The following is a 55,895-nucleotide window of genomic DNA, read 5'->3' on the forward strand; positions in this document are numbered from 1 at the left end:
GTTACGCAGAATCCAACTCCGACCCCACTTGGTCGACGGCTGCCTCACGGCCACACATCTGGCCATCGACCCACCGACCCCACCCTGAAAACCTCAGTACCGGACTACACCGGCCCCGGGCCCGGAGCAAGCCGGACGAGGAGGCGGGAACGCCGGTCCGTCACGGTGCGGCGGGGGTGTTGGCGGTAAACGGACACCGGGCTGCCCGGTGGTCTTCGGGCTGTGGGTCCGCAGCGGGCCGGTGGTCGCCGGGCCGGTCGCCGGGTGGGTGGGGACGGACCGAGACGTCGAGGGTGAGGTCGTGGGGCTGGAGGATGGTGCGCGTGTGGAAGACGGGTGTCGTGCCGGGTGATCGGGTGACCTCGTAGTGGGGGGTGAGGGTTGCGGTGACGATGGTCATGGCGGTGGTGGCGAAGTGGGTTCCGAGGCAGTTGCGCGGCCCTCCGCCGAACGGCATGAACGCGTACTTGGGCAGCGGGTTGGCGGCGCGGTCGGTCCAGCGGTCCGGGTCGAACGTGGTGGGCCGGTGGTAGTGGCGGGGGTCGCGGTGGAGGACGAAGGGGCTGACGGCGACCTTCTGGCCGGGGCGCAGGGGGTAGCCGGCGAGTTCGGTGGGTTCCTCGATGGTCCGCTGGAGGAACCAGAGCGGGGGGTAGAGGCGCAGGGTCTCCTTCACGACGGCTTCGGTGACGGCCAGCCGGGGCACGTCGGCCGCGGTGGGGAGCGCGCCGGCGAGTTCCCGGTCGGCCTCGTCCCGTACCCGCCGACGGACTTCCGGGTGCCGGTCGAGGAGGAGGAGCAGCCAGGCGAGCGCGGCGGCGGTGGTCTCGTGGGCGGCGAAGAGGTTGGCGACGATGACGCTGGTCGCGCCCTCGTGGGTGAGGGCGCCTTCGTCGCACGCGGTGTTCAGGAGGTCCGCGACCACGGAGGGCGAGTCGTCCCGCCTCGTCGTACGCCGCCGGCGTATCAGGGAGGAGACTTCGTCGGCTAGGTCGCGGCCGGCGCGCTGGAGGCGGCGTCGGCGCAGCGCGTGCCAGCGGGCCGGCAGGGGCAGTGTGGGGGGCAGCAGCGCGTCCTGCAGGCGGGCCAAGAGGTCGGGGACGTCGCCGGTCTCGGGCCCGAGGCAGAACTCGGCGATCAGGTGGGCGGTGAGGTCTTCCAGTGCGGGGATCGCTTCGATCCTGCCGCGTGCGTGCCAGGTGTCCGCGTGGCGGACGACGGTCGACGCGAGGCTGTCCCGGGCGGCGCGCATGCTGGTCCGGTTCAGGCCGCGTCCCGCCAGGCTGCGGGCCCGCATCCACAGGGCCAGGTCTTCGGAGGCGCGGCTTCCGTCGGTCGCCTCGCCCAGCAGGTCGCTGGAGATGCCGTAGGTGGTGTTGGTGTGCTTGAGGACCTCCTCCGCCAGGGCGGGCGAGTTCACGATGTACAGGTCGTCGTCGAAGCGGACCAGGTCGCCGTACTGCTGCTGGTCGAGGAGGAAACCGAGGTGGTCCCGCTCGAACGCGCGCCGGTTGCCGTACCGCCCGGCCCCCGAGGGGCCGGGCGGCACACGGGAAGACAGCATCTGCTACCGCGCCTGTACGTAGTAGTAGTAATACGCACTGGAGTGGTCCGACCCTCCGAGCGTGCTGCTGCGTTGCACCTTCGCCCCGGAGGGATCGTTGGCCAGGTGGGCGGAGCTCGACGCGGCCTGGGCCGATCCGGCGCTGAGGAGCGCGGCGACGGCGGAGGCGGCGATGAGGAGCGACTTGCGGAGGGGGATCAGGGCAGCCATGGCTGTCCTCCTTCGGGGTGGGATGGGCGGCGGTTCCGCCCGGTTCGTTGCCCTCATTAGTCCACCCGCGGCATCCGGGGGTCATGCCCCGGGAACGCGTGGCATGACCCCCGCGCCCGCGTCTGCCACAATGCGGGCTTTCGCGCGCCCCCGGCTCCGCCCGGCCGAGGCCGCCCCGTCGCGCAGCGGAGCGGTTCAGCCCGAGGACGTGGTCGGGCGGCCCCGCCCGGCGGAGGACGTCCCGAAGGCGGGAGCGGCCGCGGCGCCGCCCGTCGTGGCGGGGCGCGCCGGGACTCCACCGGAGACCGGGATCCCGTTGCCCGCCGGGGTCGGTCCGGCGGCGGTGGCCGGCCGGGCCGCGCTCGCCCGGTGCGGGGCGAGGTCCTCGCCCACGGTCACGCCGGGGACCAGGCTGCCGGCCCCCATCAACCCACCGACTCCAGCCTGAAATCCTCAGTAGGCATGCTCTCGATCCCCCGCCGGCGCGATGCGGCCGCTGGCGATGCGGCCGCTGTGCGCACCTCGTTGGTTGCGGCCGGGAAGGCCAGTGCCTGGGCGGCACGGCGCCGGCAGCTAGAATCCGCCGGACGCGCACGACCGTACAGCCCGCCACAGCATGGGCGGCCGCCACGACGCGGTCCGGCCCCAGGCGTGCCTTCGTCGCCCGAGCCGATGAGCGGGGCACACGGTCGGGCCGGAATCCCGGGCGAAGCCGACGGCTGCCCTATGCCCGGAGAGGTCGGGAGCGATACCAGCCCACCGCTCCCGCAGGAAGCCGCCGGCAGCCGGGAGCGCCCAGACCGCACGATCGAGCCAGGCCGGCCGACGAGCCTTGGCTGGGCCCCGGTCGGACGGGAGGATCAGCGCAGTCCGGCGAAGAGGTCGTTCTCGGGTACGGCCGCGCCGGTGGCGTCCTTGACACGTACGAAGGTCTCCGTGCCCATCAGTTCGCCGAACCTCTCCTTGCCCATCCTGAGGAAGAAGATGTTCTCGCCCTGACTGGCGTGCGCGGCCAGCGCGTCGAACTTCTGACCGCTGAACGCGGTGGTGTCCACCCACGTGGAGATCTCATCGTCGGGGAGACCGATCTCGGCCATCGCAGCGGCCTCGGCAGGATCCGGCTCCGGCATGTCCTCGTGAAACTCGCGCATGATCTCCCCGAACCGCTGCATCCCCGAGCGGGGCATCGTCGTCCAGTACACCTTCGGTGTCAGCTCGGTCATCTCCAGCGCCGCCATCGTGATGCGGTGTGCCTGGATGTGGTCGGGGTGGCCGTAGAAGCCGTTCTCGTCGTAGGTGACGACCACATCGGGTCGGTAGTGCCGCATGAGCTCCGCAAGCCGGGCGGCGCCTTCCTCCACGGGGGTCTGCCAGAAGGATCCAGGGGCTTCGTTGCTCGGCCAGCCCATCATCCCGGAGTCGGCATAGTCCAGCATCTCCAGATCGCTGACCTTCAGGACGTCACAGCTCGCCTCGAGTTCTTGACGGCGCATCAAGGCGACGGCCGCCGGATCGTGCCCGGGGTCACCCGGCTTGACGCCGCCCGGTCCGTCACCGCAACGGCCGTCGGTACACGTCACGAGAACCGTGCGGATACCTTCCGCCGCGTAGCGCGCGAGGACCCCTCCGGTTCCGGTGGCCTCATCGTCGGGGTGGGCGTGCACTGCCATGAGCGTCAAGGGCCGGTCAGTCATGAAACAGTCCTCCTGCAGAAGTACTTCTTGGTCCGAGTGCGCGGCAGGCGTGCCGCGATCGTGAGGGCCCGGGTTTGGTGGGGCGGACGACCTTGTGGTCTCCGTGTTCCGCCCGTGCGGCGCCGGTCCCTCGGTCGGTGCAACCGCGCCGACCTGCCCGGCTGTTCCCGACGCGGCCGCTCGGCCGTCCAGACAGCCTGCGGCCGGCCCTTCGTGCGGGGCGGCCCGCTCGTGACCGCGTTGTCGCCGCCATGAGCCGGGCCGCGTGTGAACCGTAGGCCGCTGCTGGAGATCGGGCAGATCTCCTGGCCGGGTCGGGACGGGGCCCAGGCCGCTTGCCGAAGAGCACGCGGAGTTCTGCGGCCTGTTCCCGGACGCAGCACTGCTCGTCCGGCCCGACGGCCACGTCAGCGCCCGCCGGCCCGACCGTCCGCCGAACGACTCCGCCCTCGTCGACCCCCTCGCGGCCGTCACCGGCTCGCCGGCGCCCCCGTAGCCCGTACGAGGACGGCCGTGCCGGGCGCGCACCCGGCACGCTGCCCCGGAACGGCACGGCCCCGCCGGTGGTTCACCGACGGGGCCGGGCGCTGCGTCAGAGGGCGCTCTTGGTCGCGCTGTCGACGGAGCACTTCTTGTACTCGCTGCCGTCGCCCCTACCGGTGTACGCGGTCTTGGCCTCGGCCTGTGCGGACGCACCCGCCTTGACGGTGAGTGCGCTCACCCTGGCCTGGGCGGAGGTCGCGGTCGAGGTGGTGTCCCCGCTGAACTTCATGGTGATGTTGTAGATGTAGTCCACCGAACCGCTGTTGGTGACGGTGAGCCGGGCGACCAGGTTCTTGCCCGAGTCGTCCAGCTTGCAGCTGTCGATCCTGATGTCGCGCTCGGCCTTGTTCTTGCTGCTGGAACCGCCGGTGACGGACGTACCGCCGGACGTGCTGCTGCCGCTCGTGCTGGTGCTGCTACTGTCGCTGCCCCCGGTGCCACCGGTGGTGCCCCCGCTGGAGCTGCTGTGGCTCGAGCCGTGGCTGCCGCCGCAGCTGGCGCCGTGGGAGCCACGGGCTCCGGTGAGTGCGACGATCGCAATGCCGAAGACGGCGACCGCGCGGACATGGCGAAGCTTCACGTTCTACCCCGTTGAAATATCAGTGACCGAAATCAGCCCGTCTTGACGGGCACACGTCACCCTAACAGCGGTCGCGGGATGCCTTGCCCGAGCCCACGCCGGCGGCGCGGCGGCCCTGCGGCACTCGGGTGTCTCGAAGTGCCGCCACCAGGCGGTTCACGCATCATGAGTGCTGTGCATGACCCACACAGGGGATCGATCTCTCTGTCGATCATTATCCCGATCTTCAACGAGGAGGAGGTCCTGCCTGTTCTGGTGGGGCGGCTCCGGCCGGTCCTGGACGGGTGCGACGAACCGTACGAGGTCCTCGCCGTCGACGACGGCTCGACCGACAAGACCCCCCGGCTGCTGGAAGACCTGCGCACCACCTGGCCCCAGCTGCGCATCGTGGCCCTCCGGCGCAACAGCGGCCACCAGGCGGCCCTTACGGCCGGCCTGCACCGCGCCCGCGGTGCGTACGTGATCAGCATGGACGCAGACCTCCAGGACCCGCCGGAGGTCATTCCCGACATGCTCGCCCTCGCCCGGGCGGACGGCCTGGACGTCGTCTACGGCGTCCGCACGGACCGCTCCACCGACACCGGCTTCAAACGCCGGACCGCCGCGGGCTACTACTGGCTCATGCGCCGTCTGGCCGGCTCCTACGTCCCCGCCGAGGCCGGCGACTTCCGGCTGCTGACCCGCCCCGTGGTGGAGACCCTCAAGGCCCTCCCCGAGCAGCAGCGGATCTACCGCCTCCTCATCCCCTGGCTCGGCTTCCCCAGCGGTCAGGTCACCTACCAGCGCGCGGAGCGGGTGGCGGGCACCACCAAATACCCCCTGCACAAGATGGTCCTCCTGGCATTGGACAGCATCACCAGCTTCTCGGCGGTCCCCCTGCGCCTGGCCACGGCGCTCGGCGCTTTCAGCCTCGTCATCTGCCTCGGGTTCCTCACGTGGACCCTCGTCGTCTACGCCACGGGAAGCACCCTGCCCGGCTGGACGTCCTTGATCACCACGATCCTGTTCTTCGGGGCTGTTCAGCTGTTCTGCGTGGGCATGCTCGGCGAGTACGTGGCCCGGATCTACACGGCCGTGCAGGCCCGGCCCACCTATTACGTCGCCCGCGACACGGGCGAGGAACAGCAGTAGGCCAGTCGCTCACACCAGCACCCCGGAGAAGAACATCGCGCCCAGAAGGGCGTACTGGCCGGCGCAGAGCACCAGCAGCGGCACTTGGACGAACAGGGACATGCGCCTGACCAGGAGGAGCCCGACGAACATCTGCGCGTGGTTTCGGTACCACGACATTTCGGCGCCCGCGAAGAACGGCACCAGGAAGATGGCCACCGTCAAGGTCAAGGCGGCCCATTCCTCGACCTCCAGTCGACGGTGACGGATGAGGACAACGGCGGCCGTCGCCAGCACGAGCAGCACGAAGACGACGTTCAGCCACAGCTGGGTCCTGTGGGCGGCGAGAGCGTGCTCCACCAGCCACGGCAGGTGTCCCTTGGGTGTGTACCAGTCACGGAACGGGAAGTCGTAGGCGTCCGCGATCGCGGCGAAGGGCTGGTGCAGCCCTCCTTGCCCGTAACTGGATGCCTGGAGGATCTCGTACGCGTCCCAGTGGCCCGTCGCCTGCCACATCAGCCATTTGGCCCAGAGCACGCCACAGCCTGCGAGGGCCGCTGCCGACCCGGCTTTCGCGAACCGAATCGGCCAGGTGTCCCTGCGCCACGCGAAGAACGCGCTCAACAGCAGCATGCCGACGGCGACGGCGCCGACGGGATAACAGGAGGCCGCGACGAAACCGCCGGCGGCAGCGAGTATCCAGGAGCCGCGTTTCACTCCGGCGACGCAGACGAGCAGCGCCAGCGTTCCGGTGGCGATGGGGAACACGGCATGGAGGTAGACGCCGCCCGGGAACACCGTACCGATGGCCAGGGTGAGTCCCGTGGCCCAGGTGAGCCGGGCGCCGAGCAACCACCACAAGAGCGCGAACATGCCGAGCAGGGACACTTCGGTGACGACCACGGCGGACAGCTCATAGGAAAGCCCGGTGGCGGAAACCGCCCGGACCGCCATGGGATACCCGGGAAACCAGGCGACGTTTCCGCACATGACGTCGCGGAAGTTCGGATAGCGCTCCCGGCACCAGAACATTTCGTAGCCGGTCTCGGCAATGGACAGGTAGTGGGCGGAATCCCAGCGGCTGCGGCCGCCTGTGGACCAATACACCACCGTGGATCCGTCGCCGGCGATCGATGCCTTCGCGACCGTCCAGGTGACGAGGTTCGCGATCAGCCATGCGACGACAGGCGGCAGCAGGCCATGGCGCCAGTCGCGGCGCGCCGGCCGGGCAGGTTCCACCACTGCCGGGTCAGGCATCAGGCACCGTGCCGATCATCTCCAGCTCCGCGGTCCGTCGTCCAGCCCGTACGGTGCCGTGCCGCACGGTCAGTTTCCCGAACGCCTCGCGGAGCCGCACCCGGAAGTACCCCTCCGGCCGAGCCGGGCCGGGCCGCGGGGGGGGCACGGTGAACGGTGCAACCGCGCGGCGGCCGCCCGGATCCCACGGGTCCGGACGGCCGCACGCGGCGGGTGCGGCGGACGCGGAGGCCGCGGCCGGTGGTGCTACCGACCCGCGGGCTCCTCCTCGTACGGGAAGCGGGCGAGCGGGGTCTCGCCGTGGAAGAACGTCTTGGCGCGGACCATCGCGCGTTCGTCGTTCTTCACCTGCCCGGGGCGCGAGCCGTTGCCGAACAGCACCCCGCCGAACCGCATCCGCATGTAGGCCGCCGAGTTGTTGAGACTCGTCACCAGGCCGTCGGCGACGACCTCGTCGCGCTCGGACATGACCGTCACCCCCCACAGGGTCCGGCCCGCCATCCGCTGCCTGAAGTCCGAGCCGGGCGCTGTCAGCCAGCCCGACCAGTAGTCGAGGTAGCGCTTGGTGGGCGCGGAGAGCGAGTACCAGTACAGGGGTGAGGCGATGACGATGTCCGTGGCCTCCAGGGTGGCCTGGCGCAGCAGTTCCTCGTTCTCGTGGACGGTCCGGAACTCGCTGTCGTGCCGCCTGTCATCGAAATCGGGCAGTGGCAGCTGGGCCAGGTCCACCCAGCGCCGCGGTATTTCAGCGGGCAGTTGTTCGGCCGCCGCCCGCGCGAGCATCTCGGTGTTGCCGTCCGCGCGGGAGCTGCCGAGGACGAAGAGGAACGAGCGGTCTGCGCCACGGGGCGTCTCGGTCTGCATGTCTGCTCCGGTTCTTCGACCCCCCGGGTACGGGGGAACGACTACGATCTTCGCCTCCAACGCCCCCGGCCTGCACGGCTATTCCTGCATCCGTACGAGCCGGAGCCGGTTCACGGCGTGTGGCCGGTCCCGGTCCGCGCCGCCAGTCCTCGGCGCAGGCAGGCGGTGAGCCGCGCCGCGATGGTCCCGTCGGGGTCGAGGCCGGGATTGAAGATCGTGACGTCGAAGCCGGCGGCCCGTTCGTCGGCCAGTGCCGTGCGCAGCACGCTCTCCAGCTCTGCCCAGGTCAGCCCGCCGGGGATGCGGTAGTCGACGGCGGGCATGATCGCGTCGTCCAGGACGTCGACGTCGAGGTGGACCCAGTAGCCGGCGCTCTCGTCGTGCGTGAGGCGGCTGATCGCGGCACGCGCGGCGGTGGCGGCGCCGGCCGCGCGCACGGCGTCGAGGTCGACCGCATGGAGCCGGGGCGGCAGCGGTTGCATCCCGGCCACGCGGGACTCGGCGGCGTCGCGGAATCCGAAGGCGACGACGTCCTCGTCGCGCAGCAGGGGCCCGCGGCCTTCGAGGTCGGTGAGCAGCCGGGGGCCGCGGCCGGTGGCGAGGGCGAGTTCCATCGAGGCCGCCTCGCCGGTCGGCTCCGCCGAGGGCTGGTAGAAGTCGGTGTGGCCGTCGAGGAACAGCAGTCCGTGGCGGCCTCGGCGGCGCAGGGCGAGGAGGTTGCCGAGCAGGATGCTGCAGTCGCCGCCGAGGACGACGGGAAAGCGGCCCTCTTCGAGGACGGCGCCCACGGCGTCGGCCAGCCGGACGGAGTACCGGGCGATGCCGGCGGGGTTGAGGACCTGGGTGTCGGGGTCCCGTCGCGGGTCGTACGCCGGTGGCTCGACCCGGCCGGCGCGCACCGTGCCGGGGTGGTCCGCCAGACCGGCAGCGAGCAGGGCCGAGGGCAGGTCCTGGACGCCGGAGGGCCGCAGCCCGAGCACGGACGGTGCCTCGATGATCGCCGTTTCGCGCACGGAACCATGGTCCTGCACGAGGGTGCGCCCTGCCGAGCCTGGCCTGGCCTGGCCTGGCCGATGGCTGCGGGGCGGGCGGTTCGGGTGGGGTGTCGGCCTCAGCCGGTGTCGAGGACGAGGTCGGCGCGGTGTCGGCCCGGCGCGACGAGCCGGGCGTTCGCCTCGTCCGAGCGGGTCACCCACTCGCGTGCGTACGCCGGCTCCTTGCCGTGGCGTACGTGCCGGTCGACCAGGCGCCGGACGCGCAGTTCCTCGTCCGGGGCGAGGTACCAGGCCTCGTCCAGCAGGGGTCGTACCGACGCCCACTCCCCCGCGTCGTGCAGCAGGTAGTTCCCCTCGGTGATCACCAGCGGTACGGCCGGGTGCACGGGGATGCTGCCCGCGATCGGCTCTTCCAGGGAGCGGTCGAAGGCGGGTGCGTACACCGTGGCCCCGTCGGACGCGCGCAGGCGGCGCAGCAGCGAGACGTACCCGGCCACGTCGAAGGTCTCCGGGGCGCCCTTGCGGTCGGCCAGACCCACCCGGGCCAGCTCGGCCTGGGCGAGGTGGAACCCGTCCATCGGGACCACCACGGCCGTCTCCGGCCCGAGCGCTTCGGCGAGCCGGGCGGCCAGCGTCGATTTCCCGGCCCCCGGTGGCCCGGCGATGCCCAGGATCCGCCGGCTGCCCCGTACGGCCGGTCCCGCCGGTCCCGCCGGTCCCGCCGTCGGCCCGGCCGGCCCGGCCAGCCTGGCCGCCCTCACTACCAGCTCCGTGGTCGTCTGCACCTGCATCTGCACATCCTGCCCGAGGATCACGCACCCGTGGGCGCCCAGCCCTTCCACCCCCAGGCCGTGAGCATGCCCGGTGACAGGCCGGTGCACCGGGGGGACTCCAGGTAACGCACGGCCTCATCGAGCTGTCCGTCGTCGACGATGCCGGTGCCGACCATGGCCTCCCGTGCCCGCTCCCAGGTCTGCGCCCAGAACCTGCTGATCGCGCTGCCCGGCAGCAGCGGTGGTACGTGGATCTCGGCCGCCACCGATTCCAGCCCGGCCTCGCGCAGCAGCTCGGGATGGCCCGGCACCCGTGACACGTCGGTGCCGATGCTGACGCGCAGCCCCTCCCACATGGCCCGCATGGCGCGGGTGTACGGGGTGACGGGCGCCGAGGCGGTGGTGAGGTCGACGGCGTCGCTGACGACCAGTACGCCACCGGGGGCGAGCAGTCCGCTCAGCTTGGCGACCATGTGCTGCGGGGACGGCAGGTGCATGAGTACGAACCGGGCGTGGACCAGTTGGAACAGGCCCGGGGCGAAATCGTCGGAGGTGACGTCCCCCTGCAGCACCGTCAGTCCGGGAACGGGGTGCGCCGCGAGGAACCGTACGTCGCGGTCCACGGCGAGGACCGTCTCCACGCCCGCTTCGTCCAGCAGGCGGCGCGCCACCGTGCCGGTTCCGGCGCCCACGTCCAGGCAGTTCCAGCCCGGCCCCACACCCAGCAGCTTCAGTCGGGCCAGGGTCGTCGCGTCGTAGGTGAGGGCTCCGAGGTCGATCCTGTCGCCCTCGCCTCCCTCGTCGGGCCGGAAGACCCGCTCGCCGTAGCGCCCCTCGCCGGGGGAGTGCGGGTGGTCCGATGACAGCTCTGCGCCGGTCATGGGCCGATTGTCCCCCGATAGGTTCCGGCGAGCGCGCCCAAGCCGGGATGGCACACGTCGCAGGCCACACGCCAGCTTGCCTAAAAGCTTTAGGCAACTTAATAATGGATATAGGCTACGGGGAGGATGCTGATGGCGCGCGTAGGACTGACCACGGAACGACTGACCCGGGCGGGGGCGGAGCTCGCCGACGAGGTCGGCTTCGACCAGGTGACCGTCTCGGCGCTCGCCCGGCACTTCGACGTCAAGGTGGCGAGCCTGTACTCGCACGTGAAGAACTCCCAGGACCTCAAGACCCGGATCGCCCTCCTCGCCCTGGAGGAACTCGCCGACCGGGTGGCCGCGGCACTCGCGGGGCGGGCCGGCAAGGACGCCCTGACCGCGTTCGCGAACGTCTACCGCGACTACGCCAAGGAGCACCCCGGCCGCTACGCCGCGGCCCAGCTGAAGCTCAGCCCGCAGGACGCGGCCGCCAGCGCGGGCGTCAGGCACGCACAGATGACCCGGGCGATCCTGCGCGGCTACGACCTGACAGAACCCGACCAGACCCACGCCGTCCGGCTCCTGGGCAGCGTCTTCCACGGCTACGTCAGCCTGGAGCTGGGCGGGAGCTTCAGCCACAGCGCCCCCGACGCACAGGAATCCTGGTCACGGGTCCTCGACGCCCTCGACGCCCTGCTGCGGAACTGGCCCGCGCCCGCCGGCGAACCGGGTCCGACGGCCCGGACCACGTAGACCGCCTGGTCCGTTCAGACCATTCAGACCACTCAGAAGACTCAGATCAACAGGCTGGAACCGTGAGTACCGCACCCCACTGGATCACCACCCCCATCACCGCCGACCTCCTGCGCGGCGCCCTCGACCTGGAGCGGACCGCCCACGGCGTACTGCCGCACCGGCTGCCCGCCCGGGCCCGCGCCCAGAGCAACGACGGTCAACTGGCCATGGCCGAGGCCCAGCCCTCCGGCGTACGCGTGGTGCTGCGCACCCGCGCCACGGTCATCGAGCTGGACGCGCTGCGCACCAAGCGCGCGTACCTGGGCGCCCCGCCCCGTCCCGACGGCGTCTACGACCTCCTCGTCGACGGACAGCCGGCCGGGCAGGCCTGCGTGACCGGCGGCAACCTGCTGACGGTCGACATGGCCACGGGCTCCGCGGAGACCCGGACCGGCCCGGTCGGCACCGTCCGGTTCGCCGGTCTCCCCGAGCGCCTCAAGGACGTGGAGATCTGGCTGCCGTACAACGAGACGACCGAGCTGGTCGCCCTGCGCACCGATGCTCCCGTCGAACCGTTGCCGGACCGGGGCCGCGCGCGGTGGGTCCACCACGGCAGCTCGATCAGCCACGGCTCCGACGCGGCGAGCCCCAGCGCGACCTGGCCGGCCGTGGCCGGGTTCCTCGGCGGTGTGGAGCTGACCAACCTCGGTCTGGGCGGCAGCGCGCTGCTCGACCCGTTCACCGCCCGGGCGTTGCGTGACACCCCCGCCGACCTGATCAGCATCAAGATCGGCATCAACCTCGTCAACACCGACGTGATGCGGCTGCGCGCCTTCGGCCCGGCGGTGCACGGCTTCCTCGACACCGTCCGCGAAGGCCACCCCACCGTTCCGCTCCTGGTCGTCTCGCCCATCCTCTGCCCCATCCACGAGGACACGCCCGGCCCCAGCGCCCCGGACTTCGAGGAGCTGAAGGCCGGCCGGATCCGCTTCCGCGCCACGGGCGACCCCGCGGAACGGGCGGCCGGAAAGCTGACCCTGGGCGTCATCCGGGACGAACTCGCCCGGATCGTGCGGCAGCGGGCGGCCGAGGACCCTCACCTGCACTATCTGGACGGCCGGGCCCTCTACGGCGAGGCGGACTTCGCCGAGCTGCCGCTGCCCGACCAGCTCCACCCGGACGCCGCGACGCACCGTCGCATGGGCGAGCGGTTCGCCGCGCTGGCCTTCGCCTCCGGCGGCCCGTTCGCCACCGGCGGGTGACCGGGCAGGGCCGCTGCTACCGCGGCGGCGGCGCAGTCGGACCACATCGGGCGTGGCGTCCACCCCCGCCGAGGTGAATGCCGATATACCCCAGGGGAAGTCCCACCAGGTCCCTCTCCCCCGGCCCGCGGGAGGCCCCGTGTTCCACCGCCTCGGCCTCGCCGCACTCGGCCTGGCCCTCGCCGTCGCCGCCGGCCCGTCCATGGCGGCCCCGCAGCCGGCCGCCACTCCGGGCCCGGGGGCCGGGCGGGGGCCGGGACGGCAGGTCACGGCGGTCACGGCGGTCACCGCGGTCACCGCCGTCGCGTCCGCACCCGGCAGTACAACGGCCCTGGCCGGGTACGCCATCCGCTCGACGGCGGAGGTCACCGACTCGGCGGCCATCGTCTCCAGCCCCGGATATCCGGCGACCGGCTGGTATCCGGCCGGGGCACGCTCCACCGTCCTCGCGGCGCTGCTGGCCGCGGGCGCGTACCCCGACCCCCTTCTACTCCACCCAGCAGCAGCGCATTCCGGCCGCGGACTTCGACGTGCCCTGGTGGTACCGGTCCGATTTCACCGTCGCCGACACGGCGGCCCGCACCCATCTGGACTTCAGCGGGGTCATCTCCGCCGCCGACGTGTATGTCAACGGTCACCGGATCGCCACCGCCGCCGACGTCGCCGGCGCGTACACCCGGCACGAGTTCGACGTGACCGACCTGATCAAGGAGGGCACCAATACGGTTGCCTTCCGGATCCAGCCCAATGATCCGCGGAAGCGGCTCACCATGAGCTGGCTCGACTGGCTCCAGCCACCGCCCGACGAGAACATGGGCATCGTCCGTGACGTCACGGTCCGCCGCGGCGGGCCGGTCGCCCTGCGCGACGCACACGTGGTGACGGCCCTGGCCGTGCCGTCGATGGCCTCCGCCGACCTGACCGTGAAGGCTCAGGTGCGCAACGACTCGGCCGCCACCGTCACCACCACGGTGTCCGGCACCGCGGGTCCGGCCGCCGTCAGCCGGACCGTCACCCTGGCCCCGCACGAGACGCGGACGCTGGTCTTCTCCCCCGCCGACCACCCCGCGCTCCGCCTCGGCGCGCCCCGCGTGTGGTGGCCCGCCGCGATGGGCGAGCAGCCCCTGTACGAGCTCGACCTGACCGCGACCGTGAACGGCGCACCCTCCGACACCGCGCGCCAGTCCTTCGGCATCCGCGACGTACAGGCCCCGCTGAACGCCGACGGGGACCGGCAGTACCGCGTCAACGGCCGCCCGCTGCTGATCAAGGGGGCCGGCTGGTCCCCCGACGCGTTCCTGCGCTGGGACCGCACCTACGTCGAGGACCGGCTGAAGTACGCCCTCGACCTGGGCCTGAACACCCTTCGCCTGGAAGGGCACATCGAGCCCGACGAGTTCTTCGACCTCGCCGACCGGTACGGGATCCTGACGCTGCCCGGCTGGGAGTGCTGCAGCAAGTGGGAGGGTGAGGTCAACGGCACCGAGGCCGGGGAGGAATGGGACGATGCCGACTACCCCGTCGCCCGGGCTTCCATGGCCGCCGAAGCGGCCCGGCTCCGCCACCACCCCAGCGTGATCTCCTTCCTGATCGGCAGTGACTTCGCGCCGAACGAGGAGATCGAGCGGGGCTACGTCGACGCGCTGCGGGCCGCCGACTGGCCGGCCCCCGTGGTCCCGGCGGCCTCCAACGCCTCCGCTCCGATCACCGGGCGCTCCGGCATGAAGATGACGGGACCGTACGACTGGGTGCCGCCCGGCTACTGGTACGGGAAGCGGGAGGGCGGCGCCACCGGCTTCAACTCCGAGACCAGCGCCGGCCCGGACGTACCGACCCTCGACACGCTGCGCCGCATGATGTCACCGGCCGAGCTGGAGACCCTCTGGAAGAACCCGTCCGCCGCCCAGTACCACCGCTCCCCCTCCCGTACCTTCGCCACGCTGGGGCTGTACGACGCCGCGCTGGCCGGCCGCTACGGCGCCCCGACCGGCCTCGCCGACTACGTGCGCAAGGCGCAGCTCTCCCAGTACGAGAGCGTACGCGCGCAGTTCGAGGCCTACGGGCGCAACGCCAAGGACGCCTCCGAACCGTCGACCGGCGTCATCTACTGGATGTTCAACAGCGGCTGGACCTCCCTGCACTGGCAGTTGGTGGACCGCTTCCTCGACCAGGGCGGCGCCTACTTCGGCGCGAAGAAGGCGAACGAGCCGCTGCACGTCCAGTACGGGTACGACGACCGCGCGGTATCGGTCGTCAACAACCGGACCTCCACGGCCTCCGGCCTGACGGCGCGGGTGACGCTCTTCGACCCGGACGGTACGCAGCGGTACGACCGGACGGTGACGGGCCTGAGCGTCGCGGGCGACGGCGCGAGCCGCACCGCGCTCACGGTCCCGGAGCCGGAGTCGGTCCCGGGCCTGTCCACCACGTACCTGGTCCGGCTGCTGCTGACCGACGGCGCCGGGCGCGAGATGAGCCGCAACGTCTACTGGCTCTCCACCCGGGCGGACGTCCTCGACTACGAGAACAGCGACTGGTATTACACGCCGACCACTTCCTACGCCGACCTGCGGGGGCTGAACTCGATGCCGCAGACGGCGGTCGCCGCGGCCGCCTCGACGACGGAGGACGGCACGGGGACGTCCACGACGACGGTGACCGTACGGCACACGGGCGCGGGCGCCACCCCCGCCCTGCTCACCGACGTCCACCTCGTCGGCGCGGACGGCAGTCCGGTGCTGCCGGTCCGGTGGAGCGACAACCAGGTCAGCCTCTGGCCGGGCGAGTCGGCGACACTGACCGCGACCTACCGCACCGCGGACCTGCACGGCTCCGCACCGCGGCTGCGCGTCTCCGGCTGGAACACCCCTACGATGACGCCATGGCCAGGATCGACGTCACCCAGCCGCTGGGTGCACAACCGCGTGAACGGCGGGCCCGAGGCGCCGAGTCGTGAGGTGGTCGCCGCCGAGCCTGCTGGGGGTCTTCGCGCACCCCGACGACGAGTCCCTGCTCGCGGGCGGCGTTCTCGCCCGCCATGCCGCCTCGGGCGCGCGTACGGCCGTCGTGACCGCGACCTGGACGCCGGGCAGCCACCGCGCCGGTGAACTCGCCGACGCGCTCCACGTGCTGGGCGCCGGTGAGCCGAGGCTGTTGGAGTACGCCGATGCGCGCGTCCCCGAATCGGCGCCGGGGCGGCCGCGGTTCATCGACGCACCGCTCGACGAGGCGGTGGCGCGGCTCGTACGCCACGTACGCGCGTTCCGGCCCGACGTCGTGGTCACCCACGACGACTACGGTCAGCTGACCGGGCACCCCGACCACGTCCACACCCACCGGGTCACCCTGCTGGCCGTGCACGCCGCCGGCCTCGAACACCTCCACCCCGAGGCGGGGGAACCCTGGCAGCCCGGCTCCCTCTGTCTGGCCACCCATCCGCACTCGGGCGTCGGTGAGTTGGGCGGGTTGCTGGCCGGCGTCGGGAAGACCGTACGCAGCGTTCCGGACGAGCGGGTCACCGCGACGGTCGACGTACGTCCGTGGCTGGACCGGAAATGGGCCGCCATCGCCGCGCACCGGAGCGAGGTGGAACGCCGCCGCTCGCTGCCCGGAATCCTTTCCCGGCTCCCCGCCGATGCCCGCGGGCGCATCCTCGCGACCGAGTGGTTCACCCGCCTGGCCGTCCGTCCGATGCCGGGTGACCCGGCGGATCCGGGTGGGTTGACCGGCTGAGTCGACGCCGCGGGCTCGCGGCCCTCACCCGCGCGGGTGGTTCGGGGCGTCCAGTGGGCGCAGCGCGGCCAGCCGCACGCGCTCGGCCGTGCCGCTGCCAACAGGCTGTGGCCTGTCACAGGAGGCGGCGGCCCGCTGCGCGGCGGCGAGCGGGCAGGAGGGACCCAGATCGAATGTCCGCATTCCCTTCCGGTCTGAGGAGGACGCCGGGCCGCGCCGGGGTCGCGGCCGCCACCGGCCTGGCCCTCCTCCTGACCCTGCCGGGGGCCGCTCTGGCGGCGCCCGGCGACCTCGATCCCACCTTCGACGGTGACGGGCGGGTCGTCACCGACTTCGCCGGTTACGACGAGAGCCGTGACATGGTCGTGCAGGCCGACGGCAAGATCGTCACCGTCGGCCTCAACACTCCTCCGCAAGGCGGCGCCGCCGACTTCGCGGTGGCCCGCTACACCACGGACGGCAGCCTCGACCCCTCCTTCAGCGGCGACGGTCTGGTCCTGAGCGACCTGCGCGGTGATGGTGATGACGTGGCCAACGGCGTGGCGGTACAGCCGGACGGCAAGATCGTCGTGGTGGGCCGCAGCGCGGCGCCCGACAGCGGCGGGCTGTTCACCGTGGTCCGTTACCGGAGCGACGGCAGCCTCGACACCGGCTTCGACGGCGACGGCGTCGCCCTCACCGACTTCGGCACCGGGGGCCCGCAGGAGGCCTTCGCGGTGACGGTGCAGGCGGACGGCGGCATTCTCGCCGTCGGCATGAGCGGCGCCGAGGTCGCGCTCGCCCGCTACCACGCGGACGGCAGCCCCGACACCTCCTTCGACGGCGACGGCAAGGCGACCACCGCCTTCGCAGGGGGCGCGGCGACCGCCTTCGACGTGACGACCCAAGCCGACGGCAGGATCGTCATCGCCGGCCGCGCCGGCTACAACTACCCCGCGAACGCCTCCGACTTCGCGCTGGCCCGCTACCACGCGGACGGCAGCCTCGACACCTCCTTCGACGGCGACGGCAGGGTGACCACCGCCTTCGCCGAGGCCGACGTGGCCGGCGGGGTGCAGGTGCAGTCCGACGGGAGGATCGTCGCGGCGGGATCCAGCGCCTTCGACTTCGCACTGGCCCGCTACCTCCCCGACGGCAGCCTCGACGCCGGTTTCGACGGCGACGGCAAGGTCACCACCGACTTCGGCGCCGGCACCCTGGACGGAAGCTCCGACCTCGCCCTGCAGCCCGACGGGAAGATCGTCGCCGCAGGCATCAGCCGCAGCGATTTCGCGGTGGCCCGCTACAACGTCAACGGCACCCTGGACAGCGGCTTCGGGACCGGCGGCAAGGTGACCACCGACGTCTACTTCGGCTTCTTCGACACCGCGAGCGCGGTGGCCCTGCAGTCGGACGGCAAGATCGTCGCCGCCGGAAACACCGGCGACGACCGCGGCCTGGTCCGCTACCAGGTCGCCGCCACCCCGCCGCCCCCGCCCGGAGTGAACCTGACCGTCACCAAGACCGGACCCGCCTCCGTCAGCCTCGGCGACCAGGCCGCCTACACCGTGACGGTGACCAATACGAGCACCACGACGACGGCCACCGGGGTCACGCTGACCGACACCCTCACCGGACCCGGCTCCCTCCTGTCCGCCACGCCCGGCCAGGGCACCTGCACCACGACCGCCACCGGCGCCAACTGCGCGCTGGGCTCCCTCGCCCCCGGGGCCAGGGCCACGGTGCAGGTGGTCGCCGAGCCCCGGGCCACGGGCAGCCTGTCCGACAGGGCCACGGCCGGCGCCACACAGACCGACCCGGTACCCGCCGACAACACCGCGACGGCGGTCAGTACGGTCAACAACGCGCGCGGCTGCACGATCGTCGGCACCAGCGGCGCCGACAACCTGGTCGGCGGCTTCGGCAACGACGTGATCTGCGCCCTCAGCGGCAACGACGTCATCAGGGCCGGCTACGGCAACGACACCGTGCTCGGCGGGCCCGGAAACGACAACGCCGACGGTGGCTTCGGAAACGACACCCTGAACGGCGGGCCCGGAAGCGACACACTGACCGGTTACTACGGCGACGACCGGCTCAACACCGTCGACTCCGTCTCCGGGAACGACACCGCCAACGGCGGCGTCGGCACCGACACGTGCACGACCGACCCGGGTGACACCCGTCTGAGCTGCCCCTAGTCCGTCTCTTCCGGAACTCTTCCGGAGCTCCCCCGGATCTCGTCCGGCCCGGGCGGGCTCCGAGGGGGCTCGTCCTTTAAGGTGACCCAGCGGGGTGGTCCGTACGGGACGGGTCGGCAATGGTCATGGGAGCAGGTGGAGTTGGTGGATTCTTTGCTGCCCGGTGACCCGCCGGAGATCGGAGGGTACCGCCTGCTGGCACGGCTCGGCGCGGGCGGAATGGGCGAGGTGTTCCTCGCCCGCACCGCCTCCGGGCGACCGCTGGCCCTGAAGACCGTACACCGGGACCTGAGCCTGCAGCCGGACTTCGCCGAACGGTTCGACCGCGAGATACGCACCAACGACCGTGTGCGCAGCGCGTGGACGGTCTCGGTGGTCGACTTCAGCCAGCCGGGCGCGTCCCCGCAGTGGCTGGCGACGGAGTACGTCGCCGCGCCTTCACTGGGCGACTGGGTGCACCGGTACGGGGCGCTGCCGGCGCCAGGCGTACGGTCCCTGGCCCGGGAGCTGTCGGCCGCGCTCGTCTCCGTACGGGCGGCAGGGGTGGTCCACCGGGACATCAAGCCCGGGAACGTGCTGCTGGGCCGGGAGCGCCCCTTCCTCATCGACTTCGGCATCGCCCGCGCGGTCCGCGATCCCCGCTACACGCAGACGGGCGCCGTCATCGGCACGCCCGGCTTCCTCGCGCCGGAGCAGGCGACCGGTTCCGTGGCCTCGGCGCCGGCCGACGTGTTCTCCCTCGCCGCCGTCCTCGTGTACGCGGCCACCGGGCGCAGCCCGTTCCTGGCCGGGGGCGAGGAGCTGGATGTGCCGGCCCTCCTGTACCGGATCGTGCACGACGAGCCACTGCTCGACGGCGTACCGGACGTACTTCTTCCGATCGTCCGGGAGTGCCTGGCCAAGGACCCGGACCGGCGACCGACCGCCGAGGAGCTGCGGGAGCGGCTCGGTGCCGCCGAGGAGGGGCACGACGACTGGAGCGGGGCGGTACCCGCGGCCCTGATGACGGAGGTCGGCCGCCGGGAGGCCGAACTCCGCTCGCTCCTCACCGCCCCGCAGCCGCCCGCCTACGCCCCTGGGGGTACGGGGCCCTCGCCGCTCGCCCCGCCGCAGCCGCCCGCGACGACTCCGGGCACTCCCCCGCCGTCCGCCGCTTCCACTCCCGGCCCCGGTCCCGGTCCCGCCGGGCGCGTCGGCGGGTGGGCATCCCGTAGGCCCCGCGTGGTCACCGCTGGCGCCGGTGCCGCCATCCTCGCCGCGGTCGTCGCGCTGGCCGTCCTGCTCCCGTTCGGCGACGGCGACGGCGACACGGCCGCGCCTCGTACCACCTCGCCCACACCGTCCTCGTCCGCCGCTTCCGCTCCGTCCGCCCCTTCCGCCTCGTCGTCCTCCGGTCCGTCGCTGCCGGCGTCGTGGGTCGGTACGTGGTCCGGCGTCGGCCCCGGAACGCCGGAGGCGGACGGCATCACCCGCGCGCGGGCCGGTGAGTTCTCCGTCACGGTCACCCTGCACGCCGGAGCCGTGGGCGAACTCGTGGGCCGGCAGGTCAGCGACCTCAAGGAGCTCGCGACGGGACGGAACCTCGGGTGCACGGAAGCCCTCCAACTGCGCCAGATCCGCCAGGACAGCGCGGTCTTCGAGGCGGTGACAAGCCACCCGACCGACCAGACGGCCACCTTCGACTGCCCCAAGGGCAACCTCTACGTGCTGACCATGGCGGAGCAGGACCGGCTGACGCTGGAGTCGGAGGGAGCGCAGTCGGCCGGCGCGCCCGGGGCTCTGACGCGCCGTCCGTGAACCGGCGTTGACCTCAAGCGAACTTGAGGTCGTAAACCTGTGCTCATGACTACTCCACTGCGTATCGCACTCGTCGTCGGCAGCACCCGGGAAGGCCGGTTCGGCCCGACGGTCGCCCGCTGGTTCGAAGCCGTCGCCACCGCCCGCGCCGACGTCGAGCTCACCGTCATCGACCTGGTCGACGCCGACCTCCCCGCGCACTGGACCTCCGACCTCACGCCGCGCGGCCGGGCCTTCGTCCAGCGCCTCGCCGAGGCGGACGCCTACGTGCTGCTCACCCCCGAGTACAACCACTCCTTCCCGGCCTCACTGAAGCAGGCGATCGACATCGCCGGGCGCGTCTGGGCGCGCAAGCCGGTCGGCTTCGTGTCCTACGGCGGGCTGTCGGGCGGCCTGCGCGCCGTCGAGCAACTGCGCCTGGTCTTCGCCGAGCTGGCCGCGGCCACCATCCGCGAGACGGTCAGCTTCCACCAGTTCCCGTTCGACGAGGCAGGCCGGCCCCACGACACCGGGGCGGCCGAGAAGGCGGCCGTGACGATGCTCGACGACCTGGTCTGGTGGGCCGACGCCCTCCGTACGGCGCGTGAGCGCGACACGGTGTGGAGCGAGGCCTCGTGAGGGCCGCCCGCCACGACGCCTGAGGCCCGGACGCGTCCGGGGACGCCGAGACGGCGGTGGCGACCCTGCTCCCCGAACTGCACCCGCTGGCGGAGCACCGGGCGGATCCGCTCCTCCTGCGGGTGGCCCCGCCCGGCTCGCCGCATGGGTACCGACAGGGCGACAGTGGCCGACCTGACCTTCGATCAGCTGGAACGACTTCAGCGACGCGGCGCGGCGGCACGGCCTGGGCGCGCTGCCGTACCGGCCGAGCTGAACCTTCACCCGGTCGCGCGCCGCCGCGCGGCGGCGCGCGGTCAGCGCAGGTCGAGCCGCATCAGGACGCGGGGGTGCCCGGCCAGCACCGAGGTCGTGTCGGCGGCGTGGGTGAACCCGGCGCGTTCGAAGTTCTTCCGGATCCCGGCGTACGCCATCGTCATGTCGACCTTGGCGTCACCGTTGTCGAGCGGGTACGCCTCGACGGCCGGTGCGCCGTGGGTGCGGGCGAACGCGACCGCGCCGGCGATGAGGGCGTGCGAAATGCCCTGCTTGCGGTGGCCGGGGCGGACCCGGATGCACCACAGCGACCAGACCGGCAGGTCGTCGACGTGCGGGATCGTACGGCTGCGCGCGTAGGAGGTGTCCGAGCGCGGCGCCACCGCGGCCCAGCCGACGGGCTCGTCGCCGTCGTAGGCGATCACCCCCGGTGGGGTCTGCGCGCCGCACAGCCGGGCGACGTACTCACCGCGGGCCGGTCCGCGCAGCTCGTTGTTGAGCTTGGACGGGATCCGGTGGCTGAGGCACCAGCAGACGTTGGCGCCGGCCGACTTCGGACCGAGCAGGGCGCGGACGTCCGCGAAGTCCGAGGCCGGGCGAACTTCGATGGTCATGACACCACCATGGCACGGTGCAGGGCCCTCACGTGGGCAGGGACCGCAGGTGTACCGGGACTGTCCGAAGTGGACGTCCTCGTCGAGCCTTCGCCAGCCGAGCCACGGGCAGTCCGCGGTCGGATGGGGCGAGGAGCCGCGTTCGGCCATCCGGCCGTGATCGCGTTCCCGGCCCTCGTCCGGCCGGGCCCCCGCCGGCCGTGTGGTGACGATCATGCGGGGTCCACGGCACCGGCTTGCGAGGCGGCGGCGCCTGTCCCATAGTCCGAGGTATGGACGCGCGCGAGGCGGCGTTGCGACGAGCACACGACCATGCCCTCCGCTGGCTGGCCAGCCTGTCCGACCGCCCGGTTCCCGCACGCGCTTCGGTCGACGAGATCGTGCGCGCGCTCGGAGCCGAACTCCCCGAGGGTCCCAGCGCCCCCGCCGACGTCGTCGATCTGCTGGCCACGGCCTGTGAGCCGGGACTGACCGCGTTCCCCAGCGGCCGCTTCTACGGGTTCGTGATCGGGGGCACCGAACCGGCCGCGCTCGCCACGGACTGGCTGGTCAGCGCCTGGGACCAGAACTGCGTGATGCGCGCCGTCTCGCCCGCGTACACCGCGGCGGAGGACATCGCCGGCGCGTGGCTGCTGAGGCTCCTCGGCCTGCCCGGTGACAGCGCGGTCGGCTTCACCACGGGTGCCACGATGGCGAACTTCACCTGCCTCGCCGCCGGGCGCGACGCGGTGCTGCGCAGCGCGGGCTGGGACGTCGCCCGCGACGGACTCGCGGGCGGGCCGCCCGTACGCGTCATCGCCGGCGAGGACCGGCACATGGCCGTCGACCTGGCGCTGCGCTACCTGGGTCTCGGCCGGCCCGAGCTGGTGCGGGCGAACGGGCAGGGGCGCATGGAGGCGGAGGCCCTGCGGGACGTCCTGGCGGACGGCGGCCGGCTCCCCACGATCGTGGTCCTCCAGGCCGGAGACATCCACTCCGGCGCCTTCGATCCCTTCGCCGAGACGATCCGGGCCGCTCGCGGGGCGGACGCGTGGGTGCACGTGGACGGCGCCTTCGGGCTGTGGGCGGCCGCCTCCCCGCGCCTCGCACACCTGACGGCGGGCTGTGCGGACGCCGACTCCTGGGCGACGGACGCCCACAAGACGCTGAACGTCCCCTACGACTGCGGGCTCGCCATCGTGCGCGACCCGCTCGCGCTGCGGGCCGCGATGGGTGTTCACGGCGACTACCTCATCCAGCACGAACACGGGGACCCCGCCGACAAGGTCCCCGAACTCTCGCGGCGCGGGCGGGCCTTCACCGTGTGGGCCGCGCTCAGGTCCCTCGGCCGGTCGGGGGTGGCCGACCTCGTCGACCAACTGTGCCGTCACGCCTCCGCGTTCGCCGAAGGCATCGCCGCGATCGACGGCGCGAGCGTCCTCAACGACGTGGTGTTCACGCAGGTCTGCGCCGAGTTCGGCGGCGACGAGCGTACGGAGCGGGTGCTCGCCCGGCTGCTCGACGACGGCACGGCGTGGATCAGCGGCTCCACCTGGCACGGCCGGCGCGTCATGCGGATCTCGGTGAGCAACTGGTCGACGACCGACGGGGATGTGACGCGCGCGCTCGACGCGATCCGGCGCGCGTCCGCCGGCGCCTGATCCGGAAGCCACCGTGCCGCGACCCCGGCCGCGTGCCACCCCTCCCGCACGGGGGTGTGGGCGCGCGGCTGGCATCTCCCCTCTCGTACGAAGACCTGGAAGACCCTCCGGGACCGCGGTTCCAGCGGTCGGACAGAGAAGAGACGCGACACCGTGATCCAGGTACGTTCCCCGCACCGTGGCCTGATACTGGGCCTGGCCATCACCCTCGGCTGCGTGTCCGGCCTCGGCCTGCTGGCCGGGTCGCTCTACCTGCTCTTCTACGGCTCGGAAGGCGCGTGTGAGGAGCCCGGCGCACCGGGCGAAGGCCCCGGAGCGGTTCCGCGGCGTCTCGGGCATGTGTTTCCGCAAGGACGTGGCGGGCGAGCCGGCCCTGCTCCGGGGCAGGTCCGCGGGGCCCGGGGAAGTCCTCGTGGCCGTGGAGTCCGCGCTGGACTGCTGAACCGCGACCCGGGGGCTCCCCCTGGCGGCGGGTCAGGCAGGTGACGGTCACCACCCGTTGGTGGTCTCCGCGGGCCGGCCCGCCCCGGCGCGTTCGGCGGCGGGGCGGGCGGCGGCGCAGGGGCGCTCCGGGGCCCCTCGGCGGTCAGCCCCGGAAGCCTTCGGGGCGGACCGGGGAGGCTTCGGCGAGGGCCTTGGTGACCCCGTCGACGCCTTCGCGGAGTCCGTAGACGGGGGTCTCGGGCTGCTGGCGCCAGGAATCGTCGATGCCTCCCGCGTCCACGGTGTCGAAGCCGAGCTCCTCGATGAGCGCGCGGACGGCCTTCTTCCCCGCCTCGTCGTCGCCCGCGACGGGCAGGGCGATCCGGTCGGGCGCTCCGGCCGGGCGGTGCCGGTCGAGGATGTCCTGTGCGTAGGTGCCGTTGAAGGCCTTGATGACGGGGTGTCCGAGCTGCCGCTCGGTCCAGCGGCTCTCGGTCAGGCCCTCGTCCTCGACGCCGGCGATCCGGCCGTCGCGCTGCTGCGGGTAGTAGTTGCCGGTGTCGATGACGGTGAAGCCCTGGGCCGCCTCGTCGAAGAGGCCGGCGGGCAGCTCCGGCACGTTCTTGAAGGGGATGGTGACCACGACGATCTCGGCTCCGCGCGCGGCTTCCGCAACGGTCACGGGGGTGGCGCCGGTCTCCTCCGCGAGGGCCGACAGGGTCGCGGGGCCGCGCGAGTTCGCCACGGAGACGTCGTGCCCGAGGGCGGTGAGCCGGCGGGTGAGGTTGCCGCCGATGTTGCCCGCGCCGATGATGCCGATCTTCATGAGCTCTCCTGTGCCTGCTGGGTCAGTGTCGCGCTCGTGCCAACTTCCGGCGCCTGCACGGCATTCCGGTCCCGGACGGCTGACCCCCGCAAGAGCGACGGGATCGCGCCGCGGCAGGAGGGCCGATCGGCGCGCGGGGCCGCCTGTGACATGCCCGATGCGTCCACCAGCGTGACTTTTCGGCCATTTCTCGCATTCCGAGAACCGGGCGGACTCTGGGGCGCGTCGGTCCGTTCAGCCACTCAGCACGGGGAAAGGCTCAGCCGATGTCCAAGCCCTCAGCCAAGCGAACCGCCTCCCTCACCCTCGCTTCCGCCGCCGTACTCACCCTCGCCTTCGTCACCACCACCTCCGCCTCCGCCTCCGCCGACGGATCCACGCCGAAGCGGGCCCAGGCGGCCGCGGCATTGCCGTCCGTCTCGGGCAGCCCGCAGGCGGCCTTCACCCGCATCGCCGACTTCTACGGTTCCTACGTCGACGCGGTCTACGACGGAGACGGGCAGACCGCGGACCGGCTGCGCGCCCTGTACCTCTCGGAGCCGCTCCAGGCGCAGCTGAGGCAGTGGGAGGAGGCGAACCACGCGGACGGCGTGCTCCGCGCGCAGAACGTGCCGCTGCAGTGGAAGGTCGCCTCCACCGGCAGCGGCACGGGCAAGACCAACGCCACCGTCACCCTGACGTGGGGCGGCGGCGCCACGACCAAGGTCTACGTCCAGGCCGACCTGGCCACCCGGAAGATCGTGTCCATTCGGGACTGACCGACGGACGCACGAACGCACGACGCACGAACGCGGGGCCGCTCGTCGCGGGAGACGGACACCGGCGACGACGCGGCCCCCGCCCTCAGTGGATGACGCTGAAGCTGCGCCAGGGCAGGCTTTCGGGTGCCGTCACGTTCGAGAGGGTGGTGGCCACGTAGATGCCGTCGGCGCGGTCGGTCTTCTGACAGTTCTCCGTCCGGTACAGCACGATGTCGACGAGGGTGTTGTTCTCCACGTGAGTGGCGCCCTTGGGGATGGCGATCTTGTGGCAGCCCACGACCGGGGTGTTGGCGTAGCTCAGCTCGACGGGCGAGTCGTGGCCGCGGAAGGTGAGTATGCCGACGGTTCCCCGACCCAGGCCCGAGCAGGCGGTGGCCGACAGCAGCAGCGCTGCGGCCCCCGCGAGGATGCTGATACGTCGCCTGTGGGACATGGTGCGGTCCTCGTCTGTGCGGTGGTGGCGGTCCTTGCACACAGCGTGGCCCGGCGGGGCGCGCGTGGCTTCCGCTGCTCGGCCGACCGGATGAACGCGGTGGCGGATGGCGGGTGGGACACACCCGCGCGGGGGATTCGTCCGAGCCGACGCGTAACCACGGCGACGGTGAATCGTTTCTTTATCTGTCGCAGATACACAACCGCGTCCCCCGCGGCGTCAGCGGCACGAGGGTCCGGGGAAGTCCATCACTCCCCGGGCCCTCGGCTCCTCCCCCTGCCGGCGGGACCGGACGCCTGGTTGGGCCCGTCCGGTCACCGCCCCCGCCCCCCGTTCGGCGGCGCGAAGCGGTCAGCGGCCGCGGCGGTTGTCGTAGACGGTGAGGGACAGCGCCTTCATCGCGGTCTCGGCCCGCTTCGCGTCCAGGCCCTCGTCAATGGCTTCGAGGGCGGCGGCCGCCGAGGTCTGCACCGAGTGCGGCAGGCCTTCGTAGGCGGCGATCCGGTAGGCCATCGTGCGACGCGCCGTGCGCTCGGCCTCGGTCACCCCGTCGGGGGTGAGGGGGAAGACGGCGGCCTGGTACGTCGCGATGCACACGAGGGTCGCGTCGGAGAGGCCCTCCGCGTAGCCGTCCGCCGGAACGGCGTCCTCGCGCTCGGGCCGGAGGAAGGCGAAGACCTGGCGGCGGGAGAGGAAGGCCCCCGTGCCCGCGCCCAGGCCGGCCGCGCCCGCGCAGACCAGGGCCATCAGCCGGCCGGACAGGAGCAGACCGAGGCACGCTCCCGCGACCGCACCGCACGTCACCAGGACGAAGGTGATCATCAGGTGGATGCGCTGGGCGGGCGGGGACTCCATGCCAGCAGTATGCACAGCGCTGACGGGCCGGCCGGCCCCGCCCCGGCCGGCCCGCCGCCCCCGTCCGGGCCGCCCCCGTCCGAGCCACCGCCGGCCTCGGCTCCGCGTGTCGGACACGGCGCTCAGACCCTGCGGTCGGCCGCGTCGAAGCGGGCCAGGGACAGGGCTCCGGCATGCAGGGAGTCCTCCAGCGCGCGGCGCGTCGCCCCGTCCAGTCCGCCCAGGGCCTCCGCCACCTCCTCGGTCGCGTCCCGGGCCATCTCGGCGGCCAGTTCTCCCGGCGGCGTACGGGGCCCCAGCTTGCTCACCGCCGACGCGGCCCGGGCCGGGGTGAGCAGGCCGGTGCCCTGCGCGAGCAGCCAGCCGGGGACACCGGCCGCGCCGTCCGGGGGCGCCGGGTAGGGGCGCGAGCCGTCGAACCGTTCGTCCTCGGCGAAGGCGGGCTGCTTGAACTTGGCCATGGGCCGCCCGGACTCCCTGGTTTCCCCGGCGGGCTTGACGACCAGGCCCTCCGCGAGATTGTCCGGCAGCGCGGGCAGGCCCAGCAGGCCGGGCAGCCGCGTGGGGAAGAGCACGGGCAGTTCCTGGAGCCGGGCGATCGGGCCCTCGGCCAGCAGCGGGACGCAGACCAGGCCGGCCGCGTCCGCCGCCGCGCGCAGCGTCCGGTCGGCGACCCAGCGCAGGCCGCCCCCGTCCTCGTTCCCGTCCCCGTGGGCGACGGTCGCGTCGAAGGGCAGCCACAGCAGGTCGGGGGCGTACCAGACGCCGGTCTGTACGGGCTCCGCGCCCTGCGTCGGCGGGACGTCGGGGTGGGGGTAGCGGCCGCCCGCGAGTTCGCCGTAGAGGGTCACGACCGCCGTGGCCGGGGCCCCGCAGTCCGCACGCAGGGCTTGCGCGCAGCGGATCGCCGCGACCGCCAGGGCGGGCCAGATCCGGCCGACGCCGAAGAACTCGTCCAGCCCGGCGTCGGCGAGGAGTTCGCGCCGCTTGGCCGGATGCGCGCCCGCCCCGTCACACACGACGGCGAAGTTGGCGCCGTGGATCTTCTCGTGGGCGACCCAGTTCCGTCCGCGGACCTCGCCCAGTCGGCGGTTCGCGGGGATCTTCGGATACGGGGACCAGGGGCGGGATTCGGGGTGCACCGCGCGATGGTAGCGACCACGGCGGGGGCGGAGCACGGGATTTCCGCGGCGGACGATCGCGGTCCGGCGGTCCGGGGCCACGCCCGCGTACACCGGACCGGGACCCGGACCCGGACCCGGACCCGGACCCGGGAAAGCATCGCCGGCTGCAACGCGGCTGGTCGGCGCCTTCTAGGGTGGCCACGACAACTGACCGGCCTGGAAGGGGAATCCGGACGTGTTCGCTGTGATCTACCGGTGGCGGCTCCACCCGGGCCTGGAGCAGCAGTTCGCCGACGGCTGGCACCGGGTGACGGCTGCCATGCACGCGCGGTGCGGCTCGTACGGGTCGCGGCTGCACCGGGCGGACGACGGCACCTGGGTGGCGTACGCCCGCTGGCCCGACGAGCAGACGCGTGAACGGTGTTCGGCGCCCGACCCGCAGGGGGTGGCCATGATGCTGGAGGCGATCGCGGAGCGCTACCCGGAGACGCGGCTGCAGATCGTCGACGACCTGCTCGCCGAACCCGCACCGGGGCCCGAACCTCAGCCGGAACCGGAGCCCGAGCACGGGCCGCTTGGCTAGTGCCCGTCTGCGGGGACGGACGCGAGCCGGTAGGCGCCCTCGTGGGAGAGGACGCGGCCCGCGGTGGGCGGCGCGAAGTGGGTGCCCAGGAGGAGGGCGTCCGTGTGGGCGAGCGAGCCGAGCAGCGTGCGGCGCGAAGCCTCGGACCGTGCCGGGTCGATGTCGACGCAGGCTCCGATGGCGGGGTGGGCCAGCTGGACGGGGTGGTGGATGCAGTCACCGGTGATCACGGCCTTCCGGCCACGGCTGGTCAGCTCGACGGCGACGTGGCCGGGGGTGTGGCCGGGCGTGGGGAGCAGGCGTAGGTGCGGGGCGATGGCGGCGCCCTCGGCGGGTACGTCGACGAGGTCGAGCAGCCCCGCCTCCTCCACCGGGATCACGGAGTCGACGAACATCTGGCTGCGCGCCGCGTCCATGTCGTACCCGGCCCAGAACTCCCGCTCGGTGCGGGAGGTGACGTAGCGGGCGTTGGGGAAGGTCGGGACCCACTCTCCGTTCACCTCGCGCGTGTTCCAGCCGACGTGGTCGGCGTGCAGGTGGGTGAGGACCACCAGGTCGACCGTTTCCGGGGGGAATCCGGCGGCGGTGAGGCGCTGGAGGTAGTCGGTGTTCAGGTCGTGCCAGGCGGGGTTGGCGCGCTCCTTGCCGTTGCCGATGCCGGTGTCCACCAGGACGCGCAGCCCGTCGACGGTGAACGCGAAGCTGTGGCTGTCGATGTGCAGGATGCCCTCGTCGTCGGCGAAGTGGGGGCGCAGCCAGTCCTGCCCGGCGACGACGGCGGGGGTGGCGTCCGGCAACAGCCACGGTCCGGTGGCGGGCGGCAGGAGGGTCTCGTCGATGCGGTGGACGGCAACGTCGCCCACGGTCCAGGTGGGGATGGCGGTCGGGTGGGCGGTCGGCGGAGTGCTCATGACGGTTCGTATTCCTCGGTGTCGTGACGGACGGTCGGTCTGGTCGGTCTGGTCGGTCTGATTACGGGAGGTCGTCGGGCGCGCCGCGGGTTTCCCCGTGCCGTGCCGCGGCGAGTGCTCCCAGGGCCGCGGCGGCGAGCAGGGCGGTGGCGACGGCGTAGGCGTGGGTGGCGGTGGCCAGTCCGGAGTGCCGGGTCGCGGCGCCCGCGGCGAGGGCGGGCAGGCTCATGGAGAGAGGGCTGAGGACGTAGTACGCGGCCAGGGTCGCCGCCCTGTCCTGTTCGGGGAGCCCGGTGAGCGTCATGCGCAGTGCCCCCTGGGGGACGGCGCCGAAGCGATTCCGGCCAGGGCCGCGCCACCGTGGACCGCGGGCAGGCCGGCGCCGTGCAGATCGCCCAGGGCCAGCGCGCCGGCGGGCAGGACGGCGTGGCTTCCGCCGAGGACCGCGGCGCGCGGGGCCGTGTGCCGCGGCGTCCACCCGGTGAGCGTGGCCGCGGCGGTGAGCGTGAAGAAGACCGTGCCGACGGCTGACCGCGGGGCGGCGGGGGCCACGAGGTGCACGAGCGACGGGCCGAGGGAGGAGTCAAGCCGCCCAGGGCCCAGATGGCGACGACGACGGGGCCGGCCACCAGGAGCGCGCGGCGCGCCTGCGGCGCGACGGCGAGCCTCGGGCGCAGCGAGCGCAGGGCACCGGCGTGCGGGCGGGCCGTCTCCGTGGTGAAGGTGACCGCGACCGCCTGGGCGGCGAACGGACCGCCGGCACCAGGTACACGCCGACCGCGCCGGCGGGGGCGAGGAGCGTGGGGACCAGCACGCCGACGGCCATACCCGCCACCGGCGCGAGGCTCGGTGAGGTAACGGCGTGGGTGCTCCTGGTGTGACGGCGGGCATGGGCAGGCTCCTGACGCTAAAAGCAATCGGTTCGCTTTAAGTCACCGTAGAGCCATACGACCAGCTAACGCAAACCTTTCGCTTTAGACGCTCGCGCTAGAAGCAATGACTTTGCGTTAAGGTGGACGACGTGAGCAGGCAGATGGTGCGCCCCGGCGGGCGCAGCGCCCGGGTCCAGGCATCGGTGCACACCGCGGTACGTGAACTCACCGCGGAGCTGGGCCGGGACGCCCTGACGGTGCCGATGATCGCCCAGCGTGCGGGCGTGACCCCGTCGACGGTCTACCGTCGCTGGGGCGACCTGCAGGAGCTGTTGTCGGACGTGGCGGTCGAGCGTCTGCGCCCCGAGACCGCGCCCGAGGACCACGGCGCCCTCTCGGCCGACCTGACGCACTGGGCCGAGCAGTTCCTCGACGAGATGTCCTCCCCTGCCGGCCGCGCCTACATCCGCGACGCCCTGCTCGGCGACCCGGACGGCAGCAACGCCGCCCGGTGTTCCGCCTACGCGGCCGAACAGATCGGCGTCATCCTCACCCGCGCCACGGAACGCGGGGAGCGGGCACCCGACGTCGAAACGGTCATCGACCAGATCGTCGCCCCCCTGATGTACCGCCTCCTCTTCCGCCCCCAAGGCCTCGACACCGCATACGCGCACCGCCTCGTGACAGCGGCTCTCGACCCGACGGACCACTGACCGCCCGAACCCCTCCGCGCACCGGGAAACCCGGTTCGTCCCGACGCACCCGTGGCCTTACCGTGGCGCGATGGTGCATGTGCGGGAGATGGACGCGGCCGACATCGAGGCCGTCTCGACGATCCGTGTCCGGGGGTGGCAGGCGGCGTACGCCGGCATCGTTCCCCGGACCTACTTGGACGCGATGACGGTCGAGGCCGATGCGCGCATGCGGCGGCGGTGGTTCTCCCAACCCCACCGGGAGTCGATCGACCTCGTGGCACACGGCGAGCACGGCCCGGTGGGGTGGGTCTGCTTCGGGCCGTGCCGGAGTCCGATACCGGGCCCTCGACGGGTGGCCGAGGTATACGCCCTGTACGTCTCACCCGATCTGATCGGCCAGGGCATCGGCCGCAGGCTCCTCGGCGAGGCCCACTCCCGGATGGAGAGCCAGGGGTTCGGGACGTCGGCCCTGTGGGTTCTGCGCGACAACCGACCGGCCCGGGACTTCTACGAGCGGGCCGGCTATCGGGCCGATGGCGCGACTCAGGAGGACGCCTACGACGAGGTCACGCTCACGGAGCTCCGCTACCGGCGCGGACTCTGAGCTCGGGGCCCCCAGGGACTCAGAGGGGGTCCACGTCCAGGAAGGCGGCGATCGCGGGTTCGGCGCCGCCCGGGGTGCCGGGGAGGAGCAGTTCCGCCCAGATGACCTTGCCCTCGGGGGTGTAGCGCGTGCCCCAGTGTTCGCTGAGCTGGGCCACCAGGAACAGTCCGCGGCCGCCCTCGTCCGTCGTGGCGGCGTACCGCAGGTGGGGGGCCGTGCTGCTGCCGTCCCACACCTCACAGGTCAGGGTGTGGTCGTGGAGGAGGCGGACGCGGACCGGCTCGCTGCCGTGCCGCAGGGCGTTGGTGATCAGTTCGCTGAGGATCAGTTCCGTGGCGAAGCCGAGTTCGGACAGGCCCCACTCGTCGAGCTTCTTCGCCGCGACGCTGCGCATGGCGCCGACCGCGCTCGGCTCGAACGGTACGTCCCACTGCGCGACCCGGTCCGGGCCGAGCGTCCGCGTCCGCGCGATGAGCAGCGCCACGTCGTCGGTCGGGCGGGGCGGCAGCAGCATGTCGAGCACGGCCCGGCAGCTGTCCTGCGGGTCGCGGTCGGGATGGCTCAGCGCCGCCCGCAGCAGCTCCAGTCCCTCGCCGATGTCCCGGGTCCGCTCCTCGATCAGACCGTCCGTGTAGAGGACGAGCTGGCTGCCCTCTTCCAGATGCAGCTCCGCGGTCTCGAAGGGCATGCCGCCGAGCCCCAGCGGTGGTCCGGCCGGCAATTCCACGATCTCCGTCGTGCCGTCGGGGGCGACGACCAGGGGCGGCAGGTGCCCCGCCCGTGCCACCGTGCAGCGCTGGGACACCGGGTCGTAGATCGCGTAGAGGCAGGTCGCGCCCATGATCCCGCCCCCGCCGTTCGTGTCGTTGCCGTCCCCGTCGCGGTCGTGGTCGATGCGCTGTACGAGGTCGTCGAGCCGGGCGAGGATCTCGTCGGGCGGCAGGTCGAGGGAGGAGAAGTTGTGCACCGCCGTGCGCAGCCGCCCCATGGTGGCGGCGGCGTGCAGGCCGTGTCCGACGACGTCTCCGACGACCAGCGCGACCCGGGCGCCCGGGAGCGGGATCACGTCGAACCAGTCGCCGCCCACCCCGGACTGCGCGGGCAGGTAGAAGTGCGCCACGTCCATGGCGCTCTGTTCGGGCAGGGCGCGCGGCAGCAGGCTGCGCTGGAGCGTCACGGCGAGGGCGTGCTCGCGCGTGTAGCGGCGGGCGTTGTCCATGCTGACGGCGGCGCGGGCGACGAGTTCCTCGGCCAGGGACAGCTCGTCCTCGTCGAAGGGCTCCTTCTTCTCCGACCGCCAGAAGTTGACCACGCCGAGTACGACGCCGCGGGCCATGAGGGGGGCCGCGATGAGCGAGTGGATCCCGTACTCGACGATGGCCTGCGCGCGGGGCGGGTCCTGGGCCTGCCAGCCCGGCGCGTCGGCCAGGTCGGTCACGAGTTCCGCCCGGCCGGTGCCGTAGCCGCGTGCCTGCGGGGTGGACGGCAGGAAGTCGATCAGCCGGCCGACCGGGTAGAGCGGATGGTCGGACCGGATGCCGCTGACCGCCGTGCGCCGCATGTCGGCGCCCGGGGCGGGCTCGTCGCCGTCGAGCACCTGGTCCGCCAGGTCGACCGTGACGTAGTCCGCGAACCGGGGGACGGCGACGGCCGCGAGCTCCTCGGCCGTCCGCACCACGTCGAGGCTGGTGCCGACGTCGCCGCCCGCGTCGTAGAGCAGCTTGAGGCGCCGGCGGGCCGTCTCGGCCCGGGCGGTCAGGATCCGCATCTCGGTGGAGTCGCGGATGGTCACCGCGCTGCCCTCCGGCCGGCCCCGGGGGTGGGTGGGCCGCTGGTTGACCACGAGCAGCCGGTCCCCGCTCTCCAGTACCTCATCGGTGGCCGTCCGCCCGGAGAGCAGCAGGTCCGCCATCCGGCGGTCCAGGCCCGGTACGTCCGCGATGTGGCGTCCGTCGGCGTCCTCCGGCAGCCCGAGCAGCCGTTTGGCCTCGTCGTTCGCCAGGAGCAACCGTCCGTCACCGTCGGTGATCAGCACCCCCTCGCGGACGGCGTGGAGCACCGCGTCGTGGTGCTCGTACATGCGGGTCATCTCCTGCGTGCCGAGCCCGTGGGTCTGGCGGCGCAGACGTCTGCTGATCAGGGCCGTGCCGACGGTCGCCAGGGCCAGGCCGGTGGCGATGGCCAGGAGGATGACGGGGAGCTGGCGGTCGACGACGCCGGTCACGTTCTTCACGGTCAGGCCGGCCGAGACCAGGGCGACGACCTTGCCGTCCTGGTCCTTGACCGGAACGATGGCCTGGATCTCCTTGCCGAGGGGGCCCTGCACGCTTTCGGTGTGGACCTTGCCGGCGAGGGAGGGCTCGATCGTTCCGACGAACCGTTTCCCGATGCGGTCGGGCTGGGGATGGCTGTAGCGGATGCCGTTGGTGTCCATCACGACGATGAAGTCCACGCCGGCGGCCTTGCGCGTCTCTTCGGCGCGGGGTTGCAGGACCTCGGACGGGTTGGACGTCTTCAGCGCGTCCTCCAGGCCCAGTGAGTGGGCGAAGGTCTCGGCCACGGACACCGAGCGGTTGCGCGCCTCGCGGTCGATGTCGTGGCGCGACTGGAGTACGAGGGCCAGCAGTGCCCCGGCCGCGAGCAACACCACGATCGCCACCTGGAGGACGAATACCTGTCCGGCGACGCTCCTGGTCCTGTTGCCTAGCGGTGACCGCACCGACGTGCCCGGCACGGGTGGCGAGGAATGGTCACGAACCCAGTTGTAGCACTTCCGGGCCGTCATGGCTCCCATCGCGCACGGCGCGCGCCGGATCTGTCACACCTCGTCCTGGAAGACCGGCGGTGCGACAGGCTTGCGCCGAGGGCCGGCGGGCCGCCTGCGGCCGTGACGGACGGGGCCTACGGGGTACGCGGTGCCTGCGCGGCCTGGGCGATCCCGGCGGCCCGGCGGGGCTCGGGGGTCTGGCGGGGCTCGGGGGTCCGCTCGGCCGGCTGGGTTCCCGGTGCCTGCGAGGCGCCGGGGGTCGGCGAGGCTCCCGGTGCCTCCGGGGCCCCCGGGGTCGGAGAGGCCTCCGGGGTGCAGGTCACCTCGTCGCGCGGCGTGTAGTGGGTCTTGAACTCCTCGTGCCTGACCTCTTTCCCGCCCTGGACGAAGACCCGGCCGACGGCCACGTCGAAGCCCTCGAGCGGGGTCTGGACCTCGCACGTCGGCCCGCTGCCCGTCCGCTTGGCGGGCGGGGTGATGTTCGTGCGCGGCCCCTTGGTCGCACGTATCTCGTCGTACTTCTTCGTGCCGAGGAGGGAGATGGTCAGCGAGGTGTCGGTGGACCGGGCCTGGATGTAGAGGGGGTGGCCCGAGTCGTTGACCCAGCGCAGGTCGAGGGTGCCCCAGGCGACGGTGGCCTCCCGGCCCTCGGGGTACCGCTCGATGTAGAAGGAGTGGGCGCCGTGCTCGACGGGCTTGACGCCCGCGAAGAACACCGCGTTGTACATGGTGGTGGCGACCGCCGAGACGCCTCCGCCGGGCGATTTCACGTACTGGCCGTCGTTGATCATGATGCCGTCGACGAAGCCGTTCTCGGGGGTGCGCTCGCCGACCGTCCGGTTGAAGCTCCACTCCTCCCCCGGCATGACGACGGAGCCGTTGATGAGCTCCACGGCGCGGCCGATGTTGGTGGTGCGGTACGGGGCGGCCGGGAACTCGACGGTGAAGGACGAGACCTTCTCCTTGATGCCGAGGCGCCGCGCCTCCTCGGCGGACAGCTCCGGCTGGACGGCCACGGTCGCGACCTCGCCGCTGCGGGCGTCGCCCGAGCGGGTCAGCAGGGGCAGCACGGCCTTGCCGAGTGCCGCCTCCGTGACCTGCCGGCCCTCGCGGCCCGGATCGCCGATGACCACCCTGCCGTCCGCGTCGAGACGGGGCACGGCGTCGCGCGGGGCCGAGGTGACCGCCCCGACGGGGCGGGCCACGGCGGGGTCGGCGAGCAGGCCCTTGGAGTCGAGGGCCGGTACGAGGCGGCCCTGGGCGTCGGGCCGCATCTTCAGGTGCTCGCCGAGGACGCCGGGGCCTATGGACAGGCGCTGTCCGGCGACGGTGAGGCTGACGGGCCCGGACATCGCGGGCTGCGCGAACTGGCGCATGGCCCGTCCGGTCTCCTCGGCTCCGATGCGGGGCTGGGTGCGCTCGACGGGCATCACGACGGGGCCGGCGGCCGGCCGCAGGTAGGCCGTACGGAGGGTGTCGAGGGCCCGGTCCTCGACGAGGGTGACGCCCTGCTGCGGGGCGACGGCCTTCGCCGCGCCCTTCTCGAACGTGATCGCCCCGTCGCGGGCCTGCTGCCCGGCGTCCGCGCCGATGCGGTCGACCGCGGCCCGGGCGGTCCGCTCGTTCATCCGGATCACCGGCTCGACCGCGCGGTCGCCGGAGGCGAAGAGCCGGCCGATGACGGTGGCCGGGCCGTATCCCGTCCGGACGGCGTGGTCGACGGTCGCGGTGGTGTCGAGCGAGAGCCCGAGCGCGGCGGGGTCGGCCTTCTCCACGCGGTCGCCGATCTTCATGGCGACCGGGGCCGCGGCGGTGGGCCCGAGCTCGCGGGTCAGCTTCCGCTGCGCCTGCGCCAGGGTCATTCCGCCGATGTCCACTCCCAGGACGCTCGTGCCCTGGTCGATGTCACCGCCGGCCACGAGCCCGGTGACGTAGAGGCCGCCGCCGAGTCCGAGTACGACGGCGCCGCCTGCCAGCGGCAGGGCGATACGTCGGTTGGAGGTCCAGTTGGCCACGCGTCCCATGTCTCTCCCACGGCGCCTACCGGTCAAGCGGGTGGCGCGGGCCCCACAAGCGACCCATATACGACAGTTCCGGGAAGCAATGATCCACGCCAAATGGGTGATTCTGGGGTGAATGTAATGGTTCTCACGATGCCGGTCATGCCTTGCCCAGCGTGGCCGCGTGATCGGGTACGAGAGTCTGCAGCTCCTTGGACGGACGCTGGTATCCCGTGGACGCGGGCCGGGGCGGCAGGACGAGCGAGGGCAGAGCCACGGACTCGTACGGGACCGAGGACAGCAGGTGGGCGATCATGTTGAGCCGCGCGCTGCGCTTGTCGTCGCTCTCGACCACGTACCAGGGGGCGTCGGCGGTGTCGGTGTGGACGAGCATCTCGTCCTTGGCCCGCGAGTACGCCTCCCAGCGCGTGAGGGACTCCAGGTCCATGGAAGAGAGCTTCCACCGGCGCAGCGGGTCCTCGGTGCGGCGGCGGAAGCGGTCCTCCTGGACGGCGTCGCTGACCGAGAACCAGTACTTGCGGAGCAGGATCCCGTCTTCGACGAGCATGCGCTCGAAGACGGGACACTGGCGCAGGAAGCGCTGGTGCTCCGCGGGGGTGCAGAAGCCCATGACGTGCTCCACCCCGGCGCGGTTGTACCAGCTGCGGTCGAAGAGCACGATCTCGCCCGCGGCCGGCAGGTGCTCCACGTAGCGCTGGAAGTACCACTGGCCGCGCTCGCGCTCCGTCGGCTTCGGGAGGGCCGCGATGCGGGCGACGCGGGGGTTGAGGTGCTCGGCGACCCGCTTGATCGTTCCGCCCTTGCCCGCCGCGTCTCGGCCCTCGAAGACGACCACGAGCCGGGCGCCCGCCGACCGCACCCATTCCTGGAGCTGGATCAGCTCGGTCTGGAGCCGCAGCAGCTCCTTCTCGTAGACCGCCTTCTTGAGACCCATGGCCGTCTCCTCCTCGTCGTCGTGCGGCGGGTGGATCAAGGACCCCGCCACGTGCTGCTGATGTCGCCGTCCGTGAGCGACAAGATACGCAAGCGGTACGAGCGGATGCTCGACCCCTTCCACACGGCTGCCGAGCAGCGGGGATTCACTCTCACACCGGCCCGGCGGCGCGCGGCCGAGCGACGCGCCGGGCCCGGCGGCGAACTGGGTCTCCCCGCGGCCCGTTCCGTCCCCGGCCACCGCGCAGCCTCTACGTGTGGGGACCCGTAGGGCGCGGCAAGAGCCGGCACGACGGCGTGTCGCGCGAAGGCGTGTCGACCTGGACCGGACCGCGAGCAGGCCGGCCCTGCTCCGGCGAGCGGGTGTCTCCCCCGTAGCCGGTGGCCGTCCCCCGGGCGGTCATTCAGCCTGGGCGCTCGTCAACAGGACCTTCAGCAGCTCCTCGGGGGCGTCCCGCATCAGGTTGTGGCCGCCCGCCAGGGCGTGCGTGCGCCAGTCGGGGTCGGCGGCGAGGCGCTCGTAGAGCGGGGTGAAGGGCGACCGCCCCTCCCAGCCCGTGGCGTAGACGTAGTCCCGGGTGCGGTACCGGTCGAGCCCGCCCTCCAGGCGGACCGATTGCATCAGGGAGGCCAGCGGGTGCGGGGTGGCCCGCGGGTCGAAGAACGGCAGCGGTGCGCTGGTGTAGCCGGTCTCCCCGACTCCGGCGAGGTACCACGCGCGTTCCTGGTCGGTCACCAGGGACCAGCAGGAGTCACCGTCCTCGGGGACCACGGCGTCGACGTAGACCAGGCCGGCCACCCGCTCGGGGACGCGGTCGGCGGCGCCGGTGATGACCATGCCGGCGTAGCTGTGGCCGACCAGTACGGCGTCGGTGATCCGGTGGTCCGTCAGGAGGTTGACGACGTCTGCTATGTGCGTGTCGAGGTTGACGGTGGCGGTGAGCAGGTGCCTGCGGTCCCCGACTCCGGTGAGGGTCAGCGGGTGGGCCTGGTGGCCGTGCGCGCGCAGCTGCCGGGCGAGCGGTTCGAAGACCCACGCGCCGTGCCAGGCGCCGGGTACGAGGACGAAAGTGGTCATCGCGGTACTCCTTCGAGGTCGGTCGGGGCGGTTCGTCGGCCGGGGCCGTCAGTCGGTGACGGAGAGGACGATCTTGCCTGTCGTGCGGCGGCCGTCGGCCAGTTCGTGGGCCTTGGCCGCGTCCGCGAGCGGGAGGACCGTGTCGAGCGCGGGACGCAGCAGCCCGGCTTCGGCGAGTGCGGCGATCTCCCGCATGCCCGCCTGGTCGGCTTCCACGGCCATGAAGGCGGCGCGCAGTCCGAGCGGGCGCGCGGTGTCCGCCAGTCGCGCCTCTTCCGGGGAGGCGAGCGCGACGAGGATGCCGCCGGGGCGCAGGGCGCGCAGGGAGCGCGGCCCGTAGGCGCCGCCGATCGTGTCGACGACCACGTCCACCGGTTCCACGGCCGTCTCGAAGTCTGCTTCGGTGTAGTCGACGAGCTCGTCGGCTCCGAGCGAGCGGAGGAACTCGTGCTTGGCGGCGCGCGCGGTGCCGATGACGTGGGCTCCGCGCGCCTTGGCGATCTGCACGGCGAGGTGGCCGACCCCGCCCGCCGCCGCGTGGATCAGTACGCGCTGCCCCGGGCGGACGTCGGCGGTGTCCACCAGGGCCTGCCAGGCGGTCAGTCCGGCCAGCGGCAGCGCGGCCGCCTGTTCGTGGGTCAGGTCGGCGGGCTTGCGGACCAGGTGCCGGGCCGGGGAGGTGACGTACTCGGCGTAGGTGCCGGCGGGCAGCGGGTGGCGCGGCATGCCGAAGACCTCGTCGCCCGGCGCGAGGGTGGTCACCCCCAGGCCGACCTCCTCGACCACGCCCGAGACGTCCCAGCCGAGGCGGATCACGGCGCCGGCCAGGCCTCCGGTGGCGCGGTGCCAGGAGTCGGTCGGGTTGACCCCGGCCGCGTGCACCCGTACCAGCACCTCGGCGGGCCCGGGCACCGGACGCTCCACCTCGACCACCCCGAGCACCTCGGGCCCGCCGAACTCGTCCTGACCGATCGCACGCATCGTGTTCCGCCCCTCTTCGCCGGGCCCTCGCGGCCCTCTTGGATCAAGGCTCTCCCCTGCCGCGCACCGCAACGAGTGGCAAGACTGCCACGATGTGCAAAGATCTTGCCATGCACCGCGTCGTCGTCCTGGCCCTCGAAGGCGTCTACCCCTTCGAACTCAGCATCCCCGTACGCATCTTCGGCACCGCGGCCGCGCTCGACGGCACACCGCTCTACGAGGTCGTCACCTGCGGTCTCGACGGCGGCCCGGTGACCACCAGCGCCGACTTCGCCATCACCGTGACCCACGGGAGCGAGGCGCTGCGGACGGCGGACACGCTCGTCATCCCCCCGTTCACCTGCGGCACGGAAGAGATCCGGGACTGGCTGCCCGACGAACTGGCCGAGGCCCTCGCCCTCTTGCCGGCCGACGCCCGCATCGTGTCCATCTGCACCGCCTCCTACGTGCTGGCCTCGGCCGGCCTCCTCGACGGGCACGCCGCCACCACGCACTGGAACGAGGCGGGGAACTTCCAACAGGCCTTCCCTCAGGTGCGGGTCGACGCGAACGTCCTCTTCGTGGACAGCGGCCGGATCCTCACCGCGGCGGGCGTCGCGGCCGGGATCGACCTGTGCCTGCACCTGGTGCGCCGCGACCACGGCAGCGAGATCGCCAACAGGGTGGCCCGGCTCTGCGTCGTACCGCCCTGGCGGGAGGGCGGTCAGGCCCAGTACATCGAGCGCCCGGTGCCGGAGCCGACGGCCGCGACGACGGCCGCCACCCGCGAGTGGGCCCTGCGGGAGCTGCACCGTCCGCTCGCGCTGGCCGAGCTCGCCGGCCACGCCGGGATGAGCGTACGGACGTTCTGCAGGCGTTTCGGCGAGGAGGTGGGCATGCCGCCCGGCCAGTGGCTCGCCCAGCAGCGGGTCGAGCACGCGCGCCGGCTGCTGGAGACCACCGACCTGTCCGTCGACCACGTCGCCGCCCGTGCGGGCTTCGGCACGGCGGCTTCCCTGCGCCAGCACCTGGCCCAGACCCTCGGGGTCTCCCCCACGGCGTACCGGCAGGCGTTCCGCGTCGGCTGAGGGCAGGACGCGCCAAGTCGGCGCCCGGCCAGGCGCGTTGTGCAAGGCGGATCATCGGGTTAGATTCCTGGAAACTGATTCTAATTCGAGCGGGGCAGACGTGTTAGAGCTGACGGGGAGCGGAGCCGAGCCGCTGGAGGCGGGGGATCCGCGCCGGATCGGGGCCATTCCGCTCGCGGGCCGGCTCGGGGCCGGAGGCATGGGGCGGGTGTACCTCGGTGTCCAAGAGGGCCGGTACGTCGCCGTCAAGCAGCTGCTGTCCTCCGTCGTCGGCGAGGACGCGGACTTCCTGCGGCGGTTCGGGCACGAGCTGGACAACCTCGCCCGGCTGCCCGCGGAGGCCACCGCGCCGCTGCTCGCCTGCGACCGCACCGCGAGCCCGCCGTGGTTCGCCACCGCGTACATCCCCGGGCTCACCCTGCGGGAGGCCATCGCGCTGCACGGCGGCCCGCTGCCCGCGGACGCGCTGTGGCTGCTGCTGCGGGAGGCGGCGGCGGGCCTGGCGGCGGTGCACGCGCTGGACATGGTGCACCGGGACCTCAAGCCGTCCAACGTCATGCTGACGCTCGACGGTCTCACGCTCATCGACTTCGGTGTCGCCCGCGCCGCGGAGCAGAGCCAGCTGACCCGGACCGGCATGGTGGTGGGCACGCCCGCCTACATGGCTCCCGAACAGGCCTCGGGCCGACGGCGGTTGAGCGGCGCAACCGACGTGTTCGCGCTGGGCTCGGTCCTCGCGTACGCGGCGTGCGGCCAGCCGCCCTTCGGCGACGAGTCGGGGCACGGCGTGCTGTACCGCATCGTCCACGAGGAGCCGGACCTGGATCCGTTGCGGGAGGCGGAGCCGGAGCTCGCCGACCTCGTCGCGGCCTGCCTGGCCAAGGACCCCGACGCCCGTCCCACCGCGGCCGAGCTCCTCGAACACGCCGCGCGGCACGGTCCGTTCACGGAGCCGCTGTGGCCGGCGGCCATCGCCGAGCGGCTCTCCGAGCGGGCCGCCTTCGCCGCGAACGTGCAGGAGGTCGACGTACCGACGCTCCCGCTCACGGGTGAGAAGCCGGAGCCGGACACCGAAACGGAGCCGGCACCGGCACCGGACAAGGGATCCGAGGAGGCACCGGAGGATCCCGGGCCGGCGCCCACACCCGCCGCGTCCCGCCCGGAACGGCCCGGGCGGCGCCGCCGCACCCGCGTCCTGCTGGCCGTCTTCCCCGTCGTCGTGGTCGCCGGCGGTACGACGCTCGCCGTCCAGTACCTGCCGCACACCGGCTCGCCGCAGGCCGACGCACGGAACGACCCGCGGACGTCGGTCACGGCGCCGGCCGACCCGTCACCGCCGACGACGACGGGCGGCAGCCCGGTGACCACGGCGTCACCCGCGCAGTCGCCGGCCCAGGACGAGGCCCAGGGCGGGGCGGGCGGCGTCCCCCCGGACGCGGCCGCCGCGGGCGCCGGCCAGGGACCCGGCCCCGGTTCCGGCCCGGGCGGCGGCGCCCAGACCGGTCCGGGCGGCGCGGGCGGCTCGGCCGGATCCGGCAACTCCGCGAACGCGGGCGGCGCCGGCAGTACGCGCCCCTCCGGCGGCGCAACGTCCACCGCCCCCACGGCCCCGGCCCCTCCGGCGCCCCCCGCGTCCGGCACCTACCGCTACCGCAACGGCGACAACGGCAAGTGCGTCACCCAGGTGTTCGGCGCCTCGGACTTCGGCGAGTGCTCGGACGGGTCCGCCCGCTGGACCGTGCAGGGCAGGTCGGACGGCGGTTTCAAGCTCGTCAACCAGCAGAGCGGTCAGTGCCTGTACTCCAACGGGCTCGGCCAGGCCGTCTTCGTGGGCGACTGCGCCCAGGACATCGGCCGGATCTGGCGCACCGGCGCGAACGGCAGCCTTCGCAGCGACCTCGGCGGCGGCTGCCTCGACCTGGGCATGGCCAGCGGCCTGGTCACGAAGTCCTGCGGCGGGGAGGCCTCCCAGCGCTGGACTAGGCAGAGCTAGCCGCCCGGCGCTGGACGAGGCAGAGCTAGGCGGAGGTCCGGCCGCGGCGCCCCTTGCCGGGGCCGCCGTTCGTCGGGGGGTAGCCGGGCTTCGCCGGTATCGCCGGGGAGGGCAGCGGCGGAAGTGCCGGCTCGTAGAGCCACGCCGAGAACAGGTCGTCCAGGGGGTCGGCGGCGTAGCGGGCCACGTGGGTGGTGAATCCGGCGGTGGTCACCACCCCGTTGCGGTGGACGGTGAGCCAGTCGCGCAGCATGCGGAAGAACGCGCCGTCGCCCAGGGCGCAGCGGACCGCGTGCACGGCGAGGCCCCCGCGCTGGTACAGGCGGTCGTCGAACATGAGCTTGCGGCCCGGGTCGGCCAGCCGCAGGTCCTGCGTCCGCGTGGCCAGCAGCCGGTGTGCGGTGACCGCCAGCTCGTGCGCGGTCCGCCCGCCGGAGCGCTCCGACCAGAGCCACTCGGCGTACTTCGCGAAGCCCTCGTTCAGCCAGATGTGCCGCCAGTCGGCGATGGTCACGCTGTTGCCGAACCACTGGTGCGCGAGCTCGTGGGCGATGAGGCGTTCCGAACCGCGGGCGCCGTCGACGTGGTTGGTGCCGAACAGGGAGAGGCCCTGGGCCTCGACCGGTACGTCCAGTTCCTCGTCGGCGACGACGACCGTGTACTCGCCGAAGGGGTAGGGCCCGAACAGTTCCTCGAACAGCTGCATCATCGCGGGCTGCCGGGCGAAGTCGCGGGAGAACTGCGGCAGCAGGTGCGCGGGCACGTGGGCGCTCTGCGGGACACCGCCGAGCCCGGGGTCGCCGAGCAGCACCGTCTGGTGCATGCCGATGGACAGGCCGACGAGGTAGCTGGAGGTCGGCGCGGACTGCTCGTACACCCAGGTGGTGGTGCTGGCCCTGGTGGTCCGGGTGAGCAGCCGGCCGCCGGCGACGACGGTGTAGGCGGAGGGCGTGTTGACGGAGATCTGGTACGAGGCCTTGTCGGCGGGCCGGTCGTTGCACGGGTACCAGGAGGGGGCGCCGACCGGCTGGCTGGCCACCAGCGCGCCGTCGGTCAGCTCCTCCCAGCCGAGGCCGCCCCAGGGGCTGCGCACCGGCTTGGGGTTGCCCGCCCAGTGCACCTCCACGGTGAAGGCGGCGCCGGCGGGCAGCGGCTTGGCCGGCCGGATGCGGAGCCTGCCGCCGCGGTGCGCGTAGTGCGGCGCCCGGCCGTTGACGAGGACGCGTCCTATTCTGAACTCGGCCAGGTTGAGGTGGAACTCGGTGAGCGGGGCCCGCCCGGCGATGGCGCTGAGCCGGGCCGTCCCGGCCAGCCGGTTGGGGCCGGGACGGTATTCCAGAGCGAGTTCGTACCGGTGCACCCGGTAACGGGAGTCGCCGTTGGCCGGAAAGTACGGGTCCGACACCTCTGTCTTCTGGCCGCTCACTGCCGCTTCCGCTCCCTGCGCTGTGCTCGTACGACGTGCTGGTGTCCCGCTGCCGCCACTGCCGTTCCCGACCACCGCAGGGACGGTCCGTTCAGGACCGCCACGCCTCGATCGGATTGCCCAGCCAGCGGGTGTCGGCGGGGACGGATTCCCCGGCCATCACGAGAGAGGCGGGACCCAGCGTGCTGCGGGCCCCGACCGTGCTGCCGGGCAGGACGATTCCGCCCGGGCCCAGGGTGGCGCCCTCGCGGAGGACCACAGTATCCGTCCTCAAGATCCGGTCGTGGAAGAGGTGTGTCTGCAACACACAGCCGCGGTTCACGCTGACCGCGTCACCCAGGACGACCAGGTCCATCTCGGGCAGCCAGTAGCTCTCGCACCACACGCCGCGGCCGATGCGGGCCCCGAGCGCGCGCAGCCACAGGGCCAGCAGCGGGGTGCCGGGCACGGATCCGGCCAGCCACGGCACGGCCAGTACCTCGACGAAGGTGTCGGCCAGTTCGTTGCGCCATACGAAGGCGCTCCACAGCGGGTGCTCGCCCGCCCGGTGGCGGCCCACCAACACCCATTTCGCGGCGACCGAGACCGCGCAGGCGGCCACCCCGGCGGCCAGCAGGACCGCTCCGGACAGCAGGGCGGCGCCCCAGATCCCCAGCCCGGCCGCGGTGATCAGCGCGCAGAGCGTCGCCACGGTCAGGACGGCCAGCGCGGCCGAGCAGAAAACGGGGACGAGCCGGCACAGCTCCACCAGGCCGCGCGCCCACAGCAGGTGCGCGGGCGGGTCGTAGGTCCGGCTCTGGTCGGCGTCGGCGGCGGAGCGCGGCAGCTTGACCGGTGGCAGGCCCAGGTACGAGCTGCCCTTCTTGGCCTTCTTCGGGGTGGCGGACAGCACGCCGACGAGCCCGTCGTCCGGCACGGTGCGGCCCGGGGCGGTCATTCCGGAGTTGCCGAGGAAGGCCCGGCGGCCGATCTCGGAGTGTCCGATGCGTACCCAGCCGCCGCCCAGTTCGTAGGGGGCGGTCAGGGTGTCGTCGGCGAGGAACGCGCCTTCGCCCACGGTGGTGAGGCTCGGCAGCGCGAGGACGGTGGACACTTCCGCGCCCCGGCCGATCTTCATGCCGAGCAGCCGCAGCCACACGGGGGTGATCAGCCCGGCGTAGAGCGGGAAGAGCGTTTCCCGGGACAGGTCCATCAGCTGGGTGACCGTCCAGGCCTGCCAGCCGACCCTGCTGTGCGTCGGATGGTTGCCGGTGCGCAGGCCGAGGCTGAGCAGCCGTACAAAGACCAGCAGCAGCAGGGCGTACGCGCAGCCGAAGGCGAGGGCTCCGGGGACGACGGCGATGAGCGCTCCGCGCAGGGCCGGGGCGAGCCCGGCGTCGGCGGGCACGAACCGGCTCACGACGAGCAGGGCGGGCACGGTGGCGAGCACGGGCAGAGCCGTCAGGCTGAAGCCGGTCGCTCCGTACATGGCCCGCCAGTGGACCGAACGCGGCGGGCGTTCCTTGGGCCAGTTGCGCTTGGCCTTGCCGAGCTTGCCGGCGGGCGCTCCGGCCCAGCGCTGGCCGGTGGGGATCTGGCCGACCACGGCGGAGCCGGGGGCCACCTCGGCCCGCTTGCCGACCCGGGCGCCGGGGAAGAGGATGCTGCGGGTGCCGACCACCGCGCCGGCGCCGACCTTGACCTGGCCGATCTCCAGCCGCTCCCCGTCCAGCCAGTGCCCGGAGAGGTCCACCTCGGACTCCACGGCGCAGCCGCGGCCGAGTTTGAGCATGCCGGTGACCGGGGGCAGGGAGTGCAGGTCCACCTCGGGGCCGATCTTGGCGCCGAGGGCCCGCCCGTAGCGTTCCAGCCAGGAGCCGGTGAGTGAGGTCGCGCCGATGTACTCGGCCAGCCGCTCGGCGGTCCACAGCCGCAGGTGAACGCTCCCGCCGCGCGGGTGACGGCCCGCCTTGACACCGCGCAGCAGCAGGCGGGCGCCGCCGGCGGCGATCGCGAGGCGGCCGGGCGGGCTGAAGAGCAGTGCGGCTCCGGCGGCGACGAGCCACCAGGAGGCCGTCGGCGCCCACGGGTAGGGCCCGAACCGGTGCAGTACGTTGCCGAGGGCCAGCAGCGCCACGGTCCAGCGCAGGCCGACCAGGGTGTACAGGGGGAGCAGCAGCAGCGACTGGATCACCTTGGCGCGGAGCGGAACGGGCGCGATGACCCGGGCCGCGTCGTCGTCCTGTACGGACTTCTCCAGGCGGCGGGCCAGCTTGCGCAGGACGGGCTGCTGGTAGATGTCGAGGACGGCCGCACGCGGGTAGCGGGTGCGCAGCCGGGTGGTGAGCTGGGCGGCGGCGAGGCTGCTGCCGCCGATCGCGAAGAAGTCGTCGGCGGCGCTGTTGACGGCCACTCCGAGGGTCTCGCTCCACTGCTCGGCGAGCCAGGCCTCGGTGCCGTAGAGCTGCTCGGCGGGGCCGGTGGTCTCCAGTTCGGGCAGCGGCCAGGGCAGTGCGTCGCGGTCCACCTTGCCGGAGGTGCGGGTGGGGAGCTCGTCGACCGGTGCGAGCAGCGGTACGAGGGCGGCGGGCAGCTCGGAGCGCAGCCGCTCGACGGCGGCCGCGTGGTCCCAGCCCTCCTGGGTGACCAGGTAGCCGACGAGGAGCTGGTTGCCGCTGCGGGCGGTGCGCACGGCCGCAGCGGCGCCGGCGACGCCCGGCAGGGCCTGCAGGGCGGCGTCCACCTCGCCCAGCTCGATCCGGCGGCCGCCGAGCTTGATCTGCTCGTCGGCGCGGCCGAGGAAGACCAGGCCTTCCGGTTCGGCTCGGACGAGGTCGCCGCTGCGGTAGGCGCGCTGCCAGCCCAGGGATTCGAGCGGGGCGTACTTCTCGGCGTCCTTCTCGGGGTCGAGGTAGCGGGCGAGGCCGACGCCGCCGATGACGAGCTGGCCGCTGCCGCCCATCGGCACCGGCTCGCCGGACTCGTCGACGACGGCCAGTTCCCAGCCGTTGAGAGGGAGGCCGATCCGGATGGGTTCCGCACCGGTGAGGAGGGCGGCGCAGGCGACGACGGTGGCCTCGGTGGGCCCGTAGGTGTTCCAGACCTCGCGGCCCTCGGTGACCAGGCGCTGGGTGAGCTCGGGCGGGCAGGCCTCGCCGCCGAAGATCAGCAGCCGGACCTCGTTGAGGGTCTCGGGCTCCCAGAGCGCGGCCAGGGTCGGCACGGTGGAGACCACGGTGATCTCCTGGTCCGCCAGCCAGGGGCCCAGGTCGGCGCCGCTGCGGACCTGGGAGCGCGGGACGGGGACGAGGCAGGCGCCGTAGCGCCAGGCGAGCCACATCTCCTCGCAGGAGGCGTCGAAGGCGACGGACAGGCCGGCCATGACGCGGTCGCCGGGGCCGATCGGCTCCTCGGTGAGGAAGAGTGCGGCCTCGGCGTCGACGAAGGCCGCGGCGCTGCGGTGGCTGACGGCGACGCCCTTGGGCTTGCCGGTGGAGCCGGAGGTGAAGATGATCCACGCGTCGTGCTCGGGGCCGGGCCGCGCTGCGGACACGGCTGCGCCCGCGAGGCCGGTGGCGTCGATGCGCCCTCCGGCGCCCAGCACGGCCCGTACGCCGGCCTCGCCGAAGACCAGTTCGGCGCGCTCGTCGGGGTCCTCGGCGTCGACCGGGACGTAGGCGGCGCCCGCGGCGAGCACGGCGAGGATGTCCGCGTACAGCTCGTTGGTCCCGGACGGCACGCGTACGCCGACGCGGTCGCCGCGGCCCACCCCGGCGGCCGCGAGGGCGCGGCGGCGGCGCTCGACCTCGGCGGCCAGCGCCCGGTACGTCAAGCGGGTGGTGCCGTCGTCCAGGGCGAGTTCGTCGGGGTACGCCCGTACGGAGGCCTCGAAGATGTCGACGAGGGTGCGCGTGGGGGCGGCGGGGCCGGCGGAGAACCGGGCGGACTTGCCGGACTCCCCGCTCGCGTCGGCCGCCCCGCTCGCGTCGGCCGCCCCGCTCGCGTCTCCGTACGCCTCCTCGCCGTCGAGCAGAGTGAGTTCACCGTGGTCAGGTGTTGCAGCCATCGGCCCTCGCGTCTCGTTCCCGGACGTCCCGGGTCGCCGGCGGAGCCCAGGTCTGCCCGGGTTGTTCCGTTCCAGCGCCAAACGACCCACCAGTCTAGTGCGGTATCAAGGGTCTTCTTCTTGAAGCCTGACGTGTGGCCGGGAAGGAACGATGGCGCCGCACCGTGGTGAACGGGTCGTGAACGGGTCACGAACGGGCCTGCCGCTCAGTGCTCCGAGGTGTACCGGATCCGCGCCCACAGCGGCAGGACGAACCAGCACAGGAGGTACCAGGCCAGCACGCCCGCCACCAGCCAGGGCACGAGGGTGTCGTGGGTGGCGACCCGCAGGACCAGGAAGAGGGCCGCGGTGCAGGTGGCCAGCAACAGGACGAGACCGGCGAAGGTCAGGCGCGAGGCCCAGGCTACGGCCTCGGGCTTGATGCGCCGGCCGGAGACGACGCGGTGGAAGGCGACGGGCCCGATGAGCGCGCCGGTCGCCAGCGAGCCGAGCACGACGGTGACGGTGTAGATGGTCTTGTCGGTCTGCGGAAGTTCGTGGAAGAGGGGGGTGAACACGACCGTCAACAGGAAGCCGAAGAGGATCTGCACGCCCGTCTGGGCGACGCGGATCTCCTGGATCAGCTCCTGCCACTGCCGGTCCGCGCGTTCTTCTTCGCTCTCGTTCCTTCCGTCGGGGGCTTCCGCCATGGCGCCTCCACTCGACGACGTGCGGTTCAATGGCCGAGCTCCCGCTTGAGTTCGGCCTTGTCCATGGAGGAGCGGCCGTGCAGGTTGCGGCGCTTGGCCTCCTCGTAGAGCTGTTCGTACGTGGGCCCCTGCGCGCCTTTGTGGGAGCGCTGTCCGCCCCGCTCGGCCGAGGACATGTCCTGGAGCGACGTCTTGCTCGCCGTCTTGGACTCGCCGGCGCGGGCCCGTTCCTTGTTGACCGTCCTGGCGGCGATCTCCTCGGCACGCCCGGTGCTCTCGCCGCGCTTCTGCGCGCTCTCCTTGGTGTGCTCGTACTGGCGTTCGCGCTTCTGACTGAAACTGCGGGGCACGGTGCCTCCTTGGTCGACGCCCGGTGTGCGGCGCCTACCCGCTCCGCGTCCGCTCACTCCCGGTCCCCTCAGGCACTCCCTGGGCGCAGGCCGGGCACAGACCGCGGTAGGTGACCTCGACCCCGGACACCGTGAAACCGAAGCGCTCCTCGGGCGGGAGGCCGGCCAGGGGGCTTCCGGTCGGGTGGACGTCGCGGATCAGCCCGCATCCGGAGCACACCAGGTGCTGGTGCGGGTGGTGCGCGTTGGGGTCGTAGCGCTTGGCCCGGCCGTCGGTGGTGACCTCCCCGACCTCGCCGAGGGCGACCAGCTCGCCCAGGGCGTTGTAGACGGTGGCCCGGGAGATCTCGGGCAGCCGCTCCGCCGCACGGGCGTGCACCTCGTCGGCCGTGAGGTGCACGTGGTCTCCGTCGAGGACCTCCGCGACGACGCGCCGCTGGGACGTCATCCGCCAGCCACGCCCGCGCAGCCGTTGCAGCAGGTCACTCATATCGGCTCCCCTGTTTCAGGTTCGACGGGTGCCCGAGGTCTGTCGGCCGACATCGGGAATCCGACTCAATATGGGCTTGGTGTGCTTCTTGACTTGGATTCCGTCCATCGTAGGATCGGTTTGATGGATAGCCAAGAGACAGGACGACTCCTGAGCGGCAGGTGACACCGTCCGGGACGGTGACCGCCTCGGCGTCGAGCCGACCGACGAGGCAGAGACCGTGCACGGGGGCCCCTCGCCCCCGGCAGTTCCCTCGCATTCAGTTCCTGAACACCGTGATCCGCCTGGTACGGAAGGATTCCCATGTCTGAGAACCATGATGCAATCGTCGTAGACGCCAAGTCGGAGGGCGGTGGTGGCTGCCCGGTCGCACACGAGCGCGCCCCGCATCCGACTCAGGGCGGCGGAAACCGTCAGTGGTGGCCGGAACGGCTCAACCTGAAGATCCTCGCCAAGAACCCCGCCGTGGCCAACCCGCTCGGCGAGGAGTTCGACTACGCCGAGGCGTTCAAGTCCCTCGATCTCCCTGCCGTGAAGCGGGACATCGCGGAGGTGCTGACCACCTCGCAGGACTGGTGGCCCGCCGACTTCGGCCACTACGGCCCCTTCATGATCCGCATGGCCTGGCACAGCGCCGGCACCTACCGCATCAGCGACGGCCGCGGCGGCGCCGGAGCCGGCCAGCAGCGGTTCGCGCCGCTCAACAGCTGGCCGGACAACGCCAACCTCGACAAGGCCCGCCGACTGCTGTGGCCGGTCAAGAAGAAGTACGGCCAGAGCCTGTCGTGGGCCGACCTCCTGATCCTGACCGGCAACGTGGCACTGGAGCAGATGGGCTTCGAGACCTTCGGCTTCGGCGGCGGTCGCGCGGACGTCTGGGAGCCCGACGAGGACGTCTACTGGGGTCCCGAGACCACCTGGCTCGACGACGAGCGCTACAGCGGCGACCGCGAGCTGGAGAACCCGCTCGGCGCGGTCCAGATGGGCCTCATCTACGTCAACCCGGAGGGCCCGAACGGCACTCCGGACCCGCTGGCCGCCGCGCGCGACATCCGTGAGACGTTCCGCCGGATGGCGATGAACGACGAGGAGACGGTCGCCCTGATCGCGGGCGGCCACACCTTCGGCAAGACCCACGGCGCGGGCCCGGCGGAGAGCGTCGGCGCGGACCCCGAGGCCGCCTCGGTCGAGCAGCAGGGCCTCGGCTGGGCGAACTCCTTCGGTACCGGCAAGGGCGCCGACGCGATCACCAGCGGTCTGGAGGGCATCTGGACGAACACCCCGATCACCTGGGACAACAGCTTCTTCGAGATCCTCTTCGGCTATGAGTGGGAGCTGTTCAAGAGCCCCGCCGGCGCGCACCAGTGGCGGCCGAAGGACGGGGCGGGCGCGGGTACCGTGCCCGACGCCCACGACGCGTCCAAGAGTCACGCGCCGACGATGCTGACGACCGACCTCTCGCTGCGGATCGACCCGGCCTACGAGCAGATATCCCGGCGCTTCCTGGAGAACCCCGCCGAGTTCGCGGACGCCTTCGCCCGCGCCTGGTACAAGCTGACCCACCGCGACATGGGCCCGGTCGTGCGCTACCTCGGCCCGGAGGTCCCGGCCGAGACGCTGCTGTGGCAGGACCCGCTCCCGCCGGTGACGCACGAGCTCGTCGACGCCGCCGACATCGCCTCCCTCAAGCAGCAGGTCCTCGCCTCGGACCTGACGGTGTCCCAGCTCGTGTCCACGGCGTGGGCCTCGGCCTCGTCGTTCCGCGGCAGCGACAAGCGCGGCGGTGCCAATGGCGCGCGCATCCGGCTCCAGCCGCAGAGCGGGTGGGAGGTCAACGAACCCGACCAGCTGGCGACGGTGCTGCGCACGCTGACGGGGATCCAGGACTCCTTCAACGCCGCCCAGTCCGGCGGCAAGCGGATCTCGCTCGCCGACCTGATCGTGCTCGCCGGCGCAGCCGCCGTCGAACAGGGCGCCAAGGACGCCGGCTTCGACATCGAGGTGCCTTTCGCGCCGGGCCGCGCGGACGCGGCGCAGGAGCAGACGGACGTGGAGTCGTTCGCCGCGCTGGAGCCGACCGCCGACGGGTTCCGCAACTACCTGGGGAAGGGCAACCGGCTGCCGGCCGAGTACCTCCTCATCGACAAGGCGAACCTGCTGAACCTGAGCGCGCCCGAGCTGACCGTCCTGGTCGGTGGCCTGCGCGTCCTGGGCGCGAACCACCAGCAGAGCTCGCACGGCGTCTTCACCACCTCCCCCGGGTCCCTGACGAACGACTTCTTCGTCAACCTTCTCGACCTGGGCACGACGTGGAAGGCGACGGCAGGGGACGAGAGCACCTTCGAGGGCCGCGACGCCGCCACGGGCGCCCTCAAGTGGACCGGCACCCGCGCCGACCTGGTCTTCGGGTCGAACTCGGAGCTGCGCGCGCTCGCGGAGGTCTATGCGAGCGACGACGCGAAGGCGAAGTTCGTCAAGGACTTCGTCGCCGCGTGGGACAAGGTGATGACGCTGGACCGCTTCGACCTCGCGTGACCCGAAGTCCGGGCCGGCCGCCCACTCCGGCCGGCCGGCCCGGACGCCCCAGAGTGTGTCTGCAGGAGGCGGAGCCTTGGAAATGATCTTCCGGAAGCTCTCGCCTGGCGCTGGTGACCGACGCCCCGCCGCGCGGCGGTCCACGTGTGCGCGGACGCGGCCGGCAGGTCACTCCACTCGGGCGATCTCCTGGTCCACGGCGTCGACTTCCGCCTCTCGGCCCATGAGTACCAGCTGTTGCTTGTAGCGGAGCAGCGCGCCGACGAGCACGCGTGCCCGGTCGGGCTCCATGGAGTAGATGCGGCGGGCGGCGGCGACGGCCTCGGCGCGCAGGGCCAGGGCCGTCTCGGGCAGGTGGGCGAACTCCATGCGGCTGTATTCGTACAGCGCGTGGGGCAGCAGGGGCAGGTACGCCAGCGGACTCACCTGGGCGAGCACGCGGTAGGCGGCGACCTCCTGACGGACCGACAGTGCCTGTGATCCGAGGAGGGCCACTCGGGCTCGGAGTACCGCGTCGTGACTGGGGTGCGCTGTGTGAGTCATGACGGTGATTCTCAAAGCCGCACAGGGGTCCGAACAAGACAATCCGGCTGTGCCCTTGGTCCTACGAAAATGCCCTCTGACCTGTCATGATGGTGACGTCTTCACCCCTGCGCCCCGGCTCTGACGCTCCTTCAGCAGCCGAGGAAGGTCAGGCGGACCTGGCGCCGGGGGTTGTCCCGGTTGGTGTCCACCAGGGTGACGGACTGCCAGGTGCCCAGCGCGAGCGTTCCGTCGATCACCGGCAGCGTCGCGTGGGGCGGGACGATCGCGGGCAGTACGTGGTCCCGCCCGTGGCCGGGGGATCCGTGCCGGTGCCGCCAGCGGTCGTCGGCGGGCAGGAGCGACCCCAGGGCCGTCAGGAGGTCGTCGTCGCTGCCCGCTCCCGTCTCGATGACGGCGAGGCCGGCGGTCGCGTGGGGCGTGAAGAGGTTCAGCAGTCCGCACTGGCCCCGTGCCACCTCCGCGAGGAAGGCGGCGCAGGCAGCGGTCAGGTCGTGGACCGTCTCCCGGTCCCCGGTCGTCACGTCGATGGTGCGCGAAGCGAAGGTGTCGGCCATGACCCCATCCTCACGCCGGGGTGGCCCGCTTCCGTGCAGCCACGGCCGGTGTCGTCCGGCGCGGCCGGTCCGCCTACGATGATCACAGGGGGCGCGATCCGTCCCCGCGCACGCTCCGGGGGGAACCGTGACCGAGGAACCGGGCGGGACCACGCACCGCCTGCTGCTCGTCGAGGACGACGTGGTGATCCGCGACACCGTCCGCATCGCGCTCGACCGGTACGGCTTCGCGACCACGGTCGCGGCGGACGGGCTGACCGGTCTGGAGCTCTTCCGCGAGCAGCGGTCGCGGCGCCGCCGGGTGCGCTGGCCGCCGGCCGGATGAGCCGACGTCGCGCACGAGCTGCGGACCCCGCTGACGGGCCTGGCCACCACCGCCGAACTGCGCTCGCAGGAGCCGGCCGCGGACTACGTCCGGGACCGGGTCAGGGTGTGGGGCGCGCTCGTGGAGGACCTGCCGGAGGTGTCGCGTCTCGACGGCGGGGTGGAGCAGCTGACGATCGCGCGGGGCCGGGCCGAGGGGGTCGGCGCGGAACCGGCCTTCTCGAACGCCCCGGACGGCGGGGCCGTGGCCACGCTGGTGCTGCCCGCCGCCGACCCGGCGCGGTAGCCGGCCGAATCGACGGAAGGGGGCCGGGGTGACCGAGGTGTGTTCGGTGGCCGAGGTGAAGGACTTGACGGAGGAGCTCGTCGCGCTCGATGTGGCGGCCGGGGCGCGGTGGGCGGTGGGCGCGGCCCTGGAGGCGGTCCGTACGGTCGGCGGCGGCCCGGTACGGGACGACGCGGAGCGGGCCGCGCGCGCCGAGCTGTTCCAGGTCGCCGCGTGGATCGCCTTCGACGCCGAACGGCACGACGTGTCGCGGCGGCTCCACCTGCGGGCCCTGGAGCTGGCCCGCGGCGGGCGCGCGGCCGGACCGGCCACCGTGGAACCCCTGGTGCTCGCGGTGCTGGCGATGCAGGAGGAGCACCTGGGCCGGCCCGGGAGTTCCCTTCGGATCGCGTCCTCCGTGCTGGCCCGCGAGGACCTTCCCGGGCGCGTCGCGGCGATCTTCCAGGTGCGTGCCGGGCGGGCCCTGGCCCGGCTGGGGCGCGGGCCCGAGGCCGGGCGGGCCCTGCGCACCGCCGCCGAGCTGCTCGACGACCCGCCGACGGACCGGGACCCGCCGTGGGCCTGGTGGTTCGACCGTCCCGAGCTCGAAGGCCACCAGGGACTGGCCCGGGCCGCGCTGGGGGACCTGGACGCGGCGGCCGCCCTCCTGCACGGCGCGGCGCACGCCGACGGTGACGGCCCGGCCTACCGGGTGCTGTTCGCGGCGGAGCTCGCCCGGGTCCTGGCCCGGGCGGGCGACTGGCGCGAGGCCGACACGGCCATGGGGACCCTGATGGAGGCCGTGCCCACCGTGGGGTCCGTGCGGGCGCTGCGGGTGATGGGCCGGGCCGCCGCGCTCGTCGAGGACGGCCGCCGCGTACCGCGCCGCACCCGTGACACCGCCCGCCACCTCGCCCGGGCGCTCAGGAGCGCGGCAGCTGAGCCGCCACGATGACGTTGCCGTAGAGGTCGGCGAAGTGCAGGGAACGGCCCGCGTCCCCCACCCGTTCGTTCCACACCCGCACACCGCGGGCGCGCAGGTGCGTGCCGGTCCGGCCCACGTCGTCCGTGTACAGGACGAGCAGGGGCCGGCCACCGCACTGACGGCCGATCAGCTCGCGTTCCAGGGCGGTGGTCGCGGGCATCAGCCAGAGGCCGGCCGTCGGCCGCCCGGTCGGGCCGGTCCGCCCGGGCAGGCCGATGTGCAGGTAGCGGTAGCCGTCGGCCGTCTGGTCGTGCAGCACCACGAAGCCCAGGACGTCCCGGTAGTAGGCCAGGGCGGCTTCGGCGTCCGCGACGAGCACCAGACGTCGTCATCGGCTGGACCGGGAGGAGGCCAACCTCGCCTTCGCGCTCAACCGGGCCTACGCCGACGTGACCAAGGACCAGGTGCTCGCGAGGGTGCGGAACACCTTCGGAGCGCGGGCGGGCGAGACCTACACCGCATACGAGGACCCGCCAGCCGCGTCACCAACCTGCCCGGACAACACGCCTAGGCCGTTCCGGAAGCGGGGGGCTCCTCCGTCAGGCCGGTGATCTCCTGGACGTGGCGCAGGCCGGGTGCGGCGAGTACGTCGTTGAGCTGCTGGAAGATCTGCCGGGCGGCGACGGCGTTCCAGTCGGCGGGGAGCAGTTCGGCGGGCAGGCCCGGGTCGAGGTACGGCAGGCGGCGCCACTGGGTGAGCATCGGGACGTAGGCGCGGAAGGCCTCGGCGCCGTCGACGTCGGGCTGCTCGGTCAGCTGCGCGGCGAGGGGTCCGTAGGCCTGGGTGAAGCCCGCGTACTGCTCCTCGATCGCCGGGAAGTCCCACCAGGAGCTGACGGTCTCGGGCAGCTCGCTGAAGGCGGCGTAGTCGGCGGCGAACAGGTGCACGTAGTCGCTGAGTCCGAGGCGGACGAGCATGTCGCGGGCGTCGCCGAGCAGGCGGCCGGGCGCCAGCCACACACCGGGGGCGATGTTGCCGAAGCCCAGCCAGGTCAGCCGGGTGCGCAGCTGGTAGCGGTACGACCGCTCGGACTCCGGAACGGAGAAGACGGCCATGGCCCAGCCGTCGCTGAGCTTCGCCGGTTCCAGGCTGGCGAAGATGCGCCGGTCGCCCTCGTCGAAGACGGGCCGGGCGGCCGCGCTGAGCCGGTACCCGGTGGCGCCGCGGCGTTCCGGTTCGAGGACGCCCTTCTTCTTGAGCCGGGAGATCGCCGAGCGCGCCGCCGGGCCGTCGACGTCCAGTTCGGACATCAGGGTGACCAGGTCGGCTACGGAGATCCAGCCTCCGAGGCGTCGCAGGAACGCCCCGTAGACCGTGTTGATCAACGAGCTGGGCCTGAGGGGACTGTCCGCCATGATCGCCTTCCGTCGTATGCGGTCGCGATCCTACCGAGCCGCGCGAACGCGGCGGCGTCCAGTCCCGTCCTGTCCTGTCCGGGCCCGGCCGTCCTCGGGGAGGCCGGTCCCGGACAG

51 protein-coding genes and 2 pseudogenes are annotated in these 55,895 nt (G+C 72.8%); 20 read left to right on the top strand and 33 right to left on the bottom strand.

What is annotated here, in order from left to right; genetic code table 11:
- Positions 1-160 precede the first annotated feature (160 nt).
- The 5 genes from IF88_RS0116165 to IF88_RS0116185 all read right to left on the bottom strand — a co-directional run bounded on the left by IF88_RS0116165 (position 161) and on the right by IF88_RS0116185 (position 4,591).
- Entirely contained in the window at positions 161-1,564 is a 1,404-nt protein-coding gene (locus tag IF88_RS0116165; protein ID WP_030711769.1) for a cytochrome P450, read from the bottom strand.
- A gap of 3 nt (positions 1,565-1,567) precedes the next feature.
- Entirely contained in the window at positions 1,568-1,774 is a 207-nt protein-coding gene (locus IF88_RS0116170; RefSeq protein ID WP_030711774.1) for a hypothetical protein, read from the bottom strand.
- Between the two features lie 195 nt (positions 1,775-1,969).
- Entirely contained in the window at positions 1,970-2,200 is a 231-nt protein-coding gene (locus IF88_RS0116175; RefSeq protein WP_030711777.1) for a hypothetical protein, read from the bottom strand.
- Positions 2,201-2,634: 434 nt separating this feature from the next.
- Positions 2,635-3,468 carry a PIG-L family deacetylase gene (locus IF88_RS0116180; RefSeq protein WP_030711780.1) on the bottom strand — a complete coding sequence of 278 codons (834 nt, stop codon included), beginning with the start codon at positions 3,466-3,468 and terminating at the stop codon, positions 2,635-2,637.
- A 592-nt stretch (positions 3,469-4,060) separates the two neighbouring features.
- Positions 4,061-4,591 carry a hypothetical protein gene (locus IF88_RS0116185; RefSeq protein WP_030711783.1) on the bottom strand — a complete coding sequence of 177 codons (531 nt, stop codon included), beginning with the start codon at positions 4,589-4,591 and terminating at the stop codon, positions 4,061-4,063.
- A gap of 165 nt (positions 4,592-4,756) precedes the next feature.
- On the opposite strand from IF88_RS0116185, the gene IF88_RS0116190 reads away from it, so the two are divergent.
- Positions 4,757-5,722, top strand: coding sequence for a glycosyltransferase family 2 protein (locus IF88_RS0116190; RefSeq protein ID WP_030711786.1), 966 nt, complete (start codon positions 4,757-4,759; stop codon positions 5,720-5,722).
- 9 nt (positions 5,723-5,731) lie between these two features.
- Here IF88_RS0116190 and IF88_RS0116195 read toward each other — a convergent pair whose 3' ends face one another.
- The 5 genes from IF88_RS0116195 to IF88_RS0116220 all read right to left on the bottom strand — a co-directional run bounded on the left by IF88_RS0116195 (position 5,732) and on the right by IF88_RS0116220 (position 10,471).
- Entirely contained in the window at positions 5,732-6,958 is a 1,227-nt protein-coding gene (locus tag IF88_RS0116195) for a hypothetical protein (RefSeq protein WP_158754395.1), read from the bottom strand.
- A gap of 246 nt (positions 6,959-7,204) precedes the next feature.
- A complete protein-coding gene (locus IF88_RS0116205; RefSeq protein ID WP_030711791.1) occupies positions 7,205-7,822 on the bottom strand; it encodes a flavodoxin family protein in 618 nt (205 codons plus the stop codon).
- A 110-nt stretch (positions 7,823-7,932) separates the two neighbouring features.
- Positions 7,933-8,835, bottom strand: coding sequence for an arginase family protein (locus IF88_RS0116210; RefSeq protein ID WP_030711794.1), 903 nt, complete (start codon positions 8,833-8,835; stop codon positions 7,933-7,935).
- A gap of 98 nt (positions 8,836-8,933) precedes the next feature.
- The gene (locus tag IF88_RS0116215; RefSeq protein WP_078892944.1) at positions 8,934-9,608 is read right to left on the bottom strand and encodes a nucleoside/nucleotide kinase family protein; all 675 of its coding nucleotides are present in this window, start codon (positions 9,606-9,608) and stop codon (positions 8,934-8,936) included.
- A gap of 20 nt (positions 9,609-9,628) precedes the next feature.
- On the bottom strand, positions 9,629-10,471 hold the full coding sequence (locus IF88_RS0116220; protein WP_199808084.1) for a class I SAM-dependent methyltransferase: 843 nt from the start codon (positions 10,469-10,471) through the stop codon (positions 9,629-9,631).
- A 132-nt stretch (positions 10,472-10,603) separates the two neighbouring features.
- Here IF88_RS0116220 and IF88_RS0116225 point away from each other — a divergent pair, with 132 nt between their 5' ends.
- From IF88_RS0116225 to IF88_RS0116240, 4 genes and pseudogenes are all read left to right on the top strand, one after another.
- A complete protein-coding gene (locus tag IF88_RS0116225; protein WP_030711801.1) occupies positions 10,604-11,206 on the top strand; it encodes a TetR/AcrR family transcriptional regulator in 603 nt (200 codons plus the stop codon).
- A gap of 62 nt (positions 11,207-11,268) precedes the next feature.
- The gene (locus IF88_RS0116230) at positions 11,269-12,450 is read left to right on the top strand and encodes a GDSL-type esterase/lipase family protein (RefSeq protein WP_030711803.1); all 1,182 of its coding nucleotides are present in this window, start codon (positions 11,269-11,271) and stop codon (positions 12,448-12,450) included.
- A 202-nt stretch (positions 12,451-12,652) separates the two neighbouring features.
- A pseudogene (locus IF88_RS40370) lies at positions 12,653-15,329 on the top strand (glycoside hydrolase family 2 protein); the annotation flags it as partial.
- A gap of 73 nt (positions 15,330-15,402) precedes the next feature.
- Positions 15,403-16,182, top strand: a complete 780-nt coding sequence (locus IF88_RS0116240; protein WP_051836973.1) for a PIG-L deacetylase family protein — start codon at positions 15,403-15,405, stop codon at positions 16,180-16,182.
- Positions 16,183-16,206: 24 nt separating this feature from the next.
- Here IF88_RS0116240 and IF88_RS46510 read toward each other — a convergent pair whose 3' ends face one another.
- A complete protein-coding gene (locus IF88_RS46510) occupies positions 16,207-16,365 on the bottom strand; it encodes a hypothetical protein (protein WP_158754397.1) in 159 nt (52 codons plus the stop codon).
- Between IF88_RS46510 and IF88_RS0116245 the strand changes: the two genes are divergently transcribed.
- The 3 genes from IF88_RS0116245 (at position 16,356) to IF88_RS0116255 (ending at position 20,777) form a co-directional block, all read left to right on the top strand.
- Entirely contained in the window at positions 16,356-18,362 is a 2,007-nt protein-coding gene (locus IF88_RS0116245; RefSeq protein ID WP_051836974.1) for a DUF11 domain-containing protein, read from the top strand. The two genes, IF88_RS46510 and IF88_RS0116245, sit on opposite strands and share 10 nt — an antisense overlap.
- Before the next feature lie 144 nt (positions 18,363-18,506).
- On the top strand, positions 18,507-20,159 hold the full coding sequence (locus IF88_RS0116250; RefSeq protein WP_158754399.1) for a serine/threonine-protein kinase: 1,653 nt from the start codon (positions 18,507-18,509) through the stop codon (positions 20,157-20,159).
- A 45-nt stretch (positions 20,160-20,204) separates the two neighbouring features.
- Positions 20,205-20,777 carry an NADPH-dependent FMN reductase gene (locus IF88_RS0116255; protein ID WP_030711818.1) on the top strand — a complete coding sequence of 191 codons (573 nt, stop codon included), beginning with the start codon at positions 20,205-20,207 and terminating at the stop codon, positions 20,775-20,777.
- 296 nt (positions 20,778-21,073) lie between these two features.
- On the opposite strand, the gene IF88_RS0116260 is transcribed toward IF88_RS0116255, so the two are convergent.
- Positions 21,074-21,646 carry a GNAT family N-acetyltransferase gene (locus tag IF88_RS0116260; protein WP_030711820.1) on the bottom strand — a complete coding sequence of 191 codons (573 nt, stop codon included), beginning with the start codon at positions 21,644-21,646 and terminating at the stop codon, positions 21,074-21,076.
- A 272-nt stretch (positions 21,647-21,918) separates the two neighbouring features.
- On the opposite strand from IF88_RS0116260, the gene IF88_RS0116265 reads away from it, so the two are divergent.
- Positions 21,919-23,286 carry a pyridoxal phosphate-dependent decarboxylase family protein gene (locus IF88_RS0116265; RefSeq protein WP_030711821.1) on the top strand — a complete coding sequence of 456 codons (1,368 nt, stop codon included), beginning with the start codon at positions 21,919-21,921 and terminating at the stop codon, positions 23,284-23,286.
- 280 nt (positions 23,287-23,566) lie between these two features.
- Positions 23,567-23,728 (top strand): hypothetical protein, encoded by a 162-nt coding sequence (locus IF88_RS46515; protein ID WP_158754401.1) that lies wholly within the window; start codon positions 23,567-23,569, stop codon positions 23,726-23,728.
- Between the two features lie 144 nt (positions 23,729-23,872).
- On the opposite strand, the gene IF88_RS0116275 is transcribed toward IF88_RS46515, so the two are convergent.
- Positions 23,873-24,694 (bottom strand): NADPH-dependent F420 reductase, encoded by an 822-nt coding sequence (locus IF88_RS0116275; RefSeq protein ID WP_324617198.1) that lies wholly within the window; start codon positions 24,692-24,694, stop codon positions 23,873-23,875.
- 107 nt (positions 24,695-24,801) lie between these two features.
- Between IF88_RS0116275 and IF88_RS0116280 the strand changes: the two genes are divergently transcribed.
- Positions 24,802-25,293: a hypothetical protein gene (locus IF88_RS0116280; protein ID WP_030711825.1), complete on the top strand. Its 492-nt coding sequence runs from the start codon at positions 24,802-24,804 to the stop codon at positions 25,291-25,293.
- An 85-nt stretch (positions 25,294-25,378) separates the two neighbouring features.
- Here the strand turns inward: IF88_RS0116280 and IF88_RS0116285 are convergent, their stop codons facing one another.
- From IF88_RS0116285 to IF88_RS42075, 3 genes are all read right to left on the bottom strand, one after another.
- Positions 25,379-25,729, bottom strand: coding sequence for a hypothetical protein (locus IF88_RS0116285; RefSeq protein ID WP_030711828.1), 351 nt, complete (start codon positions 25,727-25,729; stop codon positions 25,379-25,381).
- Between the two features lie 351 nt (positions 25,730-26,080).
- Positions 26,081-26,584, bottom strand: a complete 504-nt coding sequence (locus IF88_RS0116290; protein WP_030711831.1) for a hypothetical protein — start codon at positions 26,582-26,584, stop codon at positions 26,081-26,083.
- A 122-nt stretch (positions 26,585-26,706) separates the two neighbouring features.
- The gene (locus IF88_RS42075; protein WP_158754403.1) at positions 26,707-27,726 is read right to left on the bottom strand and encodes an RNA ligase family protein; all 1,020 of its coding nucleotides are present in this window, start codon (positions 27,724-27,726) and stop codon (positions 26,707-26,709) included.
- 217 nt (positions 27,727-27,943) lie between these two features.
- On the opposite strand from IF88_RS42075, the gene IF88_RS0116300 reads away from it, so the two are divergent.
- Positions 27,944-28,291: an antibiotic biosynthesis monooxygenase family protein gene (locus IF88_RS0116300; protein ID WP_051836986.1), complete on the top strand. Its 348-nt coding sequence runs from the start codon at positions 27,944-27,946 to the stop codon at positions 28,289-28,291.
- Here IF88_RS0116300 and IF88_RS0116305 read toward each other — a convergent pair.
- From IF88_RS0116305 to IF88_RS47265, 3 genes are all read right to left on the bottom strand, one after another.
- Entirely contained in the window at positions 28,288-29,202 is a 915-nt protein-coding gene (locus tag IF88_RS0116305) for an MBL fold metallo-hydrolase (RefSeq protein WP_030711844.1), read from the bottom strand. The genes IF88_RS0116300 and IF88_RS0116305 overlap by 4 nt on opposite strands.
- Before the next feature lie 61 nt (positions 29,203-29,263).
- A complete protein-coding gene (locus IF88_RS47260; protein ID WP_051836988.1) occupies positions 29,264-29,506 on the bottom strand; it encodes a hypothetical protein in 243 nt (80 codons plus the stop codon).
- A complete protein-coding gene (locus IF88_RS47265) occupies positions 29,503-29,754 on the bottom strand; it encodes a hypothetical protein (protein WP_199808085.1) in 252 nt (83 codons plus the stop codon). Before IF88_RS47265 ends, IF88_RS47260 begins: the two co-directional genes overlap by 4 nt.
- Before the next feature lie 481 nt (positions 29,755-30,235).
- Here IF88_RS47265 and IF88_RS0116315 point away from each other — a divergent pair, with 481 nt between their 5' ends.
- Entirely contained in the window at positions 30,236-30,787 is a 552-nt protein-coding gene (locus IF88_RS0116315) for a TetR/AcrR family transcriptional regulator (protein ID WP_030711847.1), read from the top strand.
- 70 nt (positions 30,788-30,857) lie between these two features.
- Entirely contained in the window at positions 30,858-31,373 is a 516-nt protein-coding gene (locus IF88_RS0116320; RefSeq protein WP_030711850.1) for a GNAT family N-acetyltransferase, read from the top strand.
- A 19-nt stretch (positions 31,374-31,392) separates the two neighbouring features.
- Here the strand turns inward: IF88_RS0116320 and IF88_RS0116325 are convergent, their stop codons facing one another.
- The 5 genes from IF88_RS0116325 to IF88_RS0116355 form a co-directional block, all read right to left on the bottom strand.
- A complete protein-coding gene (locus tag IF88_RS0116325) occupies positions 31,393-34,032 on the bottom strand; it encodes a SpoIIE family protein phosphatase/ATP-binding protein (RefSeq protein WP_234323551.1) in 2,640 nt (879 codons plus the stop codon).
- A gap of 242 nt (positions 34,033-34,274) precedes the next feature.
- Positions 34,275-36,164, bottom strand: coding sequence for a VanW family protein (locus IF88_RS0116335; protein ID WP_078892926.1), 1,890 nt, complete (start codon positions 36,162-36,164; stop codon positions 34,275-34,277).
- A 136-nt stretch (positions 36,165-36,300) separates the two neighbouring features.
- Positions 36,301-37,095 carry a polyphosphate kinase 2 gene (ppk2, locus tag IF88_RS0116340; protein WP_030711865.1) on the bottom strand — a complete coding sequence of 265 codons (795 nt, stop codon included), beginning with the start codon at positions 37,093-37,095 and terminating at the stop codon, positions 36,301-36,303.
- Between the two features lie 399 nt (positions 37,096-37,494).
- A complete protein-coding gene (locus IF88_RS0116350; protein WP_030711870.1) occupies positions 37,495-38,172 on the bottom strand; it encodes an alpha/beta fold hydrolase in 678 nt (225 codons plus the stop codon).
- A gap of 48 nt (positions 38,173-38,220) precedes the next feature.
- Complete coding sequence (locus IF88_RS0116355) at positions 38,221-39,153, bottom strand: NADP-dependent oxidoreductase (RefSeq protein ID WP_030711873.1); 933 nt, start codon at positions 39,151-39,153, stop codon at positions 38,221-38,223.
- A 92-nt stretch (positions 39,154-39,245) separates the two neighbouring features.
- On the opposite strand from IF88_RS0116355, the gene IF88_RS0116360 reads away from it, so the two are divergent.
- Together IF88_RS0116360 and IF88_RS0116365 are read left to right on the top strand one after the other, a co-directional pair.
- Entirely contained in the window at positions 39,246-40,220 is a 975-nt protein-coding gene (locus tag IF88_RS0116360; RefSeq protein WP_234323552.1) for a GlxA family transcriptional regulator, read from the top strand.
- A 100-nt stretch (positions 40,221-40,320) separates the two neighbouring features.
- Positions 40,321-42,213, top strand: coding sequence for a serine/threonine-protein kinase (locus IF88_RS0116365; RefSeq protein ID WP_030711879.1), 1,893 nt, complete (start codon positions 40,321-40,323; stop codon positions 42,211-42,213).
- Between the two features lie 25 nt (positions 42,214-42,238).
- Here the strand turns inward: IF88_RS0116365 and IF88_RS0116370 are convergent, their stop codons facing one another.
- The 5 genes from IF88_RS0116370 to IF88_RS0116390 form a co-directional block, all read right to left on the bottom strand.
- Entirely contained in the window at positions 42,239-43,639 is a 1,401-nt protein-coding gene (locus IF88_RS0116370; RefSeq protein ID WP_030711882.1) for a M1 family metallopeptidase, read from the bottom strand.
- Positions 43,640-43,730: 91 nt separating this feature from the next.
- Entirely contained in the window at positions 43,731-47,684 is a 3,954-nt protein-coding gene (locus IF88_RS0116375) for a Pls/PosA family non-ribosomal peptide synthetase (RefSeq protein WP_030711885.1), read from the bottom strand.
- Between the two features lie 206 nt (positions 47,685-47,890).
- The gene (locus tag IF88_RS0116380) at positions 47,891-48,373 is read right to left on the bottom strand and encodes a DUF6328 family protein (protein WP_030711889.1); all 483 of its coding nucleotides are present in this window, start codon (positions 48,371-48,373) and stop codon (positions 47,891-47,893) included.
- Between the two features lie 26 nt (positions 48,374-48,399).
- The gene (locus IF88_RS0116385) at positions 48,400-48,723 is read right to left on the bottom strand and encodes a hypothetical protein (RefSeq protein ID WP_030711892.1); all 324 of its coding nucleotides are present in this window, start codon (positions 48,721-48,723) and stop codon (positions 48,400-48,402) included.
- 34 nt (positions 48,724-48,757) lie between these two features.
- Positions 48,758-49,213, bottom strand: coding sequence for a Fur family transcriptional regulator (locus IF88_RS0116390; RefSeq protein WP_051836991.1), 456 nt, complete (start codon positions 49,211-49,213; stop codon positions 48,758-48,760).
- Positions 49,214-49,516: 303 nt separating this feature from the next.
- On the opposite strand from IF88_RS0116390, the gene katG reads away from it, so the two are divergent.
- A complete protein-coding gene (katG, locus tag IF88_RS0116395) occupies positions 49,517-51,748 on the top strand; it encodes a catalase/peroxidase HPI (RefSeq protein ID WP_030711897.1) in 2,232 nt (743 codons plus the stop codon).
- 168 nt (positions 51,749-51,916) lie between these two features.
- Here the strand turns inward: katG and IF88_RS0116400 are convergent, their stop codons facing one another.
- On the bottom strand, positions 51,917-52,291 hold the full coding sequence (locus tag IF88_RS0116400) for a hypothetical protein (RefSeq protein ID WP_158754405.1): 375 nt from the start codon (positions 52,289-52,291) through the stop codon (positions 51,917-51,919).
- 131 nt (positions 52,292-52,422) lie between these two features.
- Complete coding sequence (locus tag IF88_RS0116405) at positions 52,423-52,848, bottom strand: YjbQ family protein (protein WP_030711903.1); 426 nt, start codon at positions 52,846-52,848, stop codon at positions 52,423-52,425.
- Positions 52,849-52,975: 127 nt separating this feature from the next.
- Here IF88_RS0116405 and IF88_RS0116410 point away from each other — a divergent pair, with 127 nt between their 5' ends.
- The 3 genes and pseudogenes from IF88_RS0116410 (at position 52,976) to IF88_RS49035 (ending at position 54,392) form a co-directional block, all read left to right on the top strand.
- Positions 52,976-53,173 carry a response regulator transcription factor gene (locus tag IF88_RS0116410; RefSeq protein WP_030711907.1) on the top strand — a complete coding sequence of 66 codons (198 nt, stop codon included), beginning with the start codon at positions 52,976-52,978 and terminating at the stop codon, positions 53,171-53,173.
- Between the two features lie 12 nt (positions 53,174-53,185).
- A pseudogene (locus tag IF88_RS0116415) lies at positions 53,186-53,458 on the top strand (two-component sensor histidine kinase); the annotation flags it as partial.
- Between the two features lie 28 nt (positions 53,459-53,486).
- Positions 53,487-54,392, top strand: a complete 906-nt coding sequence (locus tag IF88_RS49035) for a hypothetical protein (protein WP_051836993.1) — start codon at positions 53,487-53,489, stop codon at positions 54,390-54,392.
- On the opposite strand, the gene IF88_RS0116425 is transcribed toward IF88_RS49035, so the two are convergent.
- On the bottom strand, positions 54,361-54,741 hold the full coding sequence (locus IF88_RS0116425) for a VOC family protein (protein WP_051836995.1): 381 nt from the start codon (positions 54,739-54,741) through the stop codon (positions 54,361-54,363). The genes IF88_RS49035 and IF88_RS0116425 overlap by 32 nt on opposite strands.
- 188 nt (positions 54,742-54,929) lie before the next feature.
- Positions 54,930-55,778 carry a PaaX family transcriptional regulator C-terminal domain-containing protein gene (locus IF88_RS0116430; protein WP_037806087.1) on the bottom strand — a complete coding sequence of 283 codons (849 nt, stop codon included), beginning with the start codon at positions 55,776-55,778 and terminating at the stop codon, positions 54,930-54,932.
- Between the last annotated feature and the right edge of the window lie 117 nt (positions 55,779-55,895).

The sequence above is a fragment of the Streptomyces sp. NRRL F-2580 genome (genome assembly GCF_000720115.1).
Lineage (GTDB): Bacteria > Actinomycetota > Actinomycetes > Streptomycetales > Streptomycetaceae > Streptomyces.

Bases quoted from the DNA above. Each gene is read 5' to 3' on its own strand.
- IF88_RS0116165 (WP_030711769.1), bottom strand. From the start codon at position 1,564: ATGCTGTCTTCCCGTGTGCCGCCCGGCCCCTCGGGGGCCGGGCGGTAC.
- IF88_RS0116170 (WP_030711774.1), bottom strand. From the start codon at position 1,774: ATGGCTGCCCTGATCCCCCTCCGCAAGTCGCTCCTCATCGCCGCCTCC.
- IF88_RS0116175 (WP_030711777.1), bottom strand. From the start codon at position 2,200: ATGGGGGCCGGCAGCCTGGTCCCCGGCGTGACCGTGGGCGAGGACCTC.
- IF88_RS0116180 (WP_030711780.1), bottom strand. From the start codon at position 3,468: ATGACTGACCGGCCCTTGACGCTCATGGCAGTGCACGCCCACCCCGAC.
- IF88_RS0116190 (WP_030711786.1), top strand. From the start codon at position 4,757: ATGAGTGCTGTGCATGACCCACACAGGGGATCGATCTCTCTGTCGATC.
- IF88_RS0116195 (WP_158754395.1), bottom strand. From the start codon at position 6,958: ATGCCTGACCCGGCAGTGGTGGAACCTGCCCGGCCGGCGCGCCGCGAC.
- IF88_RS0116205 (WP_030711791.1), bottom strand. From the start codon at position 7,822: ATGCAGACCGAGACGCCCCGTGGCGCAGACCGCTCGTTCCTCTTCGTC.
- IF88_RS0116215 (WP_078892944.1), bottom strand. From the start codon at position 9,608: ATGCAGGTGCAGACGACCACGGAGCTGGTAGTGAGGGCGGCCAGGCTG.
- IF88_RS0116220 (WP_199808084.1), bottom strand. From the start codon at position 10,471: ATGACCGGCGCAGAGCTGTCATCGGACCACCCGCACTCCCCCGGCGAG.
- IF88_RS0116225 (WP_030711801.1), top strand. From the start codon at position 10,604: ATGGCGCGCGTAGGACTGACCACGGAACGACTGACCCGGGCGGGGGCG.
- IF88_RS0116245 (WP_051836974.1), top strand. From the start codon at position 16,356: ATGTCCGCATTCCCTTCCGGTCTGAGGAGGACGCCGGGCCGCGCCGGG.
- IF88_RS46510 (WP_158754397.1), bottom strand. From the start codon at position 16,365: ATGCGGACATTCGATCTGGGTCCCTCCTGCCCGCTCGCCGCCGCGCAG.
- IF88_RS0116255 (WP_030711818.1), top strand. From the start codon at position 20,205: ATGACTACTCCACTGCGTATCGCACTCGTCGTCGGCAGCACCCGGGAA.
- IF88_RS0116260 (WP_030711820.1), bottom strand. From the start codon at position 21,646: ATGACCATCGAAGTTCGCCCGGCCTCGGACTTCGCGGACGTCCGCGCC.
- IF88_RS0116265 (WP_030711821.1), top strand. From the start codon at position 21,919: ATGGACGCGCGCGAGGCGGCGTTGCGACGAGCACACGACCATGCCCTC.
- IF88_RS0116280 (WP_030711825.1), top strand. From the start codon at position 24,802: ATGTCCAAGCCCTCAGCCAAGCGAACCGCCTCCCTCACCCTCGCTTCC.
- IF88_RS0116285 (WP_030711828.1), bottom strand. From the start codon at position 25,729: ATGTCCCACAGGCGACGTATCAGCATCCTCGCGGGGGCCGCAGCGCTG.
- IF88_RS0116290 (WP_030711831.1), bottom strand. From the start codon at position 26,584: ATGGAGTCCCCGCCCGCCCAGCGCATCCACCTGATGATCACCTTCGTC.
- IF88_RS0116305 (WP_030711844.1), bottom strand. From the start codon at position 29,202: ATGAGCACTCCGCCGACCGCCCACCCGACCGCCATCCCCACCTGGACC.
- IF88_RS47260 (WP_051836988.1), bottom strand. From the start codon at position 29,506: ATGACGCTCACCGGGCTCCCCGAACAGGACAGGGCGGCGACCCTGGCC.
- IF88_RS0116315 (WP_030711847.1), top strand. From the start codon at position 30,236: ATGGTGCGCCCCGGCGGGCGCAGCGCCCGGGTCCAGGCATCGGTGCAC.
- IF88_RS0116320 (WP_030711850.1), top strand. From the start codon at position 30,858: ATGGTGCATGTGCGGGAGATGGACGCGGCCGACATCGAGGCCGTCTCG.
- IF88_RS0116335 (WP_078892926.1), bottom strand. From the start codon at position 36,164: ATGGGACGCGTGGCCAACTGGACCTCCAACCGACGTATCGCCCTGCCG.
- ppk2 (WP_030711865.1), bottom strand. From the start codon at position 37,095: ATGGGTCTCAAGAAGGCGGTCTACGAGAAGGAGCTGCTGCGGCTCCAG.
- IF88_RS0116350 (WP_030711870.1), bottom strand. From the start codon at position 38,172: ATGACCACTTTCGTCCTCGTACCCGGCGCCTGGCACGGCGCGTGGGTC.
- IF88_RS0116355 (WP_030711873.1), bottom strand. From the start codon at position 39,153: ATGCGTGCGATCGGTCAGGACGAGTTCGGCGGGCCCGAGGTGCTCGGG.
- IF88_RS0116360 (WP_234323552.1), top strand. From the start codon at position 39,246: ATGTGCAAAGATCTTGCCATGCACCGCGTCGTCGTCCTGGCCCTCGAA.
- IF88_RS0116375 (WP_030711885.1), bottom strand. From the start codon at position 47,684: ATGGCTGCAACACCTGACCACGGTGAACTCACTCTGCTCGACGGCGAG.
- IF88_RS0116380 (WP_030711889.1), bottom strand. From the start codon at position 48,373: ATGGCGGAAGCCCCCGACGGAAGGAACGAGAGCGAAGAAGAACGCGCG.
- IF88_RS0116390 (WP_051836991.1), bottom strand. From the start codon at position 49,213: ATGAGTGACCTGCTGCAACGGCTGCGCGGGCGTGGCTGGCGGATGACG.
- katG (WP_030711897.1), top strand. From the start codon at position 49,517: ATGTCTGAGAACCATGATGCAATCGTCGTAGACGCCAAGTCGGAGGGC.
- IF88_RS0116400 (WP_158754405.1), bottom strand. From the start codon at position 52,291: ATGACTCACACAGCGCACCCCAGTCACGACGCGGTACTCCGAGCCCGA.
- IF88_RS0116405 (WP_030711903.1), bottom strand. From the start codon at position 52,848: ATGGCCGACACCTTCGCTTCGCGCACCATCGACGTGACGACCGGGGAC.
- IF88_RS0116430 (WP_037806087.1), bottom strand. From the start codon at position 55,778: ATGGCGGACAGTCCCCTCAGGCCCAGCTCGTTGATCAACACGGTCTAC.